Source organism: Dorea sp. OM07-5, from assembly GCF_003481355.1.
Classification (GTDB): Bacteria; Bacillota; Clostridia; order Lachnospirales; family Lachnospiraceae; genus Dorea_D; species Dorea_D hominis.
The window spans coordinates 1,907-59,577 of sequence record NZ_QUKZ01000007.1; the positions used below are offsets into that span (position 1 = coordinate 1,907).

Annotated in this window: 53 protein-coding genes, 6 tRNA genes and 1 CRISPR repeat array (1 of these 60 cut by a window edge); of the genes, 13 read left to right on the plus strand and 46 right to left on the minus strand. The window is 40.1% G+C overall.

Annotated elements, in window-relative coordinates; genetic code table 11:
* A partial coding sequence (locus DXC04_RS15870; RefSeq protein ID WP_243112125.1) for a site-specific integrase occupies positions 1 to 600 on the plus strand: 600 nt, incomplete at its 5' end.
* A 238-nt stretch (positions 601 to 838) separates the two neighbouring features.
* On the opposite strand, the gene DXC04_RS08050 is transcribed toward DXC04_RS15870, so the two are convergent.
* Positions 839 to 1,054 carry a helix-turn-helix domain-containing protein gene (locus tag DXC04_RS08050; RefSeq protein WP_025656187.1) on the minus strand — a complete coding sequence of 72 codons (216 nt, stop codon included), beginning with the start codon at positions 1,052 to 1,054 and terminating at the stop codon, positions 839 to 841.
* Between the two features lie 111 nt (positions 1,055 to 1,165).
* On the opposite strand from DXC04_RS08050, the gene DXC04_RS08055 reads away from it, so the two are divergent.
* Positions 1,166 to 1,483 (plus strand): hypothetical protein, encoded by a 318-nt coding sequence (locus tag DXC04_RS08055; protein WP_118660729.1) that lies wholly within the window; start codon positions 1,166 to 1,168, stop codon positions 1,481 to 1,483.
* A gap of 158 nt (positions 1,484 to 1,641) precedes the next feature.
* Here DXC04_RS08055 and DXC04_RS08060 read toward each other — a convergent pair whose 3' ends face one another.
* Positions 1,642 to 2,058, minus strand: a complete 417-nt coding sequence (locus DXC04_RS08060; RefSeq protein ID WP_118660731.1) for a helix-turn-helix domain-containing protein — start codon at positions 2,056 to 2,058, stop codon at positions 1,642 to 1,644.
* A 159-nt stretch (positions 2,059 to 2,217) separates the two neighbouring features.
* Between DXC04_RS08060 and DXC04_RS08065 the strand changes: the two genes are divergently transcribed.
* The 3 genes from DXC04_RS08065 (at position 2,218) to DXC04_RS08075 (ending at position 4,763) form a co-directional block, all read left to right on the plus strand.
* Positions 2,218 to 2,538, plus strand: coding sequence for a hypothetical protein (locus DXC04_RS08065; protein WP_118660733.1), 321 nt, complete (start codon positions 2,218 to 2,220; stop codon positions 2,536 to 2,538).
* A gap of 142 nt (positions 2,539 to 2,680) precedes the next feature.
* Positions 2,681 to 3,514 carry a rolling circle replication-associated protein gene (locus tag DXC04_RS08070; RefSeq protein ID WP_173794097.1) on the plus strand — a complete coding sequence of 278 codons (834 nt, stop codon included), beginning with the start codon at positions 2,681 to 2,683 and terminating at the stop codon, positions 3,512 to 3,514.
* Positions 3,507 to 4,763, plus strand: a complete 1,257-nt coding sequence (locus tag DXC04_RS08075) for a tyrosine-type recombinase/integrase (RefSeq protein WP_004845968.1) — start codon at positions 3,507 to 3,509, stop codon at positions 4,761 to 4,763. The genes DXC04_RS08070 and DXC04_RS08075 overlap by 8 nt, the downstream gene beginning before the upstream one ends.
* A gap of 83 nt (positions 4,764 to 4,846) precedes the next feature.
* Here DXC04_RS08075 and DXC04_RS08080 read toward each other — a convergent pair.
* The 9 genes from DXC04_RS08080 to DXC04_RS08120 all read right to left on the minus strand — a co-directional run bounded on the left by DXC04_RS08080 (position 4,847) and on the right by DXC04_RS08120 (position 7,286).
* A tRNA-Leu gene (locus DXC04_RS08080) sits at positions 4,847 to 4,933 on the minus strand.
* A 112-nt stretch (positions 4,934 to 5,045) separates the two neighbouring features.
* Positions 5,046 to 5,118 (minus strand) — tRNA-Val (locus DXC04_RS08085).
* 42 nt (positions 5,119 to 5,160) lie between these two features.
* A tRNA-Asp gene (locus DXC04_RS08090) sits at positions 5,161 to 5,234 on the minus strand.
* Between the two features lie 3 nt (positions 5,235 to 5,237).
* Positions 5,238 to 5,311 (minus strand) — tRNA-Ile (locus DXC04_RS08095).
* Between the two features lie 27 nt (positions 5,312 to 5,338).
* A tRNA-Thr gene (locus DXC04_RS08100) sits at positions 5,339 to 5,411 on the minus strand.
* A gap of 22 nt (positions 5,412 to 5,433) precedes the next feature.
* A tRNA-Glu gene (locus tag DXC04_RS08105) sits at positions 5,434 to 5,505 on the minus strand.
* A 166-nt stretch (positions 5,506 to 5,671) separates the two neighbouring features.
* Positions 5,672 to 6,256, minus strand: coding sequence for a TetR/AcrR family transcriptional regulator (locus tag DXC04_RS08110; RefSeq protein ID WP_021861186.1), 585 nt, complete (start codon positions 6,254 to 6,256; stop codon positions 5,672 to 5,674).
* A 57-nt stretch (positions 6,257 to 6,313) separates the two neighbouring features.
* Positions 6,314 to 6,583 carry an acylphosphatase gene (locus DXC04_RS08115; RefSeq protein WP_118660735.1) on the minus strand — a complete coding sequence of 90 codons (270 nt, stop codon included), beginning with the start codon at positions 6,581 to 6,583 and terminating at the stop codon, positions 6,314 to 6,316.
* 166 nt (positions 6,584 to 6,749) lie between these two features.
* Positions 6,750 to 7,286 carry an HD domain-containing protein gene (locus DXC04_RS08120; protein ID WP_021861188.1) on the minus strand — a complete coding sequence of 179 codons (537 nt, stop codon included), beginning with the start codon at positions 7,284 to 7,286 and terminating at the stop codon, positions 6,750 to 6,752.
* Between the two features lie 102 nt (positions 7,287 to 7,388).
* Here DXC04_RS08120 and ymfI point away from each other — a divergent pair, with 102 nt between their 5' ends.
* The gene (gene ymfI / locus DXC04_RS08125; RefSeq protein ID WP_118660737.1) at positions 7,389 to 8,120 is read left to right on the plus strand and encodes an elongation factor P 5-aminopentanone reductase; all 732 of its coding nucleotides are present in this window, start codon (positions 7,389 to 7,391) and stop codon (positions 8,118 to 8,120) included.
* 142 nt (positions 8,121 to 8,262) lie between these two features.
* Here ymfI and DXC04_RS08130 read toward each other — a convergent pair whose 3' ends face one another.
* The 15 genes from DXC04_RS08130 to DXC04_RS08200 form a co-directional block, all read right to left on the minus strand.
* Entirely contained in the window at positions 8,263 to 9,495 is a 1,233-nt protein-coding gene (locus DXC04_RS08130; RefSeq protein WP_118660837.1) for an MFS transporter, read from the minus strand.
* A gap of 62 nt (positions 9,496 to 9,557) precedes the next feature.
* Positions 9,558 to 10,349 carry a zinc dependent phospholipase C family protein gene (locus tag DXC04_RS08135; protein WP_118660739.1) on the minus strand — a complete coding sequence of 264 codons (792 nt, stop codon included), beginning with the start codon at positions 10,347 to 10,349 and terminating at the stop codon, positions 9,558 to 9,560.
* 86 nt (positions 10,350 to 10,435) lie between these two features.
* The gene (locus DXC04_RS08140) at positions 10,436 to 11,173 is read right to left on the minus strand and encodes a peptidylprolyl isomerase (RefSeq protein WP_118519559.1); all 738 of its coding nucleotides are present in this window, start codon (positions 11,171 to 11,173) and stop codon (positions 10,436 to 10,438) included.
* 44 nt (positions 11,174 to 11,217) lie between these two features.
* Positions 11,218 to 13,980 (minus strand): YfhO family protein, encoded by a 2,763-nt coding sequence (locus DXC04_RS08145; protein ID WP_118660741.1) that lies wholly within the window; start codon positions 13,978 to 13,980, stop codon positions 11,218 to 11,220.
* Complete coding sequence (locus DXC04_RS08150; RefSeq protein ID WP_118660743.1) at positions 13,967 to 14,926, minus strand: glycosyltransferase family 2 protein; 960 nt, start codon at positions 14,924 to 14,926, stop codon at positions 13,967 to 13,969. Before DXC04_RS08150 ends, DXC04_RS08145 begins: the two co-directional genes overlap by 14 nt.
* A 126-nt stretch (positions 14,927 to 15,052) precedes the next feature.
* On the minus strand, positions 15,053 to 16,393 hold the full coding sequence (locus DXC04_RS08155; protein ID WP_118660745.1) for a HAMP domain-containing sensor histidine kinase: 1,341 nt from the start codon (positions 16,391 to 16,393) through the stop codon (positions 15,053 to 15,055).
* Positions 16,394 to 16,407: 14 nt separating this feature from the next.
* Entirely contained in the window at positions 16,408 to 17,082 is a 675-nt protein-coding gene (locus DXC04_RS08160) for a response regulator transcription factor (RefSeq protein ID WP_021861196.1), read from the minus strand.
* A gap of 25 nt (positions 17,083 to 17,107) precedes the next feature.
* Complete coding sequence (gene phoU, locus DXC04_RS08165) at positions 17,108 to 17,761, minus strand: phosphate signaling complex protein PhoU (RefSeq protein ID WP_118660747.1); 654 nt, start codon at positions 17,759 to 17,761, stop codon at positions 17,108 to 17,110.
* A gap of 3 nt (positions 17,762 to 17,764) precedes the next feature.
* Positions 17,765 to 18,514, minus strand: coding sequence for a phosphate ABC transporter ATP-binding protein PstB (gene pstB / locus DXC04_RS08170; RefSeq protein ID WP_117536925.1), 750 nt, complete (start codon positions 18,512 to 18,514; stop codon positions 17,765 to 17,767).
* A gap of 37 nt (positions 18,515 to 18,551) precedes the next feature.
* Complete coding sequence (gene pstA / locus DXC04_RS08175) at positions 18,552 to 19,415, minus strand: phosphate ABC transporter permease PstA (RefSeq protein ID WP_118519565.1); 864 nt, start codon at positions 19,413 to 19,415, stop codon at positions 18,552 to 18,554.
* Positions 19,408 to 20,283, minus strand: a complete 876-nt coding sequence (pstC, locus tag DXC04_RS08180) for a phosphate ABC transporter permease subunit PstC (protein WP_118660749.1) — start codon at positions 20,281 to 20,283, stop codon at positions 19,408 to 19,410. The genes pstA and pstC overlap by 8 nt, the downstream gene beginning before the upstream one ends.
* Position 20,284: 1 nt before the next feature.
* Complete coding sequence (locus DXC04_RS08185; protein WP_118519567.1) at positions 20,285 to 21,193, minus strand: substrate-binding domain-containing protein; 909 nt, start codon at positions 21,191 to 21,193, stop codon at positions 20,285 to 20,287.
* Between the two features lie 192 nt (positions 21,194 to 21,385).
* On the minus strand, positions 21,386 to 22,489 hold the full coding sequence (locus tag DXC04_RS08190; RefSeq protein ID WP_021861202.1) for a YARHG domain-containing protein: 1,104 nt from the start codon (positions 22,487 to 22,489) through the stop codon (positions 21,386 to 21,388).
* Positions 22,490 to 22,528: 39 nt separating this feature from the next.
* Positions 22,529 to 23,218 carry a double zinc ribbon domain-containing protein gene (locus DXC04_RS08195; RefSeq protein ID WP_118660751.1) on the minus strand — a complete coding sequence of 230 codons (690 nt, stop codon included), beginning with the start codon at positions 23,216 to 23,218 and terminating at the stop codon, positions 22,529 to 22,531.
* A 73-nt stretch (positions 23,219 to 23,291) separates the two neighbouring features.
* The gene (locus DXC04_RS08200) at positions 23,292 to 23,891 is read right to left on the minus strand and encodes a DUF4234 domain-containing protein (RefSeq protein WP_021861204.1); all 600 of its coding nucleotides are present in this window, start codon (positions 23,889 to 23,891) and stop codon (positions 23,292 to 23,294) included.
* A 322-nt stretch (positions 23,892 to 24,213) separates the two neighbouring features.
* Here DXC04_RS08200 and DXC04_RS08205 point away from each other — a divergent pair, with 322 nt between their 5' ends.
* A complete protein-coding gene (locus DXC04_RS08205) occupies positions 24,214 to 24,933 on the plus strand; it encodes a zinc-ribbon domain-containing protein (RefSeq protein ID WP_118660753.1) in 720 nt (239 codons plus the stop codon).
* 256 nt (positions 24,934 to 25,189) lie between these two features.
* Here DXC04_RS08205 and DXC04_RS08210 read toward each other — a convergent pair whose 3' ends face one another.
* From DXC04_RS08210 to DXC04_RS08235, 6 genes are all read right to left on the minus strand, one after another.
* Positions 25,190 to 26,128 carry a sulfurtransferase gene (locus tag DXC04_RS08210; RefSeq protein ID WP_021861206.1) on the minus strand — a complete coding sequence of 313 codons (939 nt, stop codon included), beginning with the start codon at positions 26,126 to 26,128 and terminating at the stop codon, positions 25,190 to 25,192.
* Between the two features lie 13 nt (positions 26,129 to 26,141).
* The gene (locus DXC04_RS08215) at positions 26,142 to 26,588 is read right to left on the minus strand and encodes a C-GCAxxG-C-C family protein (RefSeq protein ID WP_021861207.1); all 447 of its coding nucleotides are present in this window, start codon (positions 26,586 to 26,588) and stop codon (positions 26,142 to 26,144) included.
* A gap of 19 nt (positions 26,589 to 26,607) precedes the next feature.
* Entirely contained in the window at positions 26,608 to 26,784 is a 177-nt protein-coding gene (locus tag DXC04_RS08220; protein WP_117536929.1) for a DUF3641 domain-containing protein, read from the minus strand.
* On the minus strand, positions 26,756 to 27,463 hold the full coding sequence (locus tag DXC04_RS08225; RefSeq protein WP_021861208.1) for a TVP38/TMEM64 family protein: 708 nt from the start codon (positions 27,461 to 27,463) through the stop codon (positions 26,756 to 26,758). The genes DXC04_RS08220 and DXC04_RS08225 overlap by 29 nt, the downstream gene beginning before the upstream one ends.
* Before the next feature lie 45 nt (positions 27,464 to 27,508).
* Complete coding sequence (locus tag DXC04_RS08230) at positions 27,509 to 28,489, minus strand: (Fe-S)-binding protein (protein WP_118660755.1); 981 nt, start codon at positions 28,487 to 28,489, stop codon at positions 27,509 to 27,511.
* Between the two features lie 208 nt (positions 28,490 to 28,697).
* Positions 28,698 to 29,630, minus strand: coding sequence for an AEC family transporter (locus DXC04_RS08235; protein WP_118519575.1), 933 nt, complete (start codon positions 29,628 to 29,630; stop codon positions 28,698 to 28,700).
* 547 nt (positions 29,631 to 30,177) lie between these two features.
* Here DXC04_RS08235 and DXC04_RS08240 point away from each other — a divergent pair.
* The 3 genes from DXC04_RS08240 to DXC04_RS08250 all read left to right on the plus strand — a co-directional run bounded on the left by DXC04_RS08240 (position 30,178) and on the right by DXC04_RS08250 (position 35,452).
* Complete coding sequence (locus DXC04_RS08240; protein ID WP_021861211.1) at positions 30,178 to 31,047, plus strand: YitT family protein; 870 nt, start codon at positions 30,178 to 30,180, stop codon at positions 31,045 to 31,047.
* Between the two features lie 186 nt (positions 31,048 to 31,233).
* Positions 31,234 to 34,461, plus strand: a complete 3,228-nt coding sequence (gene carB / locus DXC04_RS08245; protein ID WP_021861212.1) for a carbamoyl-phosphate synthase large subunit — start codon at positions 31,234 to 31,236, stop codon at positions 34,459 to 34,461.
* Positions 34,462 to 34,525: 64 nt separating this feature from the next.
* Positions 34,526 to 35,452, plus strand: coding sequence for a DUF4234 domain-containing protein (locus DXC04_RS08250; RefSeq protein WP_243112126.1), 927 nt, complete (start codon positions 34,526 to 34,528; stop codon positions 35,450 to 35,452).
* A 192-nt stretch (positions 35,453 to 35,644) separates the two neighbouring features.
* On the opposite strand, the gene DXC04_RS08255 is transcribed toward DXC04_RS08250, so the two are convergent.
* The gene (locus tag DXC04_RS08255) at positions 35,645 to 38,404 is read right to left on the minus strand and encodes a translation factor GTPase family protein (protein ID WP_118660757.1); all 2,760 of its coding nucleotides are present in this window, start codon (positions 38,402 to 38,404) and stop codon (positions 35,645 to 35,647) included.
* Between the two features lie 31 nt (positions 38,405 to 38,435).
* Positions 38,436 to 39,110 carry a YkgJ family cysteine cluster protein gene (locus DXC04_RS08260; RefSeq protein WP_118660759.1) on the minus strand — a complete coding sequence of 225 codons (675 nt, stop codon included), beginning with the start codon at positions 39,108 to 39,110 and terminating at the stop codon, positions 38,436 to 38,438.
* Positions 39,111 to 39,494: 384 nt separating this feature from the next.
* On the opposite strand from DXC04_RS08260, the gene DXC04_RS08265 reads away from it, so the two are divergent.
* The 3 genes from DXC04_RS08265 to DXC04_RS08275 all read left to right on the plus strand — a co-directional run bounded on the left by DXC04_RS08265 (position 39,495) and on the right by DXC04_RS08275 (position 43,373).
* Positions 39,495 to 39,920: an Hsp20/alpha crystallin family protein gene (locus DXC04_RS08265; protein WP_118660761.1), complete on the plus strand. Its 426-nt coding sequence runs from the start codon at positions 39,495 to 39,497 to the stop codon at positions 39,918 to 39,920.
* Between the two features lie 97 nt (positions 39,921 to 40,017).
* Positions 40,018 to 40,479, plus strand: a complete 462-nt coding sequence (locus tag DXC04_RS08270) for an Hsp20/alpha crystallin family protein (protein ID WP_021861217.1) — start codon at positions 40,018 to 40,020, stop codon at positions 40,477 to 40,479.
* 230 nt (positions 40,480 to 40,709) lie between these two features.
* Positions 40,710 to 43,373, plus strand: a complete 2,664-nt coding sequence (locus DXC04_RS08275) for a rhodanese-like domain-containing protein (RefSeq protein WP_118660763.1) — start codon at positions 40,710 to 40,712, stop codon at positions 43,371 to 43,373.
* A 99-nt stretch (positions 43,374 to 43,472) separates the two neighbouring features.
* Here DXC04_RS08275 and DXC04_RS08280 read toward each other — a convergent pair whose 3' ends face one another.
* The 12 genes from DXC04_RS08280 to DXC04_RS08335 all read right to left on the minus strand — a co-directional run.
* Positions 43,473 to 43,883 carry a peptide deformylase gene (locus DXC04_RS08280; protein WP_118660765.1) on the minus strand — a complete coding sequence of 137 codons (411 nt, stop codon included), beginning with the start codon at positions 43,881 to 43,883 and terminating at the stop codon, positions 43,473 to 43,475.
* Positions 43,884 to 43,984: 101 nt separating this feature from the next.
* Entirely contained in the window at positions 43,985 to 44,317 is a 333-nt protein-coding gene (gene cutA, locus DXC04_RS08285) for a divalent cation tolerance protein CutA (protein WP_021861221.1), read from the minus strand.
* A gap of 170 nt (positions 44,318 to 44,487) precedes the next feature.
* Complete coding sequence (locus DXC04_RS08290; protein WP_118519583.1) at positions 44,488 to 45,009, minus strand: GNAT family N-acetyltransferase; 522 nt, start codon at positions 45,007 to 45,009, stop codon at positions 44,488 to 44,490.
* Positions 45,010 to 45,056: 47 nt separating this feature from the next.
* Positions 45,057 to 46,376 (minus strand): glycerate kinase type-2 family protein, encoded by a 1,320-nt coding sequence (locus tag DXC04_RS08295; protein WP_118660767.1) that lies wholly within the window; start codon positions 46,374 to 46,376, stop codon positions 45,057 to 45,059.
* Positions 46,377 to 46,910: 534 nt separating this feature from the next.
* A CRISPR array of direct repeats spans positions 46,911 to 47,800; the repeat unit is 36 nt; unit sequence GTTTCAGTACCATACGTTTTTACATCATTCTCAAAC.
* A gap of 56 nt (positions 47,801 to 47,856) precedes the next feature.
* On the minus strand, positions 47,857 to 48,528 hold the full coding sequence (csn2, locus tag DXC04_RS08300; protein WP_118660769.1) for a type II-A CRISPR-associated protein Csn2: 672 nt from the start codon (positions 48,526 to 48,528) through the stop codon (positions 47,857 to 47,859).
* Positions 48,525 to 48,830, minus strand: a complete 306-nt coding sequence (cas2, locus tag DXC04_RS08305) for a CRISPR-associated endonuclease Cas2 (protein WP_118660771.1) — start codon at positions 48,828 to 48,830, stop codon at positions 48,525 to 48,527. The genes csn2 and cas2 overlap by 4 nt, the downstream gene beginning before the upstream one ends.
* 4 nt (positions 48,831 to 48,834) lie before the next feature.
* Entirely contained in the window at positions 48,835 to 49,707 is an 873-nt protein-coding gene (gene cas1 / locus DXC04_RS08310; protein WP_118660773.1) for a type II CRISPR-associated endonuclease Cas1, read from the minus strand.
* Positions 49,704 to 53,729, minus strand: a complete 4,026-nt coding sequence (gene cas9, locus DXC04_RS08315; protein ID WP_118660775.1) for a type II CRISPR RNA-guided endonuclease Cas9 — start codon at positions 53,727 to 53,729, stop codon at positions 49,704 to 49,706. Before cas9 ends, cas1 begins: the two co-directional genes overlap by 4 nt.
* A 356-nt stretch (positions 53,730 to 54,085) precedes the next feature.
* A complete protein-coding gene (locus DXC04_RS08320) occupies positions 54,086 to 54,988 on the minus strand; it encodes a hypothetical protein (protein ID WP_118660777.1) in 903 nt (300 codons plus the stop codon).
* Between the two features lie 392 nt (positions 54,989 to 55,380).
* Positions 55,381 to 56,112, minus strand: a complete 732-nt coding sequence (locus DXC04_RS08325; protein WP_118660779.1) for a hypothetical protein — start codon at positions 56,110 to 56,112, stop codon at positions 55,381 to 55,383.
* Positions 56,109 to 56,978, minus strand: coding sequence for a class C sortase (locus DXC04_RS08330; RefSeq protein WP_118660781.1), 870 nt, complete (start codon positions 56,976 to 56,978; stop codon positions 56,109 to 56,111). Before DXC04_RS08330 ends, DXC04_RS08325 begins: the two co-directional genes overlap by 4 nt.
* Positions 56,979 to 57,075: 97 nt before the next feature.
* Positions 57,076 to 57,671, minus strand: the 3' portion of a protein-coding gene (locus DXC04_RS08335) for a SpaH/EbpB family LPXTG-anchored major pilin (protein WP_118660783.1). The gene runs 913 nt beyond the window's last position; 596 of the gene's 1,509 nt are visible here — the last part of the coding sequence; its start codon lies off the right edge, out of view; the stop codon is at positions 57,076 to 57,078.

The following is a 57,671-nucleotide window of genomic DNA, read 5'->3' on the forward strand; positions in this document are numbered from 1 at the left end:
GGTCTTACATGGCAGGACATTAACCTTGAGGAACAATGCCTGACCATAAAACGCAGTATCCGCTACGACGGCATGAAACACAAAAATATTATCGGACCAACGAAACGGAAAAAAGTAAGGATTGTTGATTTTGGAGATACGCTGACTGAAATACTGAAAGCTGCCAGAAAAGAACAGCTCAAAAACCGGATGCAGTATGGCGAATTATATCACCGCAATTACTACAAAGAAGTGCATGTGAAAAACAGGGTATATTATGAATACTATCATCTTGACGGAACACAGGAAGTCCCGACAGATTACAAAGAAATCTCCTTTGTCTGCCTGCGACCAGATGGCTCTTTGGAACTGCCGAGTACACTCAGCATTGTATGCAGATCAGTGGCAAAGAAGCTGGAAGGATTTGAAGATTTCCATTTTCACCAGTTGCGTCACACTTATACCAGCAATCTGCTTTCCAATGGAGCTGCACCGAAAGATGTACAGGAACTGTTAGGACACTCTGATGTCAGTACCACAATGAATATTTACGCTCACTCAACAAGAAAAGCAAAACGGGATTCCGCAAGACTTCTTGATAAAGTAGCGAGCAATGCTTAACTAAAAATTTCCCTTATTTCCCTTGCGGATTCCGCATAAGGGCAAAAATAAGGGAAAATACATATCATTTCACTATTTAATGGGCTGAAAAGCCTGTAAAATAAGGAAAGTTCAGGAAATCTCTCCACAAATTCCGATTTGTCTGTTTCATGTTATACACAGTATAATTCCATTTTATAAAATATTCAATTAAAAAGGTATGCGAATATTTTTTATTTCCGCATACCCATTTATCACTTTATTCTTTTACATATCGAATTAACTCACCAATTTCACATTCAAAATAGTTGCATAGTTTACAGATTAAATTTGCGTCCAGTCTTTGAAATTCATTTCTGCAATATCTATTGAAATTTGACCTCGGTATGTCAAGTTCCTTACAAATCGTATTCTTACTGATACCTTTTTCTTGTAACAGTTCTTCTATTCTTAATTCTAAATGTCCATAATTCATGTTCCGCACCTCTACATAAAGTATATTTATTAAATCTTTATGTAGTAATTCACTATATAGTGAGGTACTATATAGTCAGTCCTTTGTTAATAACACAAAAGAGGTATGTACATGAAAAAGAAAATCATAGCAACAATCACAATGCTCTGTTTACTGACCGTTCTCTATAATTATCTCAGACTGCCGGACTATCATATTACTAACAGCATGTCCCTTAGCAGTGCAGATACCAGAGATACTGAATTGACTGTAATTGTTTACAAATGTTGGGGAATTGATGGAGTAATCAAAGACATTGAAAACGAACATAACAAAATTAACGGTACACCTACCACCTTGGAAATCAAGCTCTATTATCCAACTTATTACTTGCACAATAATAGCAAGCCATTCCGAACTACAACCATTGAATATAATAAAAAAGAATAGCACTCTATTACTGCTTTTGAAGTAGTATCGGCTATTCCCTCTCCTTATATTCTTTTGTTCGTATTTTCGCAAACTAACGTTCCGCAAGGATGCCCAGTGCGACGGTTCCTAACAGGGCGGCGGGTCGACTGGGCAAGTGGACGGCTGGGAAGCATTTTCTACTCAACAACATATTTAACGTTTGATTCTCTCCGTCCCTCATATTTCTCCTGTGCTAACAGTTTATCAAGAAATGCTGACACTTCTTCCATGTCTTCACTGTCTATCAAATCCAGTTTTATCAATACATCAAGGTCTGTCTGATTCTTCGGTTGTATTGAGATCGGCTGAGATGTATCCACAACCACTTTCAACTTTTTTGTCTTATTTGCTGTTTCAATGTCCGTAGTTAATCCCATAACGTGGCTTTTACTCACGCCGAATATCTGTGATAATTTTTCCCATATAGATTCATCTCTCGGCGTTCCGTTTCCATTTTCATAGTTCGTAAGCATACTTTGTGAAATGCCTAATTCTTTTGCAAGTTCCGCAACGGTTATATTCTTTTCTTTCCGCAATTCTTTTATTTTATTCATAGCGAACCTCCTTTATAAGCACATTATATTTCATCAAATTTTCTCTGTCAATCTTTTTATCGGATATTCAGATATTTTCTATTGACATTCTGCTACGCTTGTTTTATCATAAGGTTATCTTAATATCTGATAATCAGATATATATAAGGAGGTGAAACGATGATTAGAGGAAATGACTTTATTTTAAATCCAGACAAACTGCAAGAGGACTTTCAGTTAGTAGAAGTTTCTGACTGGGTAGACTTTTCTACAAAAGAAAAATTAGGATTCTACTATACAGTTCTTCTCCCAAAATTAAAGTTTGAAAAAGTCAAAGTAGGCATTAAAGCTAACACAGCGATTGTTACCAACGAAGAACTTGAACAAAAAGGGCAGATTCCAGTCTCATTTGATGGATTACATACTTGGGCTAGTCTCTATAATGGACGTCTTTCTGTCAAAGCAGAAGCTTCTAATATCAGAAAAGTGGGAATGAAATAATTTCCCTACTATGTCAGCCAGTCAGTGCCGGACAACGTCATAGGTGCTGAACTGGCTGACCTCTATACTTGATATATAAAACAACATCTTCCGAAAACAATCGGAACATTCATTACAAAAATTGGGATATGAGGTGAGATTCGTGAGCAAAACAAAAGAGTGTTTTGCATACAATACGAAAATCATTGAAACTCCTACTACAAAAGAAGTATATATTTACGAAAACCCTATTTTTATTCACTCGAAAGAAAAGGCAGATTTAACAGACACAAGTAACCGAAAAAAATTTGATGAAATGTCAGCTCATAAGCAATATGACAGTTTAAAACGCAAGCAGAAGCATTACGAACAGGCTCGTTGGGATATTGCCCGTATTGTTGACTGCAACTTTGATAACAAAACAAAATTTGTAACGCTGACATTTAAAGAAAACATTCAGGAAATCCTGATAACTAACCGAGAATTTAAGTATTTTATCCAGCGATTAAATTATTATTTGTACCATACCAAAACCCAGTTATTAAAATACCTTGCAACGTGGGAGAAACAGAAGCGTGGAGCAATCCATTATCATGTTATTTTCTTTGATTTTCCGTATATAGCAAAAGAAAAATTACAGAATTTATGGTCACATGGATTTATTAAAATCAATCGCATTGATGTAGACAGCAAAGAAAACAGAGGTCGTTATCTTAGCAAGTATTTTGGAAAAGACCTTGATTTGAAAGAACATAAGAAAAAAGCCTTTTTTAAATCTCAAAATCTGAAAGTTCCACACGAAACAAAAGTCATGCTGACCGAAGACATTTTACATGACTTACAAAAAGAAAATATCGTCTTTCAGAAAGAATACACAAGGCAAATTTACGATACCAACGCTTTCTTATCTACTGGTTCATGCTTAAAGGACAGCAGTGTTATCTACATCAAAATTAAAAAAGAAAATCCTTGCGTAAAGGGGGAATCTTATGGATAATCCCGTTACGTTTTCAGATATAACATTATTGAATACGTTAGCCACCTGTGCTAACATGACCACAGATGAAGTCTTCAAAGATTTTAAAATTATGGCAAATAAAAAAATCTTGAAGAATCACAAATATGAAATTTATTACTCGGAATCAGAAAAAAGCTGGCGTACTTATTTACCCGATGAAACCAAACCTAACAAACGCCGTCCTGTTAAGAGGAAGAGTAAAGAGAACCTTGAAAAAGAAATCATCAGATTTTATATCGAAAAGCAGAAAGCTGAAAACCGTCAGAATGTCACACTAGAAGAATTATATGCTGAATGGCTTTTGTATAAAAGAGATTATACTTCCGTAAAAGCAAAAACAATTCAAGAATATGTATCTGAATGGAATAGATTTTTCAAAGATACAGAACTTGTTAAAATGAAGATAGGCGAAATCAAACCAATCACGCTTATCCGCTTTTTCAGAGAAGCTACAAAAGACCGACAGTTCACGCACAAGCGAGTCAGTAATGCCCGTTCTGTTTTGAATGGAATAATGAGTTATGCGATCGAAGAAGAAATTATATCACATAATCCTGTCTCTGATGTGAATTTCAAACAGTTTACCTATAAGCCAGTAGAAGTACAAAGTGACAATGTATTTTCCCGTGATGATACGCATAAGTTATTAAATTATCTTCGGTGTATCATAGAGCCATATTCTCTTGCAATACAGTTATCTTTCTATCTGTTTATCCGTGTTGGAGAAACAAAAGCTATCCGTTGGGAAGATATTGACTACAATAACAGGCTTGTATATCTTCACAGACAGGCGACCTGTGAACGTACATTGAATGATGATTTAACATTCTCAAGCCGAAAAGTAAAAGTAGTAAATCAAATGAAAGGAAATACTTCTCATGGATTCCGTAAACAGTTCCTTACAGACGAAGCACTTAAAATTCTTCACAAAGCAAAGGAATTAAATCCAAATGGAATATATGTCTTTGAACCCAACGGCGAGATTATGACAACAGACAGCTTTAATCGCCGTTTGAAGAAATATTGCAAAGAAGCCGGTGTTCCTTATCATTCCAGTCATAAAATCCGCTTTTACAATGCTTCAACAGCTTTTGACGGAAATAATCTTACAACCCTTAGTTATTTAATGGGACATAGTGAGACAGCTACAACATTGCATTACTTGCGGAATGTCAATAAGAGGAAGAATGACAGGCTTGCTTTTCAGAATCTTGGTATTTCATCATAAAGTGTTCAAAGGTGTTCAAACATTTTAAAACAAAAAAATAAGAGAAACGCTGTAAATTCAACGTTTCTCCCATTTTTAACTAATGCCGCAGACCGGAATCGAACCGGTACGGGAGTATAAGTCCCGCAGGATTTTAAGTCCTGTGCGTCTGCCAGTTCCGCCACTGCGGCATACAAGGTGAATCGCGCCGATTCCGAAGGAATCGTGTGCATCGATGCGAAGCATCGCGTCACATTTCGTGATTCTAATACTTGCGAATCGTGACAAACTATTATCACGAAATGGGACCAATAGGGCTCGAACCTATGACCCTCTGCTTGTAAGGCAGATGCTCTCCCAGCTGAGCTATGATCCCATATCAAATTGTTATCGCTTACTCACATATGTGATAAGCAAGCGACCCAGAAGAGACTCGAACTCTCGACCTCCGCCGTGACAGGGCGGCGCTCTAACCAACTGAGCCACTGGGCCATATGGACCTTCGGGGACTCGAACCCAGGACCGATCGGTTATGAGCCGATTGCTCTAACCAACTGAGCTAAAGGTCCAAATCATTAAGTCCCTGTTAGGAACTAAGCCGATGATCGGACTCGAACCGATAACCTGCTGATTACAAATCAGCTGCTCTGCCAATTGAGCCACATCGGCATCTTCCCAATTACTTGGGTAATGACTCCAACGGGAATCGAACCCGTGTTACCGCCGTGAAAGGGCGATGTCTTAACCGCTTGACCATGGAGCCAAAAGATACATTATCGTGTCGATCGCTTAACATGTTACTCACGCGACCGAGTTATATATTAACATATCATTTTTATTTTGACAAGGGTTTTTTGAAATTTTTTTATTTTATTTTCCCAGAATAATTTCTTCTCCCTTTTGCTGTATAGCTATCCGTCAAAATCTGCTTATGCCTTAAAGTGTTCCAGCATAATCGGCATACATTCTTTGCTGTATTCACCCAGCGAGTATACTCCTTTGTTCAGACACCAGTCGGATACAAGTGCACGCTCACACATCGCATAATACTGGGTAATCTCACTTATCGGCATGTCACTGCGAATCTGTCCTTTCTTCTGCCCTTCATCCACAATCTTCGTTACCAGTTTATAATAACTTCGGTTCTGATCCAGCAAATGTCTTTCTCCCTGAGCCACAAGCTGTGTCGAATACAAAGATGCCAGCAGATCAATGCTGATCTTCTCTTCCATCATAGAATGTGCTTCATAATTTATATATAACAACTTATAAAAACTGTTCATATTGGCATCCATCTTTACTTCCAGTTCTTCATAGAAATCATCCAGGATCATAGACAATGTGTTCAACAGCTCATCCTTTGTATTAAAATAATAGTAAAAAGAACCTTTTGATGTTCCAGATAATTCAATAATATCGTCTACTGTCGTTCCATTGTATCCCTTTTCGTAAAACAACTGCCACGCAGCCGTTACAATTCTGTTTTTTATGCTCTCTTTTTTTATCTTTTCCATCTTAAACACTCCAACTTATATCTTTTAATGTTCTTTTTCTATTCCGAACTGCATCCATCACCGTACATAAAAACAACTCTCCGGTTCCACCGGTATATTTTCCGTGTCGATCCATTCAATCTCTATGAAGCTATTGCGGTTCAGTCCTTCCTGGAGCTTATGGATCATCGGCTCTCTGCCCTGAATCTCCATTATAACCGTACCGTCAAATTCATTTTCTACCCAGCCGGTCAGTCCAAGTGACTGTGCCAGATATTTGGCGGTATAACGGAATCCTACTCCTTGTACTCTTCCATGAAATACAATCCTTTGGCGAATCTCAGCCATATTATCTGCCTTTCTTTTAAGATGCCATACGCATTATTCCGTACTTCCACAATTCTGTCCGACGTTGATATATCGTGGTTTCATACTTTTACCCCTGACATCATATACTATATTACTTTATCACGTTACAAAATTCAATCGAAAAAAACTATTCATTTTCTAAGATTTATTCAAAATTCTTTGCCACAAGACGGCAGTACTCTTCATACGCCTCTACACCGGCAAATGCTTCTCTCAGAGAATCTCTTACTCCTTTATAATACCAGCCGATGATCTCTTTGTCTTTCATGCGGAAGCGTTCCCAAAGCTTCTCTCCGTCAATCGGATAATCACGGTCAATATCCCGCATATTGGACAGCTTGTCTGCCAGTGCGATCATCTGCACTTCTTGCGGCGCTGTACGCAGGTGCTCGATCGTAGCGCTTTTGCGCTCCATCCATGTTCTGGACTTGTCTTCGCTCTCCTGTGCAACCATTCCTGCCACTCTCTCTGAAAAAAGCTCGGCCAGCATCCTTTCTGTCACGCCCTCACAGTCTTCTATCGTGTCATGCAGAATAGCCGCGCTTATAACTTCTTCATCCGTCGTCATCGTTGAAACAATATCCCCGACTTCTATCGGGTGGACGATATACGGTCTTTTCGTTCCTTTTCGAAATTGTCCGTCATGCGCCTTCGTTGCAAATTCTCTTGCTTTGTCTATCATGCTGGTTTCCTCCGTATGAATTTCTTCTTTCATGATACCATTTACAACTTTAAATATCAATCACGAGACAGTATAATAATATCCGTAAGGAGGATTCCGATTATGAACAAAACAATTCTTGTCACAGGCGCTTCCCGTGGGATTGGGCGGGCAATCGCACATGCATTTGCAGACTGTGGCTACCATGTATTTTTAAATTGTAACTCATCTGTAAAACAACTCCGGGAAGTACAGCAGGAGATAGAAGCACAATATCCAGGTGCCGCAACCTGCGTACCTGGCAATATTGGCAATCCAAATGATGTCCGCAACATCTTCAAAAGCATTTACAACGAATGTAATGCCCTTGATGTGCTTGTCAACAATGCAGGTGTTTCCCATCTTGGTTTGTTAAGTGACATGACCGATGACGAATGGACCCGTGTGATACAGACCGATCTGTCTTCTGTTTTCTACTGCTGCCGGGAAGCCATCCCGAAAATGGTATCCAGAAAATCCGGACATATCATTAACATTTCTTCCATGTGGGGCGTATCCGGTGCATCCTGTGAAGTTGCTTATTCTGCTGCCAAATCAGGTGTCAACGGACTGACGCGCGCACTTGCAAAAGAACTTGCGCCAAGCCAGATCCCGGTAAATGCCATTGCATGCGGTGTCATAGATACCGTTATGAATCAATGGCTTAATAAGGAAGAGCGCAGAGAATTAGAAGAAGAAATTCCAGCCGGCAGATTTGCCACACCGGAAGAAGTTGCCCAGGCAACGGTAAATCTTGTCAATTCACCGATTTATCTAACCGGACAGATCATCGGCCTGGACGGCGGATATTTGTAAACCCTGTTGAAATGTACGTTGCAAGACATAGCAAAGGCAGCTGCCATTGGCAGCTTTCTCCAGATACTATGACAATACAGAAGAAAAGCCGGTATGCGAACACAAACCTCGCATACCGGCTTTTCTTCTGCCCTTTCATCTCTTATGCTCTTACCGCTTTCTTAAATAAAATGTATCCAATAACGAACAAAACTGCTATCACCGCCACGCCTGCGTTTGCCACGCCGGTCACCTGCGCCACTATTCCGACAAGCGTTGTGCCCATAAAGGATGCTCCTTTTCCGCATATGTCATAAATTCCAAAATATTCCCCGGATTTTTCTGCCGGAATGATCTTCGCAAAATACGACCGCGCCAGTGCCTGAATCGCTCCCTGGAACATACCGACCAGTACAGCAAGTGTCCAGAATTCCCACTGTTTATCCAGCTGGATTGCAAATAATGCGATTCCGATATATGCCACAATACATACTCCGATCAGCCGCTCTGTCGGATATTTTCCAGATAATTTTGCACAGATCAGCGCACACGGGAACGCTACAATCTGCGTCACAAGAAGTGCCAGCAGAAGTCCTGTAGAGTCCAGTCCAAGCGCACTTCCGTAAGCTGTTGCCATCTCAATGATTGTATATACACCGTCAATAAAGAAGAAAAATGCCAGAAGATACCAGAAAATCTTCTTCTCTTTGTGCACATCCATAAATGTTTGTCCGAGGCGTTTAAAGCTGTTTTTTACCGAATGAGACGGCACGGCCACATAATTTTTCTGTCTGTAATTTCGAAGTAGCGGAATCGTTACGACTGCCCACCAGACTGCATTTAAGAAAAATGCGCCTGTCATCGCCATATGCATCGTGATTCCAATCTTCTCATACATTAACACGAGAACAAGCGACAGGATAAACGGAATACAGCTTCCGATATATCCCCACGCATACCCCTGGGAGGACACTTCGTCCATCCGGTCTGTGCTTGTTATATCTACCAGCATGGAATCATAGAAGATCAGGCTGGCATTGTAACCAACTTTTGCGATCACAAATACAGCAAGAAATATCACCCATGATGTTGGAAATGACATTGCCGCACAGCCGATCACTCCGACCATCATGCTGATGGTAAATAATGGCTTTTTGTAATTCTGCATATCTGCAATGGATCCAAGGACCGGTCCGATCACCGCCACAATCACAGTAGATACGGATGCCGCATATCCCCAGTATGCCAGATAATTGACTTCCGATATTCCGGCAGATTTTGCCAGATAGTTAAAATAGATCGGTATGATCGTCGCGATCAGCATTACAAATGCCGAGTTTCCCACATCATACATAATCCAGTATTTTTCCAGTTTTGTCAGTTTTTTATTCTCCATGTCTGTCCTCTTTTCCACTGTCTTCGCCTTTTTGTCCCTGTTTATCCACATTTTTTATTTTCTTACTCAAATGTACGGTTAAAACGCTGTTCCAGATCCTGTCCGTATTTCAGGCTTTCATCAAAACTTTCCATCAGCCGTACTGCGACATCTTCTGCTCTACGGAACCGTTTGTAAAGTCCGTAATTGCTCTCTGTGCAGTTTGAATTATCCTGTTTCTGGTGCATCAGATCTTTGCAGAATCCAAATCCCGGCACAACTGTAAATAACAGATTCAGAAATCCTCTTTTCAACGCTCCGGGCGCGCGCAGGAAACGTTTGACAAGTTTCAGCCACTGCAAAGACTCTTTCACTGTCTTTGGCGAAATATTTTCATAAAATGGTGCGATCGCCAGCGCAGTTTCTCTGTCTGCAGTGATCAGCCGGTCCAGGCGGTAAGCCAGTGGATGCTGTTTGTCTTTTTTTAGTAAATATTTCTCAAATTCGGATTCTATCGCAAGATGGGAAACGTGTTCCTTCTCCATCATCTCGCTGACATAAGGGTGACATTCACTGTCCAGTGTATAATGACAGATAAATCCCAGAAGATAAGCATACTGCGCGCTGTCTCTTCCATAATGGTTTACAACTTTCGCTGCATGCTCAAAGAATGGTAAAGCAGAAACGGCATGCAGGTGGTTTCCGTATTTTGCTACATCATTCCCGTGATATGGGCGGTAGAAAAATAAGATATCCGGTCCCTGCAGGCCGACTTCATACTGATTATAATATTTGAATATGATATTTTTTAATTCTCCGTCTGATTTTTCCGATACTTTCTCTCCGAAACGGTCGTGTGCATATAATGCTGGCATACCTTTGATCCTCCTGTTTCACTTTCTCCTCTAACTATATAAGGATAACAGGGAAAAGTAAACGGTTCTTCTTCAAAACGTAAAAACTATTTTAAATATTTATCTTTTAATTCTTTTACTTTCGCTTCATAAGCATCGTTCTGTTTTTTGCCTAATAACTGCTGATAAATCTGACCTTTTACTTCTTCGAATTCTGCTGTCTTTGGTTCATTTTTCTTTTCAACTTTGATCAGGTGATATCCGAACTGTGTCTTTACCGGTCCGACTACCTTGCCGATCTCTGCATCAAATGCTGCATCTTCAAATTCTTTTACCATCTGACCTTTGCCAAATTCGCCAAGGTCTCCGCCTTTTGCTCCGGATGGGCAGGTAGAAAATTCTCTTGCTGCATCCTCAAATGTCTTTTCACCTGCTTCGATATTCTTTAAGATTGTCTGGCATTTTTCTTCAGAATCTGTCAGGATATGTTTTGCGCTTACTGTTGCACCTTTGCCAAACTGTGCTTTATTTTCCTCATAGAAAGCCTTCTGCTCTTCTTCTGTTACTGTAATATCTTTTAACATATCTCTCATGGAAAGCTGTGCCAGAATGTCTCTTCTTGCTCCTTCCATGATCTCTTTGAACTCGTCAGTTTCATCCATCTTCTCATCTTTTCCAAGCTGTGCAAACAGATACAGATCAATAAACTGTTCTTTGTACTGTTCTCTGTACTGTGGATTCTGTGCATACATCTGCTGCTCTCTCGGAACACTCTTTAAATACGCTTCAAACTGTGCTTCTGTAAGTTCTTTTCCTGCCACTACGGCTAATACGTTTTCACTCATGATTTATTCTCCTTTTTTCCAGGTCTTCTGACCACGTAAGGGTATTATACCGATATCCTTTTTATTTGTAAAGAAATTAAAGCCATCCACCCGGCAAAAAGGAAAATTCCGGCAAATGAAACAAGCATGCCTGCCCTCTTCCCAGGTGCGTGATACGTTATTTTTACATGATGCGTTCCCGCTCCAATGCGAAAGCCTAGAAACGCTTTGTTTACCTTCTCTGTCTTCACAGTATGACCGTCTACTTTAACAGTAAAGCCTTTATCGTATGGAACAGACGTAACAAAATATCCATCCGCCATTCCTTTTACTGTTCCTTCGATCCGGTTACCCTTTGTACGTTTCCAATCCGTCTGGAATATATGATAAGAAAATGTCTGCTCTGTCTGTCCCATATATGCTTCAACATTTTTCACATCATAATCTCCGCTGTCCAGAAGAAGTTTCGCTTTTTCTTCTCCTTTGTTCAGCGCAACGGCATATGTGAACATTGTATTTCCATTATAATAAATATGCGTCTTTGCTGTCAGTTTATTGCGCACACCGTTAAGCCACACAGCGACATCTTTACCGCAGCGGTGATTCTTCACCTGGAAGCGGACGTAAAGAACTTCTTCCTCTTTTGCTTTCCGTCCAAAAGTTATCTCCTTCTGCGTCTGCTTTCTGGTGCGGATCTTCCAGAAGCTGCCAGATATATTAAGCTTCTCTATAACGTCTTTTTTCTTATCTCCAGTTGTCACATTCTGAACTTCTTTCGTTCCTGCTTTTACACTCTGTGCAGTCACATTGTGTATTTGTCTGTCTTTACTGCCTTCTGATTTTATACTTTGTACAGCCTGTGCTTCCTTCCCCTGCACAACGACAGCTTTCTCAAATACCGTCTGATTATATGGATACTTAAGGCTGTCATATTCCCTGTCCGAAATCGTCTGATCTGTTACATATGCCATCGGGAGTACCTCTTTATTTTCATAAACTGCCACTTTCCCATCCTGCATGATCTTCCGATATCCCGGTACATTTTTCTCTGAAAGGATATAACGCACACCCATCAGGGAACGGAACTCAGGATTCTCCGACACTGACTGCATCATCAAATTGCGGAATGGCTGTTCCACTCCGAAAGTATCTTTTCTGAAATTCTGATACTCTGTACTGTACGCTGAAGAATAAATGGATGACAGATACTGCTTTCTCCCACGGATACGGTTTAAATCTGCCGCCTTGAATCTGGAATTTCCGACCTCTTCAATGCGATACATTCCAGAATCGCCATTTGCTTTTTTCACCGCTTTTGTCATCTTCTTTTCTATTTTCTGTTCTAATCGGCTGTATGAACGGTTCGTTACTGTTTTATAAAATTCCGGTTCCAGAACGCGGGTTTTATTTGGCATACAGACAGTAAAAAATACAGCCAGAAAACAGACGGACGGAACGAGCAGCCACAGCTCCTGCCCTTTCTTTTTCCGGCAGACAGCCAAATAACAGAATGCAAGATAAAACACTAGCAATGCAATACCTTCTGCCAGCAATATAAAACTATATTTCGTATCTGTATGCCAGACAAAAAGCAATGTCACCAGATATGCTGCGGTACTTATCTTTACATTTACCTGTTTCTCTGTCTGTTTCTTTATGTATATGGCAATCATATAGCAGAATAATGGCAGAAATGGAATCCATACTTTTCCGCGAATATATAAGCCGCCGTTCAAAATCCATGCAAATGCCGGAATCACCAGAAGAACCAGACAGACCTGGCTTAACAGTCGTTCCTGCCATTTCCGGTAAAACAGCCCAGTAAGCAATACCGTAAGAAGAAGTGTAGTAAGTCCGACACCATAGGACTGATAGAACAGCTCTTTTACCGGCATTTTGGGAAATAGCAAATCTTTCCATGTATAGCCTGATTGGATATGATTTCCCTGTATGAGCGAATAAGTAGTCGGCACAAGCAGTATTCCGCTTAACAAAACGGAGATTCCCATCGAAAAAACGTACCCTGCTGCCGCTTTTATGAAATCTATCCAGACTGTCACTTTTGCCACGCCTTCTGCTTTTGCCACGCCTTCTGCTTTTTCTTCCATCTTTATATATCGGCACAGTCCGTATACTGCGAGCGCCAGCATCCCCCCGATACTGAAATAAAAGCTGGTAAGAATCATCCCCCAGACACCAATGATTAAAATAGTATGTGCTCTGACACCTTCCCGCACCGGATGCAGCTTTGCCTCTTCCCGGATGATTTTTACAAAGTCCAGATAGCGATCTGCGCCAAGAAAGGACAGTAACAGCCACGGCATGTAATTTACAAACATGATCTGGCTGTAAGACTGCACGATCATCGGCCCTGCTAACAGAAAAAGCAGGCTGACTCCAAAACAGATTTTCCGGTTAAACCCTCTGCAGCTCAGCCAGTAATGTAAAAGCATTACAGAAAGTGCAAGACTTCCCACACTGACTGCCATAATGTAATCACTCATGCTTACAAACGGAAACAGATATGACAGAAGGATTGCCGGACTGTACAGACCATAGTAAGCAAAATTATAAATATTCTGCCCACCGCCTGCCTGCAGTGTAAAATCCGGAAAGAAATTCCCGGTATCGTAAAACTGCTGACGGAACAGTTCCGGTATGACACTGTGCTGGCTGATCCAGTCTACTTTTGCGCCAAAGATTCCGTATCTTCCGGCAAAAAACCAGCATGCCCCCACACTTAATAATGCCAGTAAAATATACGGCAGCAGTTGTTTCCACTGCTGCCTGTTTTTCCATATTTTTAAATATTCTTTAGACCATATCATGCTTTAACCCCTTATCCGGTTCGCTTGAATCTTTCAGGATAAAAATCGGTCTGCGCTTTGTCTCCAGATAAGTCTTGGACAGATATTCTCCAACAATTCCGGTACACAGAAGCTGCACACCACTGACAAGGAAGATAATACATGCCAGCGATGGCCAGCCAGAAACCGGATCTCCCCAGATGCATGTCCGCACAACGATCAGAATGATCATCAAAAAGGACACTACGCAGAAGATTACACCGATCACGGAAGCAAGTGACAACGGAGCTACGGAAAATCCTGTAATTCCTTCCAGGGAATAGAAAAATAATTTCTTCATGGACCACTTCGTCTCTCCTGCGGAGCGCTCAATATTTTCATATTCCAGCCATTTTGTACGAAAACCTACCCAGCCGAAAATTCCCTTGGAAAACCGGTTATATTCGCTCATTTTCAGCACGGCATCTACCATATTTCTTTTCATCAGACGGTAGTCTCTGGCACCGTTTACAATCTCTGTTTTGGAAATACGATTAATAAATTTGTAAAAGCTTTCAGATAGAAAGGAACGGATCTTCGGCTCTCCGCTTCTTGTAGAACGCCTCGTTGCCACACTGTCATAATCTTCTGTCTGTAAAATCTCATACATCTTTGGCAGCAGTGACGGCGGATCCTGCAGATCCACATCCATAATTGCCGCATACTCTCCCGTGGCATTTTTAAGTCCTGCATAGATTGCCGCTTCTTTTCCAAAATTTCTTGAAAAAGAAAAATACTGACACCGTTCATCCTTCTCATGCAGTGTTTTCATCTCTGCCAGCGTATGATCTGTAGATCCGTCATCTACAAAGATCAGCTCAAATTCCTCTTCTTTCATCTGAGCCATAATCTTGCACATTTCTTTATAATAAATCGGAAGAGCCGCATCTTCGTTATAACACGGTACAATAATCGATATTTTATTCATAGGTGCAACCTCCTGTATATTTTAATTTCCAGCTCTTTGATACTTAAGCTATTTCCATTTCATACAGAAGCATACACATGAAATCTTAAGAACTTATTTATCATTCTCTTAAGATTTCCTAAATAATTACTGAGCACTTTCTTTTTTTTCTGCAAATGTAAGTTCCATGCGTGTTCCTTTTCCAACTTCACTGTCCACATGGATCTTAATATCATGCATGAGTGCACCATGTTTTACAATAGAAAGTCCGAGTCCGGTTCCTCCGGTTTCTTTGGAATGACTCTTATCTACACGGTAAAAGCGCTCAAAGATCCGCTCCACTTCATCCTTCGGAATCCCAATACCCGTATCCTGCACAATGACTTTCTTGCCCTGTAACGTCGTTCCTACCCAGACGCTGACAGAACCATTTTCTTTATTATATTTGATCGCATTTTCTATAATATTATAAAGCATCTCATCCAGCACCTGACGCACGCCTCTGAACATAACCGGTTCTCCGGTCATCTCTACATGCACATGTCTTGCAGAAGCATTGGATGCAAGGCGGCTGCAAATCTCTCTTGTAAGATCATAGAGATCTACTTCTTTTTTCTCCAGTTCAACTACACCTTCATCCAGTCTGGAAAGTTTGATGATATCTTCTACCAGCGTGATAAGCCTCTTTGCCTCATGGTAAATTCTTTCTGAAAATCCTTTCATGTCTTCCGGGCGCACCAGTCCGTCCTTCATGATCTCCGCATAACCGGAAATCGAAGTCAAAGGAGTCTTTAACTCATGGGAAACATTCGCCGAAAATTCTTTTCTCATCTGTGCAACCAGGTCTTTCTGTTTGTTCTGCTGATCAATCCTCTGTAAAAGAGGTGTCAGTTCTTCATATATCTCATTATCCAGCGGAGTCTCCAGATCCAGCGTGTTAATTGGATGGATCAGTCTTCCTACCTGCCAGCGCGACAGAAAATAGGCAAATACAATCATACAGAAAGCAATCAATCCCGTGAACGGCAGAATATTCATTGCTGTACGGAATACACTGTCCATGGATTTAGATACACGTAAGACACTGCCGTCGGACAGGCGCACTGCATAATAAAACATTTCTTTCTGCATGGTTTTGGATTCTCTGATATCCTGACCGGTACCGCTTTTTTCCGCCGCTTTTATCTCCGGCCGGTTCTTGTGATTCTCCCGTTCAATCGCATTTTCACCGGAATCATATAATACGGTCCCATCTCTTGCGATCAACGTTACTCTTGTCGTCCGGCGCACATCATCCATTTCTTTTAAATAGGATTCTCCTGTCTTCTCGATTGCCGTTTTAATATAATCCGCTTCCTGATGGATCTCATTTTCCATCAGATGTAATGTCTGTCTGTAAACAACAAAAGTAGTTATGACATACGCGATTAACAGCGTTGTCATAACTACCAGTGTCATACTATTTTGTATCTTGTTCTTTAACTTCATAGTATCTCTGACTCCTATTCACTAATCCGGTATCCAACTCCGCGAACGGTCTCTACACGTTCGCCACACTTTCCCAGTTTCTGTCTTAATGTCCGGATATGTACATCTACCGTTCTCGTCTCACCGTCAAAATCATATCCCCAGATCTCTTCCAGCAGAGAATCTCTTGTCATAACAATATTCGGGTTCTCCATCAGTCTCTTCAGAAGCTCGTATTCTTTCAGCGTCAGGCCGACCACTTCACCGTCCGCTTTCACTTCGTGCTTCTTCGTATTAATCTCCAGACTACCGGACACAATGATATCTTCTGCTTTCTTCTTTGCCGCACCACTTCTTCTCAGCACTGCCTTGATACGGGATACCAGCTCCATCATGCCAAATGGTTTCGTCACATAATCATCTGCTCCAAGATCCAACCCTTTTACTTTGTCGTACTCTGCACCTTTCGCAGTGACCATAATTACCGGTATATCTCTTGTTTTGGAAGAGTTTTTCAAGCGTTTTAACAGCGAAATACCGTCCTCTCCCGGAAGCATAATGTCCATTAATATCAGATCCGGTGTCTCCAGTGCAAGCGCTTCAAGAAAGCTTTTTCCCTCTTCAAAACCTCTTGCCTGAAATCCTGTTGTCTCCAGCGTATATACTACTAATTCCCGAATGTTGCTGTCATCTTCCACACAAAATATCATCGTCTTCTCCTCGTTTTCCGTGGGGTTATACCTGGCTGTCCTTATGGATTCCGGTAATTGAAAATTCTACCCACTCTGCAATATTTGTCGCATGATCGCCGATTCGTTCCAGATATTTAGCAACCATGATAAGATCGATTGCCTTCTTGCCTTGCACACCTTTATTATCAGAAATAAAATTGATCAGCTCCTGCTTATTTTCCTCAAACAGACGATCCACTGCATCATCCGCTTCCATTACCTGTCTGGAAAGCTCCAGATCTTTTTCTACATAGGCATTCACACTGTCACGCACCATCTTTGCAACGGATTCTGACATCTGACCGATCGTCTGGATATCTGTTACTTCTGACTTATTCTCAGAAATAATGATTTCCGCAATATCTGATGCCTGATCACCGATTCGTTCCATGTCGGTGATCATCTTAAGAGCCGCAGAAATCTGCCTTAAATCTCTTGCCACCGGCTGTTGCTGCAAAAGAAGTTTCAGGCACAGTCTCTCAATATCTTTTTCCATCTGATCAATCTCTTCATCCGCACGAATGACTTCTGCTGCCTGTTTTAAATCTCCTTTTTTCAGTGCCTCTGTTCCTCTGTTGATTGCAACTTCACATAATTCACCCATATGTGTGAGCTGCTCATTTAATAAATCCAACTGCATATCAAACTTATTACGCATATCTTAACCAAACCTCCCTGTAATATAATCTTCTGTTCTCTTATCTGATGGAATCGAGAACAATTTCTCTGTTTCATTGTATTCAATCACTTCTCCTAACAGGAAAAAGGCAGTATTATCTGATACACGCACAGCCTGCTGCATATTGTGTGTTACCATGACAATAGTATAATCTTTTTTCAGTTCCATCGCAAGGTCTTCGATCTTCGATGTTGAAATCGGATCCAGTGCGGATGTCGGCTCATCCATCAGAAGTACTTCCGGCTGTACTGCCAGCGCGCGGGCAATACAGAGTCTCTGCTGCTGTCCACCGGACATTCCAAGCGCACTCTTTTTCAGACGGTCTTTACATTCATCCCAAATGGCCGCACTGCGGAGCGATTTTTCCACAATATCATCCAGTTTTGTTTTGGAATGGATTCCATGTGTTCGCGGTCCGAATGCGATGTTGTCATAGATACTCATCGGAAACGGATTCGGTTTCTGGAATACCATACCAACACGTTTACGAAGCAGGTTTACATCAATATCTTTATAAATATCTTTACCGTCCAGTCTTAAATCACCTTCGATCCGGCAGCCTTCTACCAGATCATTCATCCGATTGATAGATTTTAAAAGTGTTGATTTACCACAGCCGGACGGTCCGATAAATGCTGTGATTTTATTTGGCTCAATTTCCAGATTCACATCTTTTAACGCATGGAAATCGCCATAATAAAGATTCATATTACTAATACTAATTTTACTCATGACTGTTCCTCTTTTATTTTCCTAAATCTGTCTGTTCTTACGATTTTGTAAGTTTCTTCGCTGCAATTCCTGACAGTGTGTTAATGACAACTACAAGGACAAGCAGAATAACAGCGGTTGCATATGCCTGATCCATATAAAGTCCTTCACTTGCCAGATTATACATATGAACTGCCAGTGTTCGTCCGGAACTCATTACATTCTTTGGCATCTTTGCCAGTGTTCCGGCAGTATAGATAAGTGCCGCTGTTTCTCCGACAATACGTCCGACTGCAAGAATCACTCCTGCAAGGATTCCAGGCACTGCCGACGGAAGAACAATCCGAAATACCGTTCTAAGTTTTCCGGCTCCCAGTCCAAAGCTTCCTTCTCTGTAAGAATCCGGCACAGATTTCAGTGCTTCCTCTGTACTACGCATGATCAGCGGCAATACCATAATTGACAATGTAAATGCTCCTGCGAGAATGGAGAATCCCCAGTGGCAGAATGTTACAAAGAACAACATACCAAACAGGCCATATACGATAGACGGGATTCCCTGTAACGTCTCCGTCGTCAGTCTTATGATTTCTACGAATTTATTTCCACGTTTTGCATATTCCACAAGGTAGATTGCTGAAAATATACCAAGCGGAACTGCGATCAGAAGTGATAACGCTGTCATGATCAATGTGTTGATAAGCGCCGGCATAAGTGATGCATTGTCAGAAGTATAGGTAAATGAAAACAGTGACGGTTTCAGATACGGTACTCCATTGACCAGAATATAGGCAATCAGAAAAAGTAACGCTGCAAATGTAATAATTGCTGCAATCAAAACTAAAAGCATTACGATGAAAGAGCCCGGTGTCCGTTTGTAGCTTTTCAGTTTTTCTTTTACAGAACCTCCCTGTCTACTCATGTTCACTCCTCCTCTTTAATAGTGCTACGCTGAAATTCAATAGCAGAATAAATACGAACAACACAACGCCTGTTGCGATCAGCGCTTCTCTGTGCAGTCCTGCTGCATATCCCATCTCAATTACGATATTGGCTGTCAGTGTACGCACACCGCGGAAAATGCCTTCCGGCATTCTTGCCTGGTTTCCTGCAACCATGATAACTGCCATCGTTTCTCCGATTGCACGGCCGATCCCAAGAACCAGTGCTGCGATCACTCCGGATTTTGCTGCCGGAATGACAACTCTGAAAATAGAACGTTCGTGAGTAGCTCCAAGTGCCACTGCCCCTTCATAATACTGTTCCGGGACTGCTCTAAGCGAAGACTCTGTAAGTCCGATAATAGTTGGCAAGATCATCATTCCAAGTAAAATAGACGCAGTCAGAATACTGTTTCCATTTCCATGAAATCCCATATTCCGACCAAACTCTCTGACTAACGGTACAATTACAACCAGTCCGAAGAATCCGTAAATAACAGAAGGAATTCCGGCAAGAAGTTCCGTTGCTGCTTTTAAAGGTTTATAAATTCTTTCCGGGCAATAGTACGCCATAAATACTGCTGTCAATATTCCAATCGGGACACCGATAATGATCGCTCCTGCTGTAACATATAAGCTTCCTACGATCATCGGGAAAATACCAAAGATCTCGTTCTTCGGGCGCCAGAGCGTTCCCGTCAGGAATTTTACAAATCCGATTTCTTTCATTGCAGGTATGCCATTTGCAAATAGAAAGATACAAATGAGTGCTACCGCCAGCACCGAAGCACAGGCGGCAACAAAGAAGATTACCTGCATGACTCTTTCAGTCAATGCTTTTCTTTTCATATTATTTTACTACCTCATCCCATGTGGTTGCATCGCCGGTGTAGATGGTCTTTACCTGATCTGCTGACAGTTCATCTGTTGTGTTGTTCTTGTTTACGATGACCGCAATACCATCTGTTGCGATGACTGTGTTCTGTAATTTAGCGGCTTCATCATCTTTCAGATCACGGGATGCCATTCCGATATCATAGCTTCCATCGATTGTTGAAGTCATACCTGTTGTAGAATCTGTTGTCTGAAGTTCTACATTTGCTTTGCTGTTTACTGCTTTGTAACCTTCGATCAGTTTTTCCATAACCGGTGATACAGAAGAAGATCCACCGACAACTACTTTACCGGAAACTTCTTTTCCAGAGTAAGGTTTTGCTCCGTCTACCGGAATATAGCCGTTATCTGATACGATTTTCTGTCCTTCTTCACTCATCACATAATTGATGAAATCTTTTGCAACTTCATTTTTCATATCTTTCTTTACTGCGATGTTGAATGGTCTGGATACTTTATATTTTCCTGCTTTGATATTCTCTGCTGTTGCCTCAGCTCCGTCAATCTTCAGTGCTTTTACGCTGTCATCCAGAGATCCGAGTGATACATAACCGATAGAATAATCATCGCCTGCTACTGTTGTCATCATAACAGATGTGCTGTTTGTGATCTGTGCTTCATCTGTTGTCATATCCACTTTCTCACCGTTTTTCTCTTCTTCAATGCCGAACAGTTCAATGAATGCTCCTCTCGTTCCTGAGCCATCTTCTCTGGATAAGATTGTGATATCGTTTGATGAATCCCAACTTGACTCGCTCTTCTTATCACTGCCGTTATCTTTACTGTCGGATTTTCCACATCCTACTGCAAGTGTTCCGACCATTGCTGTCATTGCTACTACTGTAATAAACTTTTTCAATTTCATTTTCTTTGTCTCCTTTGATTTGGATATTTTGCAATATGTTCTTTACAGTTATGTATCATACAGGTCGATTGTAAAATCCAAAATCGCAGGATTGTAAAAACTATGTAAAATAAGAAACGCGACAGATTTTCGCCTGCCGCGTTTCTTGTTTGTTCTTTTTATTTATATTCCTTAATAAATACTATGCTCTTCTTATTCATATTTCTTGATGAAATCTACATTCTTCTTTTCTATCGGACTTAAATAAGAATCTTTAAAATCTTTCGGAGCAATGTATCCGTTATACCATGCCTGTGAATCAAAATATACCTGCAATGACTGATCATCAAACAGACGGCCTTCTCTTGCATAGATTTCATTTCTTGCAAGTCTGAGTTCCGCACTGGAAAGCCCGCTGATATCTGAATAATCAAGCAGATAATCCGAACTGTACGGAATTACATAACCGCTGGAACTGATATAGTGTCTCTGATTATCATATGGATTGATAACAATGATCTTACTTGTATCGCCACGGTTATTTGCATTGTTATTCGTCTTTTTCTTTGCTGTCTGTTTTACTTTGATACTCTCAGCCGTAATATAATACGGTGTTTCTGTCACTACGTCTTCGATTTTCTTAGAAGCTTCGGTATCACCGGTAACAAAAATATAGTTATCACCTTTCTGAAGTTCAAACTTCAATGTTTTCGTTCCTTCTCCAAGCATGCACAGTTCTGTCTTAGTTGTTCCTTTATCCGGATAATTTACTTTCCAGCCAAGTCCACCCTGGTCATTGGATGGTGTATAACTGAACTTCACTTCCGCAGTACCTTCTTTTTGTGTCGAAATCACAAAGTAGTCCACATCATCTTTGGAATCGATATAGCCGGTCACTGGTTTTCCTTCTTCCAGTGTAATCGCCTGATTTATAGAATCATTTGGCTCATTGGAATCTTTTACTTCCTTTTTTTCCGGCTCTTTCTGCTCTGTTGTTTCCGTTTTTGTCTCTGGTTTTGTCTCTTTTGGGGACCTTCCAAGTCCAAATACAACGAGTGCGATAATCACCACCGCCATAACAGCACATACAATGCCAAGTATAATAACCAGATTTTTTGATCCTTTCGGCTCATTCTTCTGTACTCTTTCTTCCTGCTCGTCCGGCCACTCGGTTGCAAATTCCTCATTTGCATCTGGTGTTTCATGTACAGCCGGTGCCTCTTCGGTTTCTGTTTTGTGTCCACAATGTGCACAGAACATTGCACCCGGCTCTATCGGCCGGCCGCAGTTAGGACAAAATCTTGCTCTCTCTCCCATCTTACTTCTTCCTCCGTACTTTTTCTTTCCTTATTATTCTTAATTTTCTTCTTTTATTTTTTCTTCTTTCAGTTCTTCTTCCGTAATCTCCTGCGCTGTCTCTTCCAGAGCTTCTTCAATATCTGCCAGTACTTCCGGCTCAGATTCAGACTCTGCTTTTAATTCCGGCACATTCTCCGATATTGCTTCTGCCAGCATTTCTGACTCCGGCTCCGGCATCCTTATATTTTCCGGCTCTGGCTCCGGCATTGTCTGTCGGCTCTCTTCTTCCAGTTTATTTCCACAGTTAATGCAGAACAGAGCGTCACCATCATTTTTGAAACCGCAGTTTGTACAATATTTTTCTTTTATATTTGAGGCTTCCAGATTCTCTTTTACCGTCAATGAAGAGCCACATTTTACACAGAATTTGGAACTTATCTTATTGCCATATCCACACTGTGGACATGGTTTTACTTCTGTGGCCAGACGCAGTTCTTCTTTTTCTTTCTCAATCTGTGCACGCAATCTACGGATCTCAGCAAATAATTCTTCATATTCGGTTCCCACTTCCTCTGCGTGCCGTTTCACACACTGCACACCAACCTGATATATGAGTTTCTCTATCATCTTCTCGTCATCTCTGATTTTCGCAGAAATCCGCTCACTCTCCAGTCCATCTTTTATCTTTGTTGATATTCCCTGACCAGCGGCATTGATCGAGTCTTTCATTTTATCCAGCATCGCCATATGTCGTCCTCCCTATATCTTTTCAAGATTTGCTTTCTCAAAGCATATAACAGCCCTAAATGTCTCTCATCTGTTATAAATTGTTCTGTCTGTTATATGCATTGCAAATCCGGTTACTGTTCTTGATCAGGATGTGCATTGCAACAAACGGTCCCAAACCACATAATAAAATTCCGATCAGATCCCACACTAATACAGTTGTTCCGTTCTCTGGAAATGTCATTCCGTAGCGCGGTGCATTGGTGCAAAGCCTGTTTCCTATTTTATAAGACCAGTAGAATGAATAAATTCCACAGGTCAGGAATGACAATATAATAAATGCAGCCAGACCGGACGTCATCTCTCCATCGCCTTCACATGCAATGTTCACATCATGCGCCATTTTATATATGAAATAATAACTGTAGATTCCGCAGGTAACGATCGACAGCAGTATGTATATGGCAAGACTTCTGTCATCCTGCAGTCTCTCTTTTCTTCCTGCCGGCATCTGATTATTACTGCTAAAGCTCTGTTTTACATTGTGTATCTCACTTTCCATTTTCCGTTCGGTTGACCGGAAAGTCTGATTCACCTGCTCAGAAAACTGCTTTTTTATTGTGCATGGATTGCCACACTTCGGACAAAACTTTGCGTTATCGGGCAGTTTCGCCCCACATTTCGTACAAAACACTATTTTTCTTCCTCCTCATTCCTGTATAGTTCCTGCGGATATGCAGGCTCTATCGATACCTATGATACCCACGGATTGTTCCGTGCTGCTCTGGTATCATGTAAATGATGTCAGGGTCATTAAGCCGTAAAACCACTTCCGTGCAAGCACGTCGTGGTTTCAGGCTTTTGACCCTAGCGTTATATAAATTTTATCATAGTAAAATATCATTGTAAATATTAGCATTATGAAGAATCTCCGTAAATTTTAAAAGGGAAATTGCATTTTTATGCTATCAATGCTAAACTAAGCTAAAACTTAACGAACACAAAGGAGAATTATTATGTTTTGTAAACACTGTGGAAAGCAGCTGACAGATGGTGCAAAATTCTGCCCCGACTGCGGAACCCCTGTTTCTGCTAAAGCTCAACATACACAGCAGCATTTCGAAGCTACAGCGTCACACAAGCAGACACCACACAATGAGGCTGCGCATCCTACACCACATAACCACGAACATCGAACTCAGCAGACTGCAAAAACAGCATCGCATAACCACACACATCCAACACAGACAATAAACCACACAAAATCTTCTGTAGCAGGTGCAATGAATTATACCGCCTCTGATATGACAACAGCTCCTGCACAAAAAGTACGCAGAAATTTTACAATTGGAAATATTGTCACCTGGATTGGATGCTTCCTTGCATTTATATCCATGTTTATGACATTTGCCACGGTATCTATTCTTGGTTTTTCCCAGACAGTCACTCTTTTTGACACTAATGACGGAAAATTATTTCTTGCAGTGATCCTGGCAGTGGCGGTTATTAACTTCTTCCGTATTGATATTATCAGCCTGATCGGATCATGTGTCGGTGTTTTCTTCCTTCTTATGGAATACAAAGATGCCGCCGATAAATTACAGCAGTTTTCTTCTATGGTTCATTATGGAATCGGACGAATGCTTCTGACTGTCGGAATTATTCTGATGGTACTAGGTGCAGTCGCAAGTATCTTCCTTCGCAAGAAGAATGTGAAACTGAATGTTTTACAGTAAATCGACGGACGGATATAAATGTAAATATTATCTGACCCAATGTAAGATAATACACTATATTACATGCTATATATTTTATCAAAGCCAGCTGATTTGCTGGCTTTTTATTTACGCCATATACTTTTGCACAAAACACGTAATAAGATAAAAAGAGCAACCACACCCTATTTTTATTCAGTCGCATAACCGACTCTCTTAAAACGGATGTGATTGCTCTTGAATTATCATCTTTCAATCACTGATAATTTGTTAATTCCTATTTTTCAACATCTCCGACTACAGCCCATCTCCAGAATGACTGGTCATAGTTCCATGTATTCTTGCATCCTGCCATTTCAAGTACAAGCTGCATATATGCGGAACGAATACCGCCTGTACAATAAGTTACGATCTTGTCATCTTTGGAAATGCCCGCATCTTTTAACATCTTATCAATGTCAGCCTGTGATCTTAATGTTCCGTCTTCACGGAAAAGATCTGTATACCGAATATGGATTGCTCCCGGAAGATGTCCGCCTTTTGCTTCGTTATATTTCTTAGCACCTTCATACTCTTCATCTGTACGAACATCAACGATCTTGTAATCTTTGTAGTTCTTCTGAAGTTCTTCTGTTTCCATGTCATGTGTCATGTCAAGTTTGTCGATCTTCACATCTACTTTGTCTAACTTGGAAGGTCCTTTCTGTGTCTCAGCTCCGGCATTTACCAGCGCTTCGTATCCACCGTCAACCATCTTAAGGTTTGTGTAACCTGCTACGCGCAGCTCCCAGAGAACACGGGCATCTTCTCCCCATCCTCCAAGTGTCTCACCTAAGAGAACGATTTCCTTGTTCGGATCAAGGCCGAGGTTGCTGAGTTTTTTAGATAACTCTGCAGGCTGTGGAACTTTTCCCCAGTTCTCATCGCCCTGCTTGCCATATTTGTCTTCGCATGTTCCAAGTGCCTGCCAGCTTGTAGCTGCTGCACCCTTGATCGTCTCTTTATTAGAATATTTCTCGCCACGGCAGTCAAGAAAAATTACATTGTCATCGCCCATCAGTTTCTTCGCTTCTTTTGCGGTTATCAGGTATTCTCCTTTAAAAGAATCCTTGGAAACCAAATCGTCGTCCGATACTCCTTTTGCTTTGCTTCCGCATCCAACTACAAGCATCATAGCCAGCAGTCCGACACCCATACATCTGATAAACTTCTTCATACCATTTCTCCTCTTAATCTTCGTTTAATATTTCTTCTGTGATCTGGATCACCTTTTCTGCAAGACACGGACAGAACTCTGTCATCTTTCCGCTGTCTAATGCCCCTTGAAGTCCTTCCGGTGTAGACACATCATAACCGATGATCTCTTTGCAGTTTACAGAACCATATTCCTGTTCAAAACGATTCTTAAACTCCATGTATTTTCCGATCATGACATTCTTCTGGTCCATCAGTCCTTCTTCTTTTGTGTGTCCATACTTCATACCGATCGCCATCAGCGCTCCGGTATAAGCACCACAGACAGATCCTAACATCATGCCACCTCCAAAACAGGCAGCAATACGGTTTGCTTCGTCTTCACTTAAGTCAAACCGCTCTGCAAAATGACGGAACACTACCTGTGAACAGTCATATCCTTTTATAAAGTTGTCTTTAATTTCATTTGCCTTCTGGTTCATATTCTTGTCTCCTTTATTTCTATTTTCCTGCATAACAATGTTTGTCAAACAGAATCTTACGCTTTTTATACGGAGTCCCTACCAGGTCCATAATCGTTGCTTTCGATCCGATCGGCAGATCGATCGCCTGATTAAAATCACAGTCATAAACCTTTGATATTATAAAATTATTTTGTTTTCTTTTTCTGTTTTTCATTATATAACTGTTTGAACAGAACGATAAGACCTGATAAAGCAAATAAGATCAGAAGTCCTGTTACGAGCAGTTTTGCTCCTCCGGTCAGCATACCACCCACATAAGAGTAAACGATGGTTGCCGGAAGCTGTCCGATTCCTGTAGCTACGAAAAATCCCCAGAAAGACATAGATGTAAGACCTGCTGCATAACTTACATAATCAAATGAAATAAACGGCAGAAGTCTTGCGATCAGGATACTTAAATTTCCATGTCTCTCAAAGAAGACATCGATCTGCTGAAGTCCTGCTTTGCTTGTAAGCTTCTCAGCTACATCTCTTCCCAGAATTCTTGCGATATAGAAGCAAAGCACTGCTCCTGCCATCGCACTTGACCAGGAAAGAATCGCTCCCTGCCACCATCCGAATAAGTTTGCGTTCGCAAATGTGATCAGGAATGCCGGAAGCGGGGCTGCTACAGACTGTAAGATCATCAATGCAAAAGACACAGCTGCTGCATATGCACCGTAAGATGCAACGAATTCTTTGACAACGGTAAAGTCGCCGCTTGCAAATGCTGCAAAAATACGATTCATCAGCTTATTTACACTCGGTACGCAGAAATAAACTGCCACACATCCTACAATCAACACGATTACTATAATCTTACTGAGCCATTTGTTTCGTTTTTTTGTTTCCACCTCTTGTTCTCCTTTTTCTTTGTTTCCTTTTGTTCTCTCTTGTTTCTATAGATACTTTGTCCGCATACGATTGATCAGGGATTTGATCGTATCCGGTTTTTCTTTTGTTCCCAGAATCTCCGGCAGGACGTGACGTACCTGCTTACAGCCGTTTCTGGTCAGATTGCCTGCACAGGAGCCGCAATATGTATAAATCGTCTGCGGATACTTCTTCACTGTCTCAGCAAAGCTTTTTGCTATCTCCGGTTCTTTGGCGCAGCCCTGTCCGCCAAGGCCACAGCACTGGATATCCTCCAATGTCTGAAATTCTGCGTCTGAAAACGCCTCAATGTCTGTGATCCATTCTCCCTTTTCTCTGTCAGGGCATGGACGAAACATCGTACCGCCGGTCAGACACTTCTCACCAAGATGCAGTTCCTTTAATTTCTGATAAATGTTCACTACACGGATCGTAAGTCTTGGCTTCAGAAACGCATAACAGTTCGGACACATCGTAATGACCTCTGTCACCCCCGCATCATCCATGCGCTTCTGAATTCCCTGCATAATACGTTCCTCTTCGTCTTCCATTCCTATATCTGCGATTGGTTTTCCACAGCAGTCATAGACCACACCGATCCCGGCTTCTTTTTCAAACAGTTCCACCAGAACTTTTGTTGTCTTCGGATATACAGACGGGAAATTGCATCCCGGAAATAACACACTCTTCTCTGTCACATGCCTATAATTGCGATATGAATATTCCTTTTTTTCAGAAATGGTCCGCTTGTACTCTTTGTTCACCCGCGCGCCTTCGTCAGATGCAACGCTGGCTCTGCGCATATCCATAATGATTCCCTGTCCGTCAATCCCCACCGGACAGACTTCTGAACATTTGCCACATAAAAAGCAGTGATACGCAAGCTTATTAAGCTTTTCGGTATCACCTATATCAAGACCATACTTTTTCAAAAAGGAACAATTCTCCTGACAGACATGACAGTGGATGCATTTGTCTGCATCTTTTACTCTCTCATTCTGACACATGTTATTATCCTCTCTTTTCTATTTACTCTCGCTCATTGTATCATCAAATCCGTATTTCGTATAATTGATATTGTGAATATATCATTGTAAATATAGGTTGTGTCTATATGTATTAAACCCACCGAAACGCTCTGTTTTACTTGGTTTTCCACTTATTGATACAAATTTATCATACAGACAAATAAATATGTCTTTTACAAACCGTATTTTACATCAAAACTTCAAATGCATATACCATTAGCGGCATTGTCAGAATGGATAACAATGTTGTCATCACATTAATTGCACTTGCATAATTTGAATCATTTCCATACACCTGACACATCTGCGTTACCGTTGATGCAGAAGGTGTGATCACCGCCAGAAAGACAACAAGCAATATCTTCTTTCCATCCGGATGCCAGCTGATCAGATGACTGAATTTTAATAGGAGCAAGGATATCATCGGTACAACCACAAGTCTTAATGCTGTCACAAAATAAATCCGTCTATTCGCAAACACTTGTCGCAGGCTCATCTGGGCAAGTAACATTCCTGTAACGATCATGCTCGCCGGTCCGATCATAACACCAACCGCACTCATTGTCCCATCCACGATTTCCGGAAGTTTAATCTGTAAAAAGAATAAAACAATTCCCAGGACAACTGCGATCATATTGATATTAAATACGATTTTTCTCCAATCCGTTCCCTCTTCTCTGCTGATAATCTTTTTCCCATGTGTCCACATAAACACCAGCTGCACGCTCATAAAAACACAGCCGCAGAGCACCCATTTTTCACCCAGGATAAATGTTACCAAAGGTACGATCAGATTTCCTGAATTTGAATAATATACCGATGCCAATTCTACTTCATCCATTTTCAAAGCTTTTGCAATTGCCCATACTGCGATCAGCAAAATGATCTGCAATAAGACCGATGCCGCAAATGCAAGTTCTAATTCCTTTACCGTATTTTTCGTATAGGTTACCTGGAACGCATGAATGATCACACACGGAATTACCAGATACAATACAATTTTAGATAGCACTTTACTATCCTCAGCCGTTACAATACCGGCTTTCACTACCAGGTAACCCATCAGGATCATCAGAAATAGTTCTGCAATCTGTTTCATTAATAAAATACTGATTTCCATATTGTCCCTCCTTTTGCTGTCGAGCATAGCTATATAATGTTTTGTTTTTATATCTTAATTAAAAAAAGCGTCTGGCACTAATATAATATTTTCTGGCGCAGAAAGCAAGTTTTGTGATATGATAGAAATGTTGGGCATTTTGTCCGTTATGAACCTCAATAGAATATTTATATAATAAGAAGAAAGAAAATCTGAAGTTCCGGCTTCTTCTGGATCTTTTACAATTTCCGTTAAGCCTGTTTTTCACCCGCTTTCTGAACCTATTTTCAGCACTGATCCCGGATCTTGGGGATGCATATAGTGATCAGTTTGCCGGAAGCTTTGCGGGAAGAGTCTGTTTTCTCATTGTTGCAATCATTTCTGCTTTAAACCTATGAATCTGCTTGCCGGTCTTGAAACAGCTACACAGGAAGCGATACCTGTCGATCTTGAAGCAGCTGAATAGGGAACTATATATGCTGATTTTGAAGCAGCTGACCAGGAAAATATATGTGTCGGTTCAGAGGTTGCCGACAACATAAAATAAAACAAAAGAGGAGAATTATCTATGCATAAGAAAGAAACTGTTTTTCAGAAAATCATGTCTGTACTTGTGGTCATTTTGGGGAATATGATCTATGCTCTGGCATTAAAACTGTTCCTTCTCCCTTCTGACCTGATGACCGGTGGTACAACCGGTATCGCACTTGCCGTAAAACATTATACCGGGTTTAATATTTCCGGCGTTATTTTAATTTTTAATATCGCAATGCTGATCGTAGGTTTCATCGTTCTTGGTAAAAAATTTGCCCTGACAACGATCATCAGTACATTCGCTTATCCGATCTCACTGGAATTTTTCAACCGACTCTTCAGTGATTTGGTGCTGACTGACAATATACTGTTGTGTACCATCTTTTCCGGACTCGGTATCGGCATTGGACTTGCCATTGTCATCCGGAGCGGTGCTTCCACCGGTGGTATGGATATCCCACCGCTGGTGCTGAATCATTTTTTCCGCATCCCGGTATCTGTAAGTCTGTATGTATTTGACTTTACAATTCTGATCTTCCAAGCAGCTTATAACCCGGTTGACAATGTACTCTACGGAATCATCCTTGTCATGATCTACACGATTGTACTCGACAAATTACTCGTCTTTGGCACAACACGTATCGAAGTGAAAGTCATGAGCAATGAACACGAAAAGATCCGTCAGGCAATCATTACAGAAATGGACCGCGGCGTGACAGCCCTGTCTGCCCGGAGCGGTTATATGGATGAGCCAACCCAGATGATCTTCAGCGTAATCTCCAACCGCGAGCTTCCACGGATTGAAAAGATCATCCGCGAGATTGATCCGGAAAGTTTCGTTGTTGTAAGCCATGTCAGTGAAGTGCGCGGACACGGCTTTTCATTAGAGAAAAAATATAAATAAAACTATTTCCGGTAATTGTGGAACTTCCTTAGCTGTTATCACTTATGCATCACTTATGCATTATTTATTCATTATTTTGTATAAATATTAAAAAGTTTATAAGATGTGTTCTTGCCAATCTCTTGTTCTATCTATATAATAGAACAAGAGATTTTTACATTACATGTCACAGGAGGGAATCACGATATGCCAAAGAGAACAGATATTCACAAGGTACTAATCATCGGCTCCGGCCCGATCATCATCGGACAGGCGTGCGAGTTTGACTATTCCGGAACACAGGCGTGCAAAGCACTGCGTAAGCTGGGGTATGAAATCGTACTGGTAAACTCAAACCCGGCTACGATTATGACAGATCCGGAAACAGCCGATGTCACCTATATTGAACCTCTGAACGTAGACCGTTTGGAACAGATCATTGCCAAAGAGCGCCCGGATGCACTGCTTCCGAACCTTGGAGGACAGTCCGGACTGAACCTCTGCGCCGAACTTGCCAAAGAAGGGGTTTTGGACAAATATAATGTACAGGTTATCGGTGTACAGGTAGATGCCATTGAACGTGGTGAAGACCGTATCGAATTTAAGAAATCCATGGATGCACTGGGCATCGAAATGGCCAAAAGCCAGGTTGCTTACAGCGTAGAAGAAGGTCTTGCCATTGCAGACGAACTTGGTTATCCGGTTGTTCTTCGTCCGGCTTACACTATGGGAGGCGCCGGCGGCGGACTTGTTTATAACAAAGAAGAATTAAAAACCGTTATGGCACGAGGATTACAGGCAAGTCTTGTCGGACAGGTGCTTGTAGAAGAATCCATACTCGGCTGGGAAGAGCTGGAATTAGAGATCGTCCGTGATGCAGAAGGCAATATGATCACCGTCTGCTTTATTGAGAATATCGATCCTCTTGGCGTACATACAGGAGATTCCTTCTGTTCAGCTCCGATGCTGACGATTTCCGAAGAGTGTCAGAAACGTCTGCAGGAGCAGGCTTATAAAATTGTTGACTCCGTAGAAGTTATCGGTGGAACGAACGTACAGTTTGCACATGATCCGGTTTCCGACCGAATTGTCGTTATCGAGATCAACCCGCGTACTTCCCGTTCTTCAGCTCTTGCTTCCAAAGCTACCGGTTTCCCGATTGCACTTGTATCTGCAATGCTGGCTTCCGGATTAACTTTAAAAGATATTCCATGCGGTAAATACGGAACTCTGGATAAATATGTTCCGGACGGCGATTATGTTGTTATCAAATTTGCACGCTGGGCATTTGAAAAATTCAAAGGTGTAGAAGACAAACTTGGAACACAGATGCGTGCAGTCGGCGAAGTTATGAGTATCGGAAAGACTTACAAAGAAGCTTTCCAGAAAGCAATCCGCAGTCTCGAGACCGGACGCTACGGTCTTGGTTATGCCAAAGACTACAATAACATGAGCAAAGATCAGCTTCTGAAAATGCTCATTACACCATCCAGCGACCGTCATTTCATTATGTATGAAGCGCTCCGCAAAGGTGCTACAATTGAAGAGATCTATGATCTTACAAAAGTTAAAACATATTTCATTGAGCAGATGAAAGAACTGGTAGACGAAGAAGAAGCACTTGCTGCGAAGAAAGGAGCTCTTCCGGCAGATGATGCACTCGTTGCCGCAAAGAAACACGGTTTCTCAGATAAATATTTAAGCCAGATCCTGGAAGTTCCGGAAGACGATATCCGTAACCGCAGAATCGAACTTGGATGCGAAGAAGCATGGGAAGGCGTACACGTGAGTGGTACCGAAGACAGCGCTTACTACTACTCTACTTACAACGCTGAAGATAAGAATCCTGTAAATACAGATAAACCGAAGATTATGATCCTTGGTGGCGGTCCAAACCGTATCGGACAGGGTATCGAATTTGACTACTGCTGTGTACACGCAGCTTTAGCACTCAAGAAACTTGGCTTTGAAACAATTATTGTAAACTGTAACCCGGAAACAGTTTCTACAGATTATGATACTTCTGATAAATTATACTTTGAGCCACTGACACTGGAAGATGTATTAAGCATTTACAAAAAGGAAAAACCGGTTGGGGTTATTGCACAGTTCGGCGGACAGACACCGCTCAACCTGGCTGCTGATCTGGAAAGAAACGGTGTGAAGATCCTCGGAACTTCTCCATCTGTTATCGACCTTGCAGAAGACCGTGATCTTTTCCGCGAAATGATGGATAAACTTGAGATTCCTATGCCAGAATCCGGAATGGCTACTACTGTAGAAGAGGCACTTGCCATTGCAAAAGAAATCGGTTATCCGGTTATGGTTCGTCCTTCTTACGTTCTCGGTGGTCGCGGAATGGAAGTTGTATACGATGACGAAAGTCTGGAAGGATACATGAAAGCCGCTGTCGGCGTAACTCCGGATCGTCCGATCCTGATTGACCGTTTCCTGAACCACGCACTGGAATGTGAGGCAGATGCGATCAGCGACGGAAATCATGCATTTGTACCGGCTGTTATGGAGCACATTGAGCTTGCCGGTGTACACTCCGGAGACTCTGCATGTATTATCCCGTCCGTGCACATTTCCGAAGAAAATGTACAGACGATCAAAGAATACACACGCAAGATCGCAGAAGAGATGCATGTCAAAGGTCTTATGAACATGCAGTATGCAATTGAAAACGGAAAGGTTTATGTTCTGGAAGCGAACCCGCGTGCATCCCGTACTGTACCGCTTGTTTCAAAGGTTTGCAACATCCGTATGGTACCGCTTGCAACAGACATCATCACTTCCGAACTGACCGGACGCAAATCGCCGGTTGCTGACTTAAAAGAACAGAATATCCCGTATTTCGGAGTAAAAGAAGCAGTCTTCCCATTCAACATGTTCCAGGAAGTTGATCCGATCTTAGGACCTGAGATGCGTTCTACCGGTGAAGTTCTCGGACTTGCCGAAACTTACGGAGAAGCTTTCTACAAAGCACAGGAAGCAACACAGTCCAAGCTTCCGCTTTCCGGAACGGCACTGATTTCTGTAAACCGCAAAGACAAAGCTGAAGTTGTAGAGATTGCTCAGTCATTCGCTGATGATGGATTCAAACTGGTTGCTACCGGAAATACTTATGAGCTGATCAAGGAAGCCGGCATTGATGTTACACGCATCAACAAGCTTTCCGAAGGCGGTCGTCCGAACACGCTGGATGCGATCACCAATGGTCAGATCGACCTGATCGTCAACTCACCGGTCGGAAAAGACAGTGTAAATGATGACAGTTACCTGCGTAAAGCTGCGATCAAGGCAAAGATTCCTTACATGACAACCATTGCTGCTGCGAGAGCAACTGCAAAAGGAATCCGCTATGTGAAAGAACATGGAAATGGCGAAGTAAAATCCTTGCAGCAGCTACACAGCGAAATTACAGACAAATAAATTTTAAAGGAATCCGGTTTTAACCGGATTCCCTTTCATTCACAGAACATAAGGAGGAATTTCCATGAAATTTTGTGGAAAATGCGGCGCCCCTTGCGACAACGCATACAAACACTGCCCAGAGTGTGGAGCACCACTCTCTGATGGCGAGACAAATGCGGATCTTAACGATCACACAACAGATTCTATCAATAATGCTGAGCAGACTGACACTGGCAATAGCAATCATATGCATGAAAATCCGTTTATGACAGCTTACACTGCACCAGAGGATGCTTCTGCTGACTCCCCATCTGACACCAATACAAGCGAGAATTCTGAGGGAACTTCTTCAAATGCAGCTACTGAAAACGCAACTTCTCATTCTGACGAACATGCAAGCGAGAATACCTACACATACAGTTACTCAGATACTTCCAGTCAGACTGATAATACAACCGAAAATGAGAATGCGTACAGCTACACTCATTCTTCCAACGAAAAAGAGGCAACTTTTGATAATAACGGCTATACCAATAATTACAATACCGATAATAATAATAATAATAATAATAATTACAATACCAACAATAATTATACGGGAAATAATGCATATAATGCCAACAATACTTATGGAAATACCGGTTATAATAACAATTTTCAGCAAAATTCTGTTATCACGCCACGAAACATTCCGCTTTGTGTAATCTTATCGATCGTAACGTGTGGAATTTATGGTATTTACTGGATGATCAAACTAAATGACGAGATCAATGCTCTTGCCGGTGAACCATATGCGACATCCGGCGGCATGGTATTTCTCTTATCCATTGTCACTTGTAACATTTATAACTTATACTGGATGTATAAAATGGGTGAGCGCACGGATCGTATTAACAGGATTCAGGGAAATTCCAACATTCTGTATCTGGTCATCGGGATTTTGGGATTTGGCATTGTCAACTACTGCCTGATGCAGGATGCGATCAATAAACAAGTCAGAGGTATGTAATTGGGCGATATTTTATCGCGGTGATATGGTAATGTCTTAAAAAGGGGACGGGGATTTTCTAGAAAATCCCCGTCCCCTTTTTTTATCGTCACACTTGCTTTCTTACTGGCTCCATCCAGTGCCTGCGCAGTGATCTTCACTTTCTTATTTTGCCGCCGCACTCACCGAATGTAGGTTCATCTACTGATTTCTCTACCACTTCTCAATTTCTTCGTCACTCAGTCTTAATTTCTCCATTCGTTTGACAAGTTCCTCATCCATGTGGTCAAAAAGATAATTTTTCCCACCATGATGACGCTCGATGTATTCTTCCCGCAGCTCTTTTTTCATAATCTCGACTTCTTCATAAAACTCTCTGGAAGAAATCAGATTTGCACCCTGACCAACAGTGACAACCTGCTCGATTCCATCGGAAGTCACTACCGTTACACGGTATTTTTTCGCCACTTCATGAACAACCTTTTCGATATACTGATCCGCGGTCTCCGCTTCCTTCGTAAATACAACATGAATGTTGTGGTATTTCTGGATTTCCAGATATGGACCTTCCACTCTGTATGCATCAAACACAAGGATCACTGTGCATTTTTTATATCCCTGATAATTGCACAGAATATCCATCAATCGGTCTCTCGCCGCTTCAATGCTGTCTTTAGCCAGCTCTTTCAGCTCGTCCCACGCAAAAATGACATTATAACCATCTACAAGCAAATATTCCGGTAAATGCTCCTGCGATTTTTTCTTTTTCACCGATGTAGCAACCGTTCTTGTAGTATCCGATAATTTCCGCTCAATTTTTCCATACGTGCGGATGAAAATCTCTTCCAGTTCTTTCTCTTCTTCCCAGCTTCCATAACCGGCACCCGGAGCCGTCTTCCCGACAAAATTGCTTCTTCTGCATGTATTGGAATATTTCTCACCTGCCCCAGGATTCTGATTTCCGGCAGTTTTCAATTCTTTCTCTGCCATCTTTGCTTCTTCTGCCTGTCTCTCGGCAGCCTCTATCCGTGCAAGCTGGCTTTCTATATGCATATGCTCCGGCACTTCATCCCACGGCACATAATAGCCTGCTCCGTGCGAACAGAATACGGAACCTGTCGGATTTTCCATATCACGCTCCGCATCATAGCCAATTGCCTCTATAACTTCTTCTGCATTGTGACAAGGACGGTATCCGGAAAATACGCAGGCAAGTCTTCCTTCTCCATGAGAATAAGCTGCAACTTCTCTCTGATAATCGCGCATGGTTGCCACCGGTGCCAGCCCTTTGATCCGTGTCCGATCGCCTTCCTGCTGTGGCGCCTCTGCCTCTGCTGCCAGTCTCTGCATATCATTCAGCGCTCTTCCTGTTACTGAAGCCGGAATCTCAAGTTCAAATGTATAATAAGGTTCCAACAGCACACTATCCGCCTGCATCAGTCCCTGCCGGATCGCGCGATAAGTAGACTGACGGAAATCACCGCCTTCCGTGTGCTTTAAATGTGCTTTTCCTGCCGCCAGCGTGATTTTCATATCTGTGATTGGCGCTCCAGTAAGGACGCCTCTGTGCTCTCTTTCTTCCAGATGTGTGAAAATAAGTCTCTGCCAGTTTCTGTCCAGATCATCCTCACTGCAGATCGTATCAAATGTAAGACCACTTCCTGGCTCGCCCGGTTCCATGATCAGATGCACTTCTGCATAATGACGCAGTGGCTCATAATGTCCGACGCCTTCTACGCGGTTCGTAATTGTCTCTTTATATACAATATTGCCTTCTCCAAATGTTACATCCACGCCAAAGCGTTCTAAAATCAGCTCATGCAGAATCTGGATCTGCACTTCTCCCATCAGACATACGTGAATCTCCGACAGTTCTTCTTTCCATACAACACGAAGCAGGGGATCTTCCTCTTCTAACTGGCGCAGATTCCGGAGCATTTCCGATACATCGCATCCTTCCGGCAATAACACCTGATAAGTCAGTACCGGTTCCAGCACCGGCTCCACATTCTCCGCTTCCACTCCGAGACCTTCTCCCGGCTTTGTCATACTAAGGCCTGTCACTGCACAAATTGTTCCAGCCGAAACTTCCGGAACTGCCTCAAACTTATCCCCTGAATAAATGCGGATCTGGTTCACCTTCTCTTCCCAGTGTTCACCATCTTCCGGATGATTTTCCAGAACTTCTTTGACTTTCAGTTTCCCGGATGTCACTTTCATATGTGTCAGACGATTTCCTTTATCATCTCTTGAAATCTTGTACACACGCGCGCCAAAATCCGCCGGTTCATCTGCATTCGTTTCCATATACTCTGCCAGCCCGTCCAGCAATTGCTGTACACCTTCGACTTTAAGCGCAGATCCAAAATAACACGGAAATACCTTTCTTTCCATGATCAATCCAGCAATTGTCTCTTCCGTAAGTTTCTCTGCCTCCAGGTATTCTTCCAGCGCCCGTTCATCTCCCATTGCTGCATTTTCATAGAAAGAAGTATCTTTCTCTACATCAAATGCCATAATCTGGTCGTCCAGTCCATTTTTCAGTTCTTCCAGCAGGTGTTTCCTGTCTGTTCCTTCCTGATCCATCTTATTTACAAATAAAAATACCGGTACATTGTAGCGTTTCAGGAGGCTCCAGAGTGTCCTTGTATGTCCCTGGATTCCGTCCGCTCCGTTGATCACAAGAATCGCATAATCGAGGACCTGCAAAGTACGCTCCATCTCCGCTGAAAAATCCACATGTCCCGGTGTATCCAGCAAAGTTACCTGCCACGGATCAAGCGGAAATACCGCCTGTTTGGAAAATATCGTAATTCCTCTGCTCCGCTCCAGTTCATGCGTATCCAGAAATGCATCTTTATGATCCACTCTTCCCAACGTTCTTAATTTGCCACTCAAATACAAAATACTTTCCGAAAGTGTTGTCTTTCCTGCATCAACATGCGCCAGTATTCCGATTGTAATATTTCTCATATTTCTTACACCTGTTTCTTCACTTTCTGTATTATAAATCCAGCTTCATCCGTACCAGTTCCCTGCGTTTTTCATATTCACTGTAAAATGCATCCCCAGCGGCAAGTTCTGCCTGATATGGTGTCTGATAGAATGTCCTCAAAATGAAAACCTGCAAAATCTTTGCTTCTTCCGCACTCAAATCTGCAAGCGCCGTCTCACAGTTTTTCAAAAATGCATGCCAGGAAGTAATATAGTTCTCATATGCTTTGAGATTTGCAATGCCAAGCCATTTTTTCACCTTAATCTTCGTTCGGTCTTTCTTCTGACATTCATGGATCTGCAGAAAATACTTAAATTCATCTTCTTCATAAAATCGTCCAAGCGGAAATAACCTGCAGATTCCCGGACGGAATGCATGAATCTTGCATCTGCCAGCTTCATTTAAGAATGGACAGCCTAACGTCCCGTCATCCATGTCAAGATGCGGCAGGATCATGCCATCCACAACTCCGAGCGCGATCTTTCCTTTCATTAATTCTTCAAATGTCTCACCCAGCCCGGCACTCATCTGCCAAACATCATAAGGATCCAGCACAATGGAATCACCCATACCACGGCAACACGCAGAACAGCCTTTGCAATCCTGACAATCTGCTTTTACCATGTCATTTGCCGTATATAAATTACCATCCGAGATTTCTTTCATATCTATGTTTCTTATCATTTTCTTATCCTCTATATGTCTTCGCTTTCTTTTGTCTGTCTGGAATCTTACGTTTTACATTATATCTGTGTAATAGAACATGAAAGCACTGTACTTCTTATAGGATAAACGATTGTAAGACTAAATGCCACCCCTTGTTTTACTTTGCAGAAAAATATGCCACATAATAGAAGTTTGTTTTTCAGTTAATAAAAAAATTCCAGAAATTAGCACTCACCTCTTGACAGTGCTAATAATAGATGTTATAGTACAGTTAGAACAAAGGAAGAGGGATAAAAAGAAAGGGTCTTGATTCCAGATGTTCCTATGAGACAACAACACATCGGATTCTCCGACAGTGCTTAATTATATTTTATGAATGTCTTTTGAAAGGAGATATGACTTATGATGTTACCTAGTATTTTTGGAGAGAACTTATTGAACGATTTCTTTGATGATGATTGGAATGCATGGGGTTATAGTGACACAAGCCTTATGAACACAGATGTTAAGGAAAACGAAAAGGATTACGAACTGACGATGAGTATGCCGGGCGTACAGAAAGATAATGTAAAGGCTGAACTGAATGATGGTTATCTGACAATCAGCGCAAGCACAGATACGAACAACGATGAGAAAGATAAAGATGGACATTATATCCGTCGTGAACGTTACAGCGGTTCTTGCCAGAGAAGTTTCTATGTTGGCAAAGATGTCACAGAAGATGATATTAAGGCAAGTTTTGAAGATGGCACTTTGAAGATGACCATTCCGAAAAAAGAAGCTAAACCTGCTGTGGAAAGCAAAAAACAGATTGCCATCGAAGGATAATCTTATAATTAAACTTATAGTCGACAAGTTGCTCATAGCCGGAGTGAAAAGCTCTGGTAGCACATAATATAGATAGAGATTCAAGGAGGAATGACTTATGATGATGCCTAGTATTTTTAATGATAATTTATTTGATGATTTTTTCAGATTCCCATTTTATAATGACAAAGATGAACATCGTATGGAGAAGAAACTTTACGGACACAGAGCTCACAACTTAATGAAGACCGATATCCGCGAGAGAAAAGGCAGTTATGTTCTCGATATTGACCTTCCTGGATTTAAGAAAGATGAGCTTACCATTGAGTTAAACGATGGTTATTTGACGATTAGTGCCGCAAAAGGACTGGATCAGGATAAGAAAGAAAAAGAAACCGGACATTATATCCGTCGTGAACGTTATGCCGGTTCCTGCCAGAGAAGTTTCTATGTTGGCAAGGATGTAACTGAAGAAGATATTAAAGCAAGCTTCAAACATGGCATTTTGAAACTGACCATTCCGAAAAAAGAAGCCAAACCTGCCGTAGAAAATAAGAAACAGATTGCTATTGAAGGATAATGTCAAATTCTTGCTTTTTCTTCTATTTAAGCTTATAAATAATTTATTTAACAAATAGCCTAAAGCCCACGATTTTACTGGGAGTTAGGCTATTTTTCATCTTATAGATATTATCTATTATTTAGTCATTTTATAGATATTATCAATTTGCTTATATTTATATATGAAACTATACTTAAGTGGATACAAAGCGTTCGCTTGAAAGCGAAAAGACAAGGAGGAATGTTGTAATGAAAGCAACAATCAAAAAAATCTCCCTGTTTATGCTCTCACTTGCTGTAGTTCTTACTATGGCAGCTTCTACAGGCATGAACAGTGAGGCGGCTTCGAAAAAGCCAACAAAGATTACCCTCAAAGCTACTTCGAAAACAGTAGATATCAAGGGTAAAGTGAAGGTTTCTGTTAAATCTGTAAAACCTTCTAAAGCAAGCAAATCTGTAACCTACAAATCAAGCAATAAGAAGATTGCTACTGTATCTTCTAAAGGCACTGTTACCGGTAAGAAAAAAGGTACTGTAAAGATCACTGCTACTTCCAAGAAGAACAAGAAAGTAAAATCTACAATCAAGATCACAGTAAAAGATCTGAAAGCTTCTTCTGTTAAGCTGAACACTACTTCCAAAACAGTAGCTTCCGGAAAAACAACAACTTTAAAAGCTACTGTAAAAGGAGCTACAGGATTCTACAACCAGGGTGTTACATGGAAATCAAGCAACACAAAAGTTGCTACTGTATCTTCCAAAGGTGTTGTAAAAGGTATCGCAGCAGGACAGGCTACAATCACAGCAACTGAAAAAGGTGGAAGCAAGAAAGCTACATGCCTTATTACTGTAACTGAGCCGGTGAAAGTTAACAAAGACGCCGGAACTGTTACTTTAAAAGGTATCTTAAATGCTTCTGCATTTAAAAAACCAACTATGCATTATCTCGTGACTGCTAATCTTGGAGCTTCTGGGGGAAATCCGATCTTCACAGGTCTGAATGACCGTATTGATCTGGCAAATGCACTGGATTCTCTCGGAGCAACTGCATGGAATACAAATTCAAAAACTGTATTAGCGAATGGTGAATCTATTGCCGCCGTAAAAGACAAAAAAGGAACAAACGCTAATTATTCTAAACTGAATATCAGCGTTTCCTGGGCAGGACATGATGCTGTTGCAATGCAGGATACGATTAAAAATGCTGACAAGTCAGCATATACAGGAACTATTGTATACGCTAACAGTGGTGCTGTTCAGAAAGCTATCCCATCCGGATGTGAAATCTGTACATCAAGCTGTTATGCAGGTATCTGTGCAAGTGAAGATGTTGCAATGGGTGGAACTACGATTGGAAACTCCGCGAACCTTCCAAAAGCAGGTACTGTTGTAACAATCACAATCGCTGTTGATGGATACAAAGCTCCATATAACTATATTTCAAAAGAAGACTTAAAAGCTGATATCGACGGAAAACAGGAATACAAAATCTTAGATGTACGTCAGGCTGCTAAATATGCTGAATCTCATATTGCCGGTGCTGTTTCTGCTGACGTTGACGGTGCTGTATCAGGTACTGATGTGGCATCTGCTACAAAGAATATTGAAGCTGCAATCAAAAATGATCCTGCAGGTACAAAATATGCAGTTGTATGCAATTCCGGAAGCCGCTATGCACAGGCAGCTACTGAGATTATGATCAAAGCTGGTATTAGCAACAAAAATATTTTCACATTAACAGGTGGAATGAAAAAAGATGCCGGTGGATGGGATTATGAGAATTACTGTGTTAAATCTTACAAGTCCACAGGTGGATTTGATTTTGTAAATGGCATGAAATCTGCTCAGTTAGAAGCAAATTTAAATGCAGGCAATACTCCTTTCGTAGTATTTGACCTCCGCGATGTAAATGCTTATGCTGCAGGACATATTTTACAGGCTGTTTCTACACCGCTTCGTGATACAACCGGTGCTGACCTGTCTAACGAGCAGTCTAAAGCAAACCTTCAGGCTGCTGTAACAGCTAACCCGAATAAATTCTATGTTGTAGAATGCTATTCTGGTAACAAATATGCAAACAAAGCTGTCAATTACTTAAAAGAAATCGGTGTAAGTGAGAACAGAATCATTGTTCTCGAAGGTGGAGCTGCCGGATGGACTGGATTCCAGACATCCAGCGTGAAGATTTCTGCTGCCGACTTAAAAGCTGACATCGACAGTACACAGTCTTACAAATTAATCGATGCACGTAAAGCTGCTGATTACGCAACAAGCCACATCGTTGGTGCTGTTTCCGCTGATATGGACTGTGTTGTAAACGGAACTGACGAAGCTACAGCACTTGCAAACGCAAAAGCTGCAATCACAGGTGATTCTGCTAATCAGAAATATGCAATCATCTGCTACTCTGGTAACAGATATGCGCAGAAAGCTACTGAGATGCTGATCAAAAACGGTGTTGACCGTGCAAACATCGTTACTCTGTCAGACGGAATGAAAGGCTGGACAGAAGCAAACTACCTTGTTAAATCTTATACTTCTACAAAAGGTAAATTCTTCAAACATGGTATGACTGTTGCACAGTTAAAAGCAAACCTTAATGCCGGTAATACTCCATTCGTAGTATTTGACCTTCGTGATGCTGTTGCTTATAATACAAGCCACATCGATGGTGCAATCTCTACACCACTTCGTGAGAGTATTGACGGAAAAGTAACAGATCTGTCAGATGATACATGCAAGGCAAACCTTGACGCAGCTGTTAAAGCTAACCCGAACAAATTCTATGTTGTTGAATGCTACTCAGGTAATAATTATGCTGAAAAAGCAGTAAACTATCTGAAAGAACTCGGTGTAAGCGAAGATAAAGTAATCGTCCTTGAAGGCGGCGCTGCTGCATGGAATGCACAGTAATAAGCAGTATCATTAAATAATTGAATTATTTTTATCAGATAATTGAATCCGATAAATTCACGAAACGATCCTGTCTCCGGGCAGGATCGTTTTTCTCGACTAAATCAATATCCCCTCACAGTGGTCTACTTCATGCTGAATGATCTGTGCGATCCAGCCAGAATATTTCTGCTTTTGTTTCTTCATATTTATATCCTGATATTCCACTTCTATTTCCTGATATCTTGTGCAGCTTCTCACTCCAGGCAGCGAAAGACATCCCTCCTCTGTGTCATATCTCCCTGATTTTTTTATGATTTTCGGATTGAACATTACCACATTCATAAATCCCATATTCACTGCAATTATTCGTTTCTTCTCACCGATCATATTTGCAGCCATGCCAACACAGCCTTCTTCGTGTGCTTTTAAAGTATCCAGCAGATCGACTGCGATCTGTCTGTCCTTTTCTGTTGCCGGCTCTGATTTCTGACTCAAAAACACCGGATCATGCATTATCATTCGTACCATTTTTTATTCCCCGCTTTCTTAAAATTCCTCTGTAACGCTTCCATACATATTCTGATTATAATAACTTATATAATGTTGAAACTAAAACATCTAACTATTTTTTATAAAAAGCTCGTCTTCCAGATTGGAATTGCGTTAATGACTGGTTCTTCATACGGATGCACTTCCTTGATTGCCTGAATCGTCCGCTCTGCCGCTTCTGCATAGATTGTCACTTCTACTTTTGCCTCCGGCTCGCTGCTTATTTTTCCATTCTCGCCAATATACGGATCACATCCATCTAACGGTCTCCAATATCCTGTCACCTGACTTACTGACATGCAGGAATCATAATTCCCAATATGTCCGGCGTCCACTTTCTGTAACGCTTTTTGTAGTTCCAATATTTTCGTTTCCGGAATAAAAATCTCTAATTTGCAATATTTAAATTCCATAATTTTTTACCTGCTTTCCTGATTTTATTTATCACTAAATCTAAATAAAACCATAATATAAATTATTTTATGATCTGCCTATATTATTTCAAATTTTAATCCCTTTCCCCGTGAATGTATTTTCCATCCTAAACCCCCCGGCAAAATTTTTGCTATTTTCAAAAAATCTATTATTTTTCCAAAACTACACTCATCTCGTGCCACTCTTCGCCGCCCCAGACAGAGTCAGATATGCCGCGGTCAATAAAGCCAAATTTTTCGTACATCTCTACTTTCGCATCCAGGCAGGTAAGAATAATCTCGCTGCGCCCTTTCGCCTGTTCTCTCTGCAAATACACGGCAACCAGTTCTCTTGCAAGTCCTTGTCTACGATATTCCGGCAAAACATCCAGTCCCAGCAGCATAATATTTTTCCCGTTCGGGTTATGTAAACCGGCGTCAGTAAAAAATTCATCCCGAAGTTTTGGCTCGTCTGTCGCAAGTCCGTTCAAAAATCCGGCAATCTTTCCATTTCCCTTATCTACTGCAACGAGAAATAGTTCCGAAATATCCCTGACCCTGTCACACATGTTTTTCTCAGAGCAGGCTTCATTTGGTGGAAAACAGATTCGTTCAATCTCTGCTGCCTGTTCCGCTTCTCCTTGTTCTATATTCCGAAATTCAAATCTTTCATAAAGTGCTTTTTTATCCATTGTTTTCCTTTCCTTCTCTTATTCATTATATAATTACTCTGGCAATGTTAAATATTTCTTTCTTCTATAAGCAAAACTGTAACATCATTTACATTCGTTCCGGTCGGACCTGTTTTTATCAGTCCATCACATTTCTCCAAAGTTGCGTACGCATTATTATTACGAAGCTCGTGGTAAATATCTGTCTTATGTTTTCGCAACATTTCGCAAGTCTTTCCATCCACATAACCGCCTGCGGCATCCGTCGGACCATCAGTTCCGTCACTTCCAATGCTGAAAAGTGCTACGCCTTCCATTCCATCTAAACCGATTGCCGCCGACAGCGCCAGCTCCTGATTGCGCCCACCTTTTCCGGTACCATGTAAATGTACAACCGTCTCACCGCCTGCAATAAATGCAAGCTTATTCGTATTCTTCTGCTGCACATTTTGCTGCATATTCTGCGGAATATCTCCACACCTTTTTCCTTGCATATTACAACATTGTGTTTTCGCAATCGATGCGAGAAACGCCCCTGCTTCTTTCGCTTCGCAGTCCAGCCGGTCTGTTAAAATGACCGACTCATAGCCCAGTTCCTCACAAGCCTCCTTTGCAGCTGTGCAAAGCGCACTCACACTTCCACTGATGACCGTCTCGACATTGTGCAATTCTTTCGGCGTTTCCTTTTTCAGCAGCTCCTTTATGGAATCATTCAGCTTTAATCCATACCTGTCTGCAATCTCCAGTGTTTCCTCACAGGTACTCTGATCCGCACATGCCGGACCGGATGCAATCATATCCAGCGGATCGCCGATAATATCACTGAGCACAATCGAAAATATCTTCGCCGGTGCGACATGCTGAGCAAATCGACCGCCTTTTACCGCCGACAGTCGTTTCCGTATCGTATTCATTTCTTTAATATTTGCGCCACTGGCAAGAAGCTGCTTTGTAACATCTTCCAACTCTTTGCCGGATACAAGCGGCTTCTCAAATAATGCCGATCCACCACCGGAAATCAGAAACAGCACTACATCTTCCGGGCTCAGATCTGCTGTCATATCAAGAATCTTCTGTGTCCCTTCAAACGAATTCTCATCCGGAACCGGATGTCCTGCTTCCAGGCATTCTACGTGCTGGATTTCTCCCTTTACATGGTCATATTTTGTCAGAACGATTCCGCCATCCAGCCGATCATCCAATATTTCTGCTGCCGCCTGCGCCATCTGCCATGCAGCTTTCCCGATTGCAACAAGATATAGTTTTCCACTATCATCCACAACCGAACGGAATCTATCCCCGGTCAGAACAGCTTTTACCGCCTCATCCGGGAGAACGCTGTGGAGTGCATGACGGATGATATACTCGGATTGTTGTCTAAGTGTCATAATATTGGCTCCTCTATCCTTGCTTTCTCTTAAATATTTTTCTATATTAAATTCGTTAATGCTCTTCAATTCATGGCTCAAAACTAACACCTCATATATTATCTTTAATTTAAATTTGTTTTTACAAATTTTGCCTCTCCAATATTATACAGGAAATTATTTATAATTAATATATCAATAGAAAAAACGTTTTTCGTTTATGTTTCTTTATAGTTATAGCATAGCAAAATAGGTATACGATAAAGCGGCTTTTGCAAGCTTTAAAACAAATAAAGACAGCAAAAAACTTGCCGCCTTTAACCTTTTACATCATTCTCAAATATAAATAGATTACATTGATTTTAGTTTCCATATACATTAACTTTACAATCTTTCTCAAACACCCACGCACCCAAATTGGGTGCACTTGTATATTTAATGCCGTATTCTTTTACATCATTCTCAAACTTAATGGGGAGGATCTTAATATATGCTATAGTTTATATATTTTTACATCAATTTCAAGTTCCTTTTTTTATAACCGATTACTTATTAGTTTTAGTACCATACATTTTTACATCATTTTCAAACACCAGTGGATATTGTAACTGTCGAATCTGTGTTTCAGTACCATACATTTTCACATCATTCTCAAACATGCCGGAACGTATTGTATCGGCTGAAGAGTTTCAGTACCATACGTTTTTACATCATTCTCAAACTTCCGCACGTAATACCTCTAATGGATTTAGTTTCAGTACCATACGTTTTTACATCATTCTCAAACCTGACTGCAGATGGTCAGACAGAAATGTTTGTTTCAGTACCATACGTTTTTACATCATTCTCAAACACGGAATTGCCTGGACAGATTTATTAAATGGTTTCAGTACCATACGTTTTTACATCATTCTCAAACAATGGAAACAAGGGGAAAACTGGAAAATATGTTTCAGTACCATACGTTTTTACATCATTCTCAAACCGATAATCAGGTTATTGATTACAGAATGAGTTTCAGTACCATACGTTTTTACATCATTCTCAAACAACTTGTTTAATACGTTCACCAACAGTCATGTTTCAGTACCATACGTTTTTACATCATTCTCAAACAGGCGGCCTTTCTCTTCCGGTACGCCAGCAGTTTCAGTACCATACGTTTTTACATCATTCTCAAACACTGACAGATCTTCTCCCCCGCAAAACGGGTTTCAGTACCATACGTTTTTACATCATTCTCAAACCCACGATGGAAGATGATAAGCAATTACATCGTTTCAGTACCATACGTTTTTACATCATTCTCAAACACCTTGTAACACTGCGTTTGGATACACATCGTTTCAGTACCATACGTTTTTACATCATTCTCAAACCCCTCCGGCATTATAGCCAACAAAAAAGAGGTTTCAGTACCATACGTTTTTACATCATTCTCAAACCTCAAATTCAAAAATGAACCGCCATCATTTGCGCAAAACAAGGTACTCAAACACATTTAATAGATTTCACATTGATCTCTATCTATAATATACCTTAATCCCCCTTCCATGCAATCTTTTACATAATTTTCCACAAATATCAGCTTTACTTCCTGATGAATTGCTTCTTGGATAAGTTTTTGCATTTGCAAATCTGACAAATAGCTTCGGAGATTTACAAATACAAAGATCTTATACTTCATGACTACCGTTGCAACTTTAATATAACGAATCAGTTTTTCAAAATAATCTTCCTCTATTATTTCATGCTGTACCCGTAATGCTTTAAATATTGCCATCCAGTCAACATCTTCTGTAAATGTAAGTATATAATCTGTTTCCTGTTCTAATTCTAAAATATATTTTTGTATACTTTGTGCTATCTCTTGCGTTTTTACATACAATTTTTCAGAATAGGCAACTTGTTGCATTTCCTCATATAATTTATTCACTATCTTTTTACTATTGATATCTATGCTGAAAATATCAAATACAATATCCATATTTTTTGATATTCCCAGTTCTATATCGGCATCAGATAGTACATACCTTCCATCATTTCCGTCACATTGATTCTTCAGTTCATATACAAATGCCGCGAATCTTTCTGTTGCCTCAATTATCCATTCTGTATAATCAACAGTATCATCAATGATTGCTCTGCTTAATTCCGGATGAACTAATTTCACAAAACCACTAACCTTTCATCGGTATCTAAAACCTCACTCTTTAAATCTCCAACAACAATATCCATCTTCGCATATTGCTTTTCTGTAACTGTAAGAAGCTGAATCAACCCTTCCTCTGGTTTATTTTTATGTACATTATCTACAATTGTGTTAACTGCAGTTCCATTTAATGCTAATTTACAGTACACCGATTCCTGTAGCATCAGAAAGCCATTTTTAAGTAAGAATTTTCGGAATCTGGTATACGCTCTTCTATTCTCTGCTGTTAATACCGGCAGGTCAAAAAATACTAATACCCGCATAAATCTATAACTCAAACCTGTAAAACCGAACCAGAGAACTATCATCATCATTCAAAGCATCAAACACACTTTTACAATAAATCTTTATTGCATTATTTACATACTGTATTCTTCCATCTATTGAAACTTCTTGATTCAAAATGTTTACCAACTGCATTTTCTCATCATGCTCAAAACTGTCCAATTTCATCTGTTTTACTTCACGATCAACCAGAACACGAAACGGCTCCATCAAATCAGACGCTAAATTAAATTGATTAAACATATTATCATGAAATAAGCCCAACTGTGTAATATATCCATTGGCAGCTATTTCTCTTGTAAATGTTGATAAGATAATAGAATATCCGTAATTTAACGCAGCATTAATATTATTGTCTTCTGTCCTTGTAAAATCCAGTCCGAATAATGCATTAAAATAAACCTTGGCAGCATGTCCTTCTCTGTTAGTTGTATCATTCCAGACTATTTCCTTTAAATAAGATAATAAAAGCTCCGCTTCTTCCTTTCCCAACATTTCTAACAATTCTTTCTGTTTCCGGATCTTTTCTGTTACTATTTCCGTCCATACTGCCTCCTTTGTGTTCTTTCTCCATGCAATCTGTTTCCGGATTTTGTTGCTTGTATCATGACTACCGTAATAGCCGATTAATTCTGACGAAGGATTCTTCTTCTCATCACAGAATATTACTTTGATTTTTCTTCTCGTCAATTCTGCCAATAAACTGGTAGTCAATGATACAGCAGTTGATTCTATTAGAATTGTTGATATTTCACTTAATACTACTTTTGTTACTTCTTCACTTCGTACAACCATATATCCCAATTGCAAATCCAGTTTTGCCCGTTTAGAAATAACAATTATACGCCAGCTCATAGTTTTAATAAATCAATCTCTTTTTTATATATTCCAGTTACAGATTGATTTATAATGGAAATTTGTTTACACTTCATAATATTATTATTCATAACTAAAATTCCCGCACTTGCCGGCCCTCCAATTAATTTCAAATTTGCTGCTGCACTCTGACACTGGAATAAATGTAATATTTCTGATAATACAGTACATTTATCTTCCAGATTCAGATTTTCAAACTTCCCTTTATTGTCTATTAGGGTTGACGCCTGCAATCCAAGTCTGATTTTGTAAATTGTATTCTGCAATTTACTCACAAATACATCATACAAATGTGTAAGTTCTACTTCGTTTATACCATCAAAAGCAGTAAGCTCCACATTTTTATTTTCCATTTTCCGGTTTGTAAATTTTATGACCTTTTTCAGTATTTTAGTTTCTTCATCTGATAATATTAATTCATTTGCGCCTTTAAAAATTAATCGATTTCCTGTTCTTCCGGACAACCACATATAAAATCCATCTACTTTAAATAAAGTATCAATTTTGATCTTATTAATCAGAATAACCGGCTTTGACAATTTCCGTTCTTTCATAATCTCACGCAAATATTCCAGTTCATTTTCTTTACTCCGTTCTATATAATCTTTTTTATAAATCGGAACAAATTCTATCGTCCTTTGTTCATTTCCTTTTGCATCTGTAGATTTGACAAGCATGAAATATGCACCGGCCGCCTTATTATAGCCACCATATTTATTAATGTCGTGCAACCGCTCATCACTCGTTTTAACTGGAACCTGTCCTTTTCCTTTCTTCATAATCTGCTGGTCAAACAGTCCACCCTTTACTTCATAAGATCTTCTGGTTACAAGAATATTATTTTTATTCATTACATTTCGTACAGTTTTTATCGTTCCTTTATTTCCGGCTTGCCATGCTACTTTTCCATTTCTGGAAATATCATGGATAAACATTTTCTCTAAATTATACGATCTGCCTGGATTTTCTTTTATAAACCAAACCGCATTTTTGGTAAATTTTGTATAATATGCATTTCCTACTACAATATTTAAATATGCATCTTTTGCATGATGCAAATCGTTCATATCACGCACTTTAACAAAATCGTAATCCTGTCGGAATTTAGATACACTTCTGGCTTTCACATACACAATTTCTGAATCCGGCATAGCTTTTTTTAATAGATCTGCGACAACTTTTGTACTCTGTCTTGTTTCAACAATCTGTCTCTCAATAAACCCAGCCAGTTCATCCGAAGTAAGTTCTGTTTTTCTGACTAAACGTTCATATTTTTCTTTTGTAATAAAATTACCATCTAACAAACTTTTCCAGAATCCACCTTGTTTTTTCTGTATATCGGAACTTATTGGATAATCATCAGATTTCTTAGAATTATATTCCTTTTTTACAAGTACGCGGTTATTTAAACTATCATCCATTGTTTTGGACTGCGGATATATATGATCAATATCATATTTCGTATTATCCCACAGATCATCAAATTCAATGCGTTCTCCAGAATACATACAGTGTCCTCTCTGAGTATAATACAAAAATAATTTATCTTTCCTAAGATGTTGTTCTTCATGTTTTTCTAATTTCTCATATATTTCTTTTTCTTCCTCTTTACATACTTTATAGAGATCCATCAAATGTTTTTTTCTAGACTCCGTCCGTTTACTCTCCTGCGATTCCCTTGCCATTTCAACAAAGATTCTCTCCGGCTCTTTTCCCATTACTTTCTTTATTTCTTTTATCACTTGTAACGTCTGCCATATCTGACGTTTTACTGCCGGAGATACATATTGTTCCTCTACAGTTTTATACGACAATGTTGGATTATTTTGTTCCTCATTATACTCTTTGATTTGATCACTGAATTGATACTTCTTCCCTAATAACTGACTCAGGTTTTCATTTGTTTCCCATAATGCAGTTATAAGATTCCATACTTCGCCTGTTTCCGGCGCTGGTATGGTTATCTCCTCTAAAAATTTTTTTGAAAATCTTCCCCAGCCATGATAAGACAAAGCTGCTATGCTGCTTTTCTGTTTATCTGTCAGCTTTGGAAATAGTTTCCCTAATCTTTGTTTTAATAGCTTTTTATCATCTCCAAATAATACAATATTCTGTATTATCTCTTCCTTTTCACTTTGTTTTAAATCTATTCCGCTTAATTTTTCTTTAAAATCATGGTAAGCCGTCAGCGATGCCTTAAAATCTCCATCAATTCCAGTAATATCAACATCTCTTTCTGCAATTCCTTCCCTAAGCAGAAAGTTCTTTAAATCTTTTTGACGTACTTTTCTTCTTTTACAGAATACACCTTCATAGATTTTTTGCTTTAATTCTACTGATATTTCTTTTCCATCCAAGCGAACATTATTCAATTCATTCAATACCCTGTATTTACTATACAGTAATGAATCTTTCGGAAGTACATCCTCGCCAATCAAATATGTACACTTATTAGTCATTCTTTTTATAAACTTTTCTGCACTTGCCTCAACATCTATGATATCCGTAAAATTCCACGGATAAATTTTATCTTCACTCTTTCTTACAGCCCAGGTATACTTCTGTTCATTTTCTTCTTTTACTTTATTTAACGGTCCGACATAATATGGAATTCTGAAAGTAAATAGCTGTATTAATTTCTCTTTATTTTCAGCAATCACCGGGATACGAGCACTAAGGTTATCCAAAATCTTCTGTAATTCATACTTATGAATCTGGTATGGCAATACTCCATTATCTTTTGTAACCTGTCTCGGCAAAAATTGATCCGTCTCTATTTCATTTTTCAAATATGTCTTTTCTTCACTCTCTGGCAGTTTTTCCACAATTGTTTTATTCAGATATTTCAAAAAGTCTTCCCGACTGCATTGCTTCCCTCCCAATGCAGTCTTTTTACCATTCACTTTCGTCATTCCAATGTAGGCTGGATAATTGGCAAGTTTGGCATCTGACACAACAAATATTTTCTTATAAATATCTTTAGAAAAATTTTCTCTTACCACTTCCTTTAATAAGCGAAGGTCTGCTTTATGTTTTTCATATACTTTAATCTTTGCTTCGGAAATAGAAGTGCATCTATCCAGAATATCTGTTAATACAGACCAATCATAGACAGCTTTTGCCGATGCAATAATATAAAACTGTTCTCCAAGTTCTGCCTCTACAGAATCTATATACTCATCGTATCCATTGTCAGCAAATGAGATCTTAGGTCGTTCATTTTCATCCAACTCTTCATTTGCAAAAATGTCACTCAATTTAGCTGTTCCACCAGTCAGAAGAGTAATCACCGCCTTTTCGCACTTTGTCCTGGCACCAAGTTCTTTTACCAGTCTGCTTTTCTTTGTTGATTTTAATATATTCTTATTACTTAAAACTTCCTCAATATACGATATTTTCTCTTCTGTTATTTCTAAATCAAAGTCCAGTTCTTCATCCTTAACATTCTGGATAAATGTTTCAAATGTATTTTTAAACTCTTTAACCTGCTCTATGTCTCCCGATAACAAGAAATGTCCCCTGTGTTTCATCATATGATGCAGTGCCAGATAAACCAATCGAACATCTGGTACTTCTTTTGTCTCCATCAGCCATTTTCTCAAATGGTAAATCGTTGGAAACTTTCTATGATAATCTTTATCTGTGAACTCAAGATCAACAAATAATGCATATGGAAGCTCTGGACACTCCCCGTTTATATCCCTTTTATCTTCCGGATAATACTTACTTTCTTTCATTCTCAGAAAAAATCCCGGATCAACCTTGCTGATTTCTTCTGCAAATAACTCTTGCAATATGCTAATTCTCCATCCCCGTCTATCCAATCTTCTTCTGCCTGCCCTGTGCATACGCCTTTCTTCTGCTGTCTTAGCACCTTCAAATAGACGCACTCCCCATAATGCTTTCCCATGTCTTCTTAAAACATGGTATTCTTCATCTGTAACACTCCACCCGCAAGAACTAGTACCCATGTCCAGACCTAAATAGTAATTACCATCCATTGTTTTCCTCCTTTTGCTTTATTAATTGTTTATTTTATATTGACTTTATTTCCAATACTCTCTATACTAAAGACAAGTTTAGTACCATATTAGACTTTACATCATAAGTTCAAATAAGAATTTATTCAAATCGTCACTTTGATGTGACCCACAGTGTGTGGATGAGCTTGCTATGCAAGCTCTTTTTTATTTATCAATAGCAGAACGGAGAGTAAAAACTGCTATAACTGCTGTTTTTACTCTCCGTTAGTTCTGTTCAAATAGCAAATTTGTTTTCATAAATAGATTATATTATATATTTCTTTTTTATGCAAGCTCTTTATTTATTAAAAACTTATCACAAAATAATAATTCCCCTACCTGTTCTTCTCCTCCCAGTAATCATATGCATCATCATACCCATTGTCGTAATCTCCATCTCCAAATTCGTCTGCCCACTCATCAGCAAAATCGTCTGGATCATCATAATCATACACGTCATACGGATCATATTTTTTCTTCTTTTGTGTGTTCATAGAACTCGTCGTATCACTATCGCTGTCAGACGTGTCTTTCGAATCAGATTCTCCCGTGAGTCTTCCTCCAGCTTTTATAACAGGACCGCCGCTCGCGTCACTGTCATCTTCATCATTCTCATCTGTATCCTCGTACTCATCTGCATCGTCATAATCATCTTCTTCTGCCTCATCTGCATACAACTGCTGTCTCTTTGAATCTGTTAAAATGTACTCATCGTCTCCCTCTTTCGTAAGAATATACCATCCAGCTTTCGTCTTTATGTCCATCTTATCAGAGACGTTCGTATACACAACCACATTCCTGTCGTTTTTGTAGTTAAGAAACTTTCGCTCTACCCGGGATGTTTGCAGTATATCATATGCCGGCTTCATATAATTACAGACTTCTTTATAGCTTTTATTTTCATTATAAATTTCATCCAACTTCACACATGTAAACTCAACACTGTACGAAAATGGATAATCACCATATTCATCATACTCCGGCGTCGATCCCGAATATTTGTCATACTGATACGAAACCTCCACACCTTCCAGTCCGGCTTTTTCAAGTGTCTTCTGCAGCTTCTCTGTATAAGATGACATATATTGTTCTGCCATCTGCTCTCTTGTATGCTGCTCCTGCTGCGCTTTCTTTTCCTGCCACTGGCTGTAATATCCGGAAAATACATACACTCCCCAAAGAAATAACACTGCAAAAATACTTGCACCAATCAATTTTGTTATCTGTTTCTCATTCATAATATTTTCCTCAACGCTTTCCTTTTATCCTTCTACATATTCCAAATAATCGTCCTCACTTGCGAATAACATATAACTTCCGTCTACATATCCCATATATCCCTGTGCTGTTGTATAACCTTTCATATTTGCCACTCTCCTTGCTATTGTGACCGGCTCTCCGGCATGTCTTGTTTCTTTGATAGCTATAGAATAGCAAAAGAGGTGTACAATAAAAGCACCTACTGGTTTATTTAAGTTACCTTTATTTAACCTGCCTAGTTATAATCAACCAGTCCTTTCAAATTAATGTAAACGCTCAACACTTCAACATTAATGTCTGAAAGGTTTTAAACCGTATAACACAAGAAAACTGATTCCACTGTAATGGATCAGTTTTCTTTAAATAATAGCTACTTCATTTTTCTTTTTTTATAGAATCCTATAATCAAACCAAGACTAACAATCGCTATTAAAAACCATGCAACTATATTTGTTGTATCTCCGGTTTTTACCGTATTTATTATTTTCTGAATAGTATTTGGCTTATCTGGTTTTGAAGGTGTCGGATCCTTTGGCTTATCTGGATTATTCGGTGGTATTTCTGGTGAAACCCATTCAGCTTTTGGCTCTATCATTACATTATATTCTACACTCCCATTAATTTCAGATGGTATATTAACAAGGAATGGAGCAGATTCAAATTTATCTGTACCACTTTCTACATTTCCGTTCTGTGCAAGCAGGTAAATTCCTTCATTCAGTTCACCAAAACTCGTGCGTCCCGAAGTATCTGTTTTTTGCATTAAGCCGGAAATATTATTTTCCTTCGCAAATTCAAACAATTGTTTTGCTTGTTTTTCTCTTGCTTCTGCACTGGTATCTTGTAACGATATATCTGAATCTTTAAAACCATCTTCCCAGATCAGCTCATCATTTTTCATATATTGAATTGGAAATATTGAGAACTTTGCTCCGGAAAGAGTCACTTCTTTATCTGAGCTATTTCTCCCCTTGTAAATAATTTGAATGCTTTCTGTTCTGCTTCCTGCTTCAGCATGGATTGCTGAAATATCTATAAAACTACCGACAAGAAAAAGCATAACGAATAAAATAATGTGAATACTTCTTATCTTCTTTCTCACCTTACTTTCCTCCTTTTTCTATCTCGTATACTATAAATTATAGCTATCATCAGCCCTATAAAAATTACTATAATTGTTACAATCAGCACTTTAGCAGTAAAAGATAACTCTGGTTTTATATTTGTATCCGGCTCTTGCTTTGTTGCCTCTTCATAAGGTATTCTCTCTCCACGAACTAAAAGTCTATGTGTGTTGATTGCAAATGGTGTACAAGTAACAAGTGTTGCATAATCCTTACCAGGTTCAATGGACAAGCTATCTGTCTCTTGTGGCAAAACCGTTAATATCTGATCAATCTGATATGCCAGTGTTTCATCTAAGACTTTAATATAAAAAATATCCCCTACTTCCAGTTTATCCATATTGGTAAATAGTGTTTTTGTCGGAAGACCTCTATGTCCGGTCAGAACTGTATGTGTACTTTCTCCACCTACTGGAAGAGATGTACCCCATAAATGTCCGACACCTGCCTGTAGCACAGCTTCACTTGTTCCGTGATAGATTGGAAGTTCTATATTAATCTTAGGAATACGAATGTATCCCATCATTCCAGAACCATCTACGTTTAACAGGCTCTCATAGCGAGCATCTATTTCCACATCTTCCTGCGAAAATGGATCAATCAAATCAATATTTCCCAGCATTTCCTTATTGTATGCTCTCGCATCTTCCAGCATCTGCTCTTTTTCTGCCTTACTTAACTTTACGCTTTCCTCATCATAATAGGATACAACTTTGGAACCATTCTTTTCATTCAAATAACTACTAAACGTTGGATATAACAATACGGAGAATGCAACCAAAAGCACGATCAAACGAATAATATCTTTTATTGTTATCTTCTTTTTTTTCTTCTTACTCTTCATTCCATTCTCCCTGTTGTTATACTTGGAATTGCGGCTACCTTCCGTGGAAGATAACCGCCCATTCCTTAAATATTATCTTGTATCTCTAGTAAAATTATTATGCTTCTTTTCTTTTGTCACGGATGAAGCTTACTGCTACACCGAATACAAGAAGAGCTGCGATTACAGCAAATACAATAGCTCCACGTCCACCAGTGGATGGAAGAAGGGAACCTGTGCTGTTTTCAACATCAATAATCTTGTCAGTTTCTGGTGCATTATTTTTCTGAACAGTCCATTCTGCATCGCCAGTTTTTGTAATTGTAACTTTGATTGGATCTGTCAACTTGTTGAATCCTTTTGGAGCCTGTGTCTCTACTAACCAATAGTCTTTAGCCTCAAGACCATTTACACGAAGGTTATATCCGCCAAGATCATTTTCAACGGATTCAAATTCTGTAGTAGAAGATGCTGGATCTACGACATAATTTCCGTTGCCTCCAGAAACTGTGATAGCATTTGTTTTATCTTTAGCATCCTGTTCAGTTCTATATAAGCTAAATTTTGCGCCTGCTAACAGGTCACTCGTTTTCTTGTTAATCTTTTTGATATCTAATGGATATGTCGGTGTCTTTGCTTCACTTGGTGTTGTAGTTGTTGTATCACCTGGCTTGTTTCCGTACTCTAACTGAGCCTTGTTCTTTTCTGTTACAA

Excerpts from the sequence above, each read along its gene's own strand:
- DXC04_RS08075 (WP_004845968.1), top strand. The coding sequence starts at position 3,507 with ATGGATAATCCCGTTACGTTTTCAGATATAACATTATTGAATACGTTA.
- DXC04_RS08320 (WP_118660777.1), bottom strand. The coding sequence starts at position 54,988 with ATGAATGAGAAACAGATAACAAAATTGATTGGTGCAAGTATTTTTGCA.
- DXC04_RS08060 (WP_118660731.1), bottom strand. The coding sequence starts at position 2,058 with ATGAATAAAATAAAAGAATTGCGGAAAGAAAAGAATATAACCGTTGCG.
- pstA (WP_118519565.1), bottom strand. The coding sequence starts at position 19,415 with ATGAGTAGACAGGGAGGTTCTGTAAAAGAAAAACTGAAAAGCTACAAA.
- DXC04_RS08290 (WP_118519583.1), bottom strand. The coding sequence starts at position 45,009 with ATGGATAAAAAAGCACTTTATGAAAGATTTGAATTTCGGAATATAGAA.
- DXC04_RS08295 (WP_118660767.1), bottom strand. The coding sequence starts at position 46,376 with ATGACACTTAGACAACAATCCGAGTATATCATCCGTCATGCACTCCAC.
- carB (WP_021861212.1), top strand. The coding sequence starts at position 31,234 with ATGCCAAAGAGAACAGATATTCACAAGGTACTAATCATCGGCTCCGGC.
- ymfI (WP_118660737.1), top strand. The coding sequence starts at position 7,389 with ATGAACAAAACAATTCTTGTCACAGGCGCTTCCCGTGGGATTGGGCGG.
- DXC04_RS08160 (WP_021861196.1), bottom strand. The coding sequence starts at position 17,082 with ATGATATTTTGTGTGGAAGATGACAGCAACATTCGGGAATTAGTAGTA.
- DXC04_RS08255 (WP_118660757.1), bottom strand. The coding sequence starts at position 38,404 with ATGAGAAATATTACAATCGGAATACTGGCGCATGTTGATGCAGGAAAG.
- DXC04_RS08190 (WP_021861202.1), bottom strand. The coding sequence starts at position 22,489 with ATGGGAGAGAGAGCAAGATTTTGTCCTAACTGCGGCCGGCCGATAGAG.
- DXC04_RS08120 (WP_021861188.1), bottom strand. The coding sequence starts at position 7,286 with ATGATAGACAAAGCAAGAGAATTTGCAACGAAGGCGCATGACGGACAA.
- DXC04_RS08235 (WP_118519575.1), bottom strand. The coding sequence starts at position 29,630 with ATGGAAATCAGTATTTTATTAATGAAACAGATTGCAGAACTATTTCTG.
- DXC04_RS08220 (WP_117536929.1), bottom strand. The coding sequence starts at position 26,784 with ATGAAAAACAGAAAAAGAAAACAAAATAATTTTATAATATCAAAGGTT.
- DXC04_RS08215 (WP_021861207.1), bottom strand. The coding sequence starts at position 26,588 with ATGAACCAGAAGGCAAATGAAATTAAAGACAACTTTATAAAAGGATAT.
- DXC04_RS08155 (WP_118660745.1), bottom strand. The coding sequence starts at position 16,393 with ATGAAGTTAAAGAACAAGATACAAAATAGTATGACACTGGTAGTTATG.
- DXC04_RS08150 (WP_118660743.1), bottom strand. The coding sequence starts at position 14,926 with ATGAATAAAATATCGATTATTGTACCGTGTTATAACGAAGATGCGGCT.
- phoU (WP_118660747.1), bottom strand. The coding sequence starts at position 17,761 with ATGCGTAATAAGTTTGATATGCAGTTGGATTTATTAAATGAGCAGCTC.
- DXC04_RS08280 (WP_118660765.1), bottom strand. The coding sequence starts at position 43,883 with ATGGTACGAATGATAATGCATGATCCGGTGTTTTTGAGTCAGAAATCA.
- DXC04_RS08145 (WP_118660741.1), bottom strand. The coding sequence starts at position 13,980 with ATGATATGGTCTAAAGAATATTTAAAAATATGGAAAAACAGGCAGCAG.
- DXC04_RS08130 (WP_118660837.1), bottom strand. The coding sequence starts at position 9,495 with ATGGAGAATAAAAAACTGACAAAACTGGAAAAATACTGGATTATGTAT.
- cutA (WP_021861221.1), bottom strand. The coding sequence starts at position 44,317 with ATGGAATTTAAATATTGCAAATTAGAGATTTTTATTCCGGAAACGAAA.
- DXC04_RS08055 (WP_118660729.1), top strand. The coding sequence starts at position 1,166 with ATGAAAAAGAAAATCATAGCAACAATCACAATGCTCTGTTTACTGACC.
- DXC04_RS08050 (WP_025656187.1), bottom strand. The coding sequence starts at position 1,054 with ATGAATTATGGACATTTAGAATTAAGAATAGAAGAACTGTTACAAGAA.
- DXC04_RS08065 (WP_118660733.1), top strand. The coding sequence starts at position 2,218 with ATGATTAGAGGAAATGACTTTATTTTAAATCCAGACAAACTGCAAGAG.
- DXC04_RS08330 (WP_118660781.1), bottom strand. The coding sequence starts at position 56,978 with ATGAAGAGTAAGAAGAAAAAAAAGAAGATAACAATAAAAGATATTATT.
- DXC04_RS08265 (WP_118660761.1), top strand. The coding sequence starts at position 39,495 with ATGATGTTACCTAGTATTTTTGGAGAGAACTTATTGAACGATTTCTTT.
- DXC04_RS08260 (WP_118660759.1), bottom strand. The coding sequence starts at position 39,110 with ATGATAAGAAACATAGATATGAAAGAAATCTCGGATGGTAATTTATAT.
- DXC04_RS08275 (WP_118660763.1), top strand. The coding sequence starts at position 40,710 with ATGAAAGCAACAATCAAAAAAATCTCCCTGTTTATGCTCTCACTTGCT.
- cas2 (WP_118660771.1), bottom strand. The coding sequence starts at position 48,830 with ATGCGGGTATTAGTATTTTTTGACCTGCCGGTATTAACAGCAGAGAAT.
- cas1 (WP_118660773.1), bottom strand. The coding sequence starts at position 49,707 with ATGAGCTGGCGTATAATTGTTATTTCTAAACGGGCAAAACTGGATTTG.
- DXC04_RS08250 (WP_243112126.1), top strand. The coding sequence starts at position 34,526 with ATGAAATTTTGTGGAAAATGCGGCGCCCCTTGCGACAACGCATACAAA.
- pstB (WP_117536925.1), bottom strand. The coding sequence starts at position 18,514 with ATGAGTAAAATTAGTATTAGTAATATGAATCTTTATTATGGCGATTTC.
- DXC04_RS08205 (WP_118660753.1), top strand. The coding sequence starts at position 24,214 with ATGTTTTGTAAACACTGTGGAAAGCAGCTGACAGATGGTGCAAAATTC.
- cas9 (WP_118660775.1), bottom strand. The coding sequence starts at position 53,729 with ATGGATGGTAATTACTATTTAGGTCTGGACATGGGTACTAGTTCTTGC.
- DXC04_RS08115 (WP_118660735.1), bottom strand. The coding sequence starts at position 6,583 with ATGGCTGAGATTCGCCAAAGGATTGTATTTCATGGAAGAGTACAAGGA.
- DXC04_RS08210 (WP_021861206.1), bottom strand. The coding sequence starts at position 26,128 with ATGAAGAAGTTTATCAGATGTATGGGTGTCGGACTGCTGGCTATGATG.
- DXC04_RS08195 (WP_118660751.1), bottom strand. The coding sequence starts at position 23,218 with ATGGCGATGCTGGATAAAATGAAAGACTCGATCAATGCCGCTGGTCAG.
- DXC04_RS08230 (WP_118660755.1), bottom strand. The coding sequence starts at position 28,489 with ATGTGTCAGAATGAGAGAGTAAAAGATGCAGACAAATGCATCCACTGT.
- DXC04_RS08110 (WP_021861186.1), bottom strand. The coding sequence starts at position 6,256 with ATGGAAAAGATAAAAAAAGAGAGCATAAAAAACAGAATTGTAACGGCT.
- DXC04_RS08185 (WP_118519567.1), bottom strand. The coding sequence starts at position 21,193 with ATGAAATTGAAAAAGTTTATTACAGTAGTAGCAATGACAGCAATGGTC.
- pstC (WP_118660749.1), bottom strand. The coding sequence starts at position 20,283 with ATGAAAAGAAAAGCATTGACTGAAAGAGTCATGCAGGTAATCTTCTTT.
- DXC04_RS08240 (WP_021861211.1), top strand. The coding sequence starts at position 30,178 with ATGCATAAGAAAGAAACTGTTTTTCAGAAAATCATGTCTGTACTTGTG.
- DXC04_RS08270 (WP_021861217.1), top strand. The coding sequence starts at position 40,018 with ATGATGATGCCTAGTATTTTTAATGATAATTTATTTGATGATTTTTTC.
- DXC04_RS08140 (WP_118519559.1), bottom strand. The coding sequence starts at position 11,173 with ATGAGTGAAAACGTATTAGCCGTAGTGGCAGGAAAAGAACTTACAGAA.
- DXC04_RS08135 (WP_118660739.1), bottom strand. The coding sequence starts at position 10,349 with ATGCCAGCATTATATGCACACGACCGTTTCGGAGAGAAAGTATCGGAA.